The 46,012-nt window shown below is 33.6% G+C and carries 59 protein-coding genes (1 of these 59 running past the window's edge); 51 read left to right on the forward strand and 8 right to left on the reverse strand.

From position 1 onward, the window contains the following. The 5 genes in view from AAEO58_RS07405 to AAEO58_RS07425 are tightly spaced (at most 50 nt apart) and all read left to right on the forward strand, a layout consistent with a single transcriptional unit that may run on beyond the window. On the forward strand, positions 1-503 hold the 3' portion of the coding sequence (locus AAEO58_RS07405) for an ABC transporter ATP-binding protein (protein WP_341682864.1). 127 nt of this gene lie to the left of the window's left edge; only the last 503 of its 630 coding nucleotides appear in the window; its start codon lies off the left edge, out of view; it ends in the stop codon at positions 501-503. Then, on the forward strand, positions 500-1,759 hold the full coding sequence (locus AAEO58_RS07410; RefSeq protein WP_341682865.1) for an ABC transporter permease: 1,260 nt from the start codon (positions 500-502) through the stop codon (positions 1,757-1,759). Before AAEO58_RS07405 ends, AAEO58_RS07410 begins: the two co-directional genes overlap by 4 nt. Next, complete coding sequence (locus AAEO58_RS07415) at positions 1,752-2,243, forward strand: hypothetical protein (protein ID WP_341682866.1); 492 nt, start codon at positions 1,752-1,754, stop codon at positions 2,241-2,243. Before AAEO58_RS07410 ends, AAEO58_RS07415 begins: the two co-directional genes overlap by 8 nt. A 50-nt stretch (positions 2,244-2,293) precedes the next feature. Then, positions 2,294-2,986, forward strand: coding sequence for a YjjG family noncanonical pyrimidine nucleotidase (locus AAEO58_RS07420; protein ID WP_341682867.1), 693 nt, complete (start codon positions 2,294-2,296; stop codon positions 2,984-2,986). 2 nt (positions 2,987-2,988) lie between these two features. Further along, a complete protein-coding gene (locus AAEO58_RS07425) occupies positions 2,989-3,714 on the forward strand; it encodes a hypothetical protein (protein ID WP_341682868.1) in 726 nt (241 codons plus the stop codon). A 3-nt stretch (positions 3,715-3,717) separates the two neighbouring features. Here AAEO58_RS07425 and AAEO58_RS07430 read toward each other — a convergent pair whose 3' ends face one another. After that, entirely contained in the window at positions 3,718-4,995 is a 1,278-nt protein-coding gene (locus AAEO58_RS07430) for a replication-associated recombination protein A (protein WP_341682869.1), read from the reverse strand. Between the two features lie 72 nt (positions 4,996-5,067). Between AAEO58_RS07430 and AAEO58_RS07435 the strand changes: the two genes are divergently transcribed. Continuing rightward, positions 5,068-5,820, forward strand: coding sequence for a rhomboid family intramembrane serine protease (locus AAEO58_RS07435; protein WP_341682870.1), 753 nt, complete (start codon positions 5,068-5,070; stop codon positions 5,818-5,820). A gap of 52 nt (positions 5,821-5,872) precedes the next feature. Here the strand turns inward: AAEO58_RS07435 and rlmB are convergent, their stop codons facing one another. Together rlmB and AAEO58_RS07445 are read right to left on the reverse strand one after the other, a co-directional pair. Beyond that, positions 5,873-6,607 (reverse strand): 23S rRNA (guanosine(2251)-2'-O)-methyltransferase RlmB, encoded by a 735-nt coding sequence (gene rlmB / locus AAEO58_RS07440; protein ID WP_341682871.1) that lies wholly within the window; start codon positions 6,605-6,607, stop codon positions 5,873-5,875. A 120-nt stretch (positions 6,608-6,727) separates the two neighbouring features. Then, positions 6,728-8,503 carry a BamA/TamA family outer membrane protein gene (locus AAEO58_RS07445; protein ID WP_341682872.1) on the reverse strand — a complete coding sequence of 592 codons (1,776 nt, stop codon included), beginning with the start codon at positions 8,501-8,503 and terminating at the stop codon, positions 6,728-6,730. A 178-nt stretch (positions 8,504-8,681) separates the two neighbouring features. On the opposite strand from AAEO58_RS07445, the gene rpsL reads away from it, so the two are divergent. From rpsL to AAEO58_RS07620, 35 genes are all read left to right on the forward strand, one after another. Beyond that, positions 8,682-9,089 (forward strand): 30S ribosomal protein S12, encoded by a 408-nt coding sequence (rpsL, locus tag AAEO58_RS07450; RefSeq protein ID WP_026725646.1) that lies wholly within the window; start codon positions 8,682-8,684, stop codon positions 9,087-9,089. 24 nt (positions 9,090-9,113) lie between these two features. Beyond that, positions 9,114-9,590, forward strand: a complete 477-nt coding sequence (rpsG, locus tag AAEO58_RS07455) for a 30S ribosomal protein S7 (protein WP_073583337.1) — start codon at positions 9,114-9,116, stop codon at positions 9,588-9,590. Between the two features lie 11 nt (positions 9,591-9,601). After that, positions 9,602-11,758, forward strand: coding sequence for an elongation factor G (gene fusA, locus AAEO58_RS07460; protein WP_341682873.1), 2,157 nt, complete (start codon positions 9,602-9,604; stop codon positions 11,756-11,758). Between the two features lie 11 nt (positions 11,759-11,769). Further along, positions 11,770-12,075: a 30S ribosomal protein S10 gene (gene rpsJ / locus AAEO58_RS07465; RefSeq protein WP_008254495.1), complete on the forward strand. Its 306-nt coding sequence runs from the start codon at positions 11,770-11,772 to the stop codon at positions 12,073-12,075. A 234-nt stretch (positions 12,076-12,309) separates the two neighbouring features. Then, positions 12,310-12,927 (forward strand): 50S ribosomal protein L3, encoded by a 618-nt coding sequence (gene rplC, locus AAEO58_RS07470; protein ID WP_133609591.1) that lies wholly within the window; start codon positions 12,310-12,312, stop codon positions 12,925-12,927. Continuing rightward, positions 12,927-13,556 carry a 50S ribosomal protein L4 gene (rplD, locus tag AAEO58_RS07475; protein ID WP_008254492.1) on the forward strand — a complete coding sequence of 210 codons (630 nt, stop codon included), beginning with the start codon at positions 12,927-12,929 and terminating at the stop codon, positions 13,554-13,556. The genes rplC and rplD overlap by 1 nt, the downstream gene beginning before the upstream one ends. 7 nt (positions 13,557-13,563) lie before the next feature. Further along, positions 13,564-13,854: a 50S ribosomal protein L23 gene (gene rplW / locus AAEO58_RS07480; RefSeq protein ID WP_133609593.1), complete on the forward strand. Its 291-nt coding sequence runs from the start codon at positions 13,564-13,566 to the stop codon at positions 13,852-13,854. Positions 13,855-13,860: 6 nt separating this feature from the next. Continuing rightward, entirely contained in the window at positions 13,861-14,685 is an 825-nt protein-coding gene (gene rplB, locus AAEO58_RS07485; RefSeq protein WP_133609595.1) for a 50S ribosomal protein L2, read from the forward strand. A gap of 10 nt (positions 14,686-14,695) precedes the next feature. Beyond that, positions 14,696-14,974 carry a 30S ribosomal protein S19 gene (gene rpsS / locus AAEO58_RS07490; protein WP_008254487.1) on the forward strand — a complete coding sequence of 93 codons (279 nt, stop codon included), beginning with the start codon at positions 14,696-14,698 and terminating at the stop codon, positions 14,972-14,974. Between the two features lie 6 nt (positions 14,975-14,980). Further along, entirely contained in the window at positions 14,981-15,391 is a 411-nt protein-coding gene (rplV, locus tag AAEO58_RS07495) for a 50S ribosomal protein L22 (protein WP_133609598.1), read from the forward strand. An 8-nt stretch (positions 15,392-15,399) separates the two neighbouring features. Then, the gene (gene rpsC / locus AAEO58_RS07500; RefSeq protein WP_133609600.1) at positions 15,400-16,134 is read left to right on the forward strand and encodes a 30S ribosomal protein S3; all 735 of its coding nucleotides are present in this window, start codon (positions 15,400-15,402) and stop codon (positions 16,132-16,134) included. A gap of 19 nt (positions 16,135-16,153) precedes the next feature. Further along, a complete protein-coding gene (gene rplP / locus AAEO58_RS07505; RefSeq protein ID WP_008254483.1) occupies positions 16,154-16,573 on the forward strand; it encodes a 50S ribosomal protein L16 in 420 nt (139 codons plus the stop codon). Positions 16,574-16,585: 12 nt separating this feature from the next. Then, entirely contained in the window at positions 16,586-16,777 is a 192-nt protein-coding gene (gene rpmC, locus AAEO58_RS07510; protein ID WP_008254482.1) for a 50S ribosomal protein L29, read from the forward strand. 18 nt (positions 16,778-16,795) lie between these two features. Further along, positions 16,796-17,053, forward strand: coding sequence for a 30S ribosomal protein S17 (rpsQ, locus tag AAEO58_RS07515; protein ID WP_008254481.1), 258 nt, complete (start codon positions 16,796-16,798; stop codon positions 17,051-17,053). Positions 17,054-17,055: 2 nt separating this feature from the next. Then, positions 17,056-17,424, forward strand: coding sequence for a 50S ribosomal protein L14 (gene rplN, locus AAEO58_RS07520; RefSeq protein WP_007803649.1), 369 nt, complete (start codon positions 17,056-17,058; stop codon positions 17,422-17,424). A gap of 11 nt (positions 17,425-17,435) precedes the next feature. After that, positions 17,436-17,750: a 50S ribosomal protein L24 gene (gene rplX / locus AAEO58_RS07525; RefSeq protein ID WP_133609602.1), complete on the forward strand. Its 315-nt coding sequence runs from the start codon at positions 17,436-17,438 to the stop codon at positions 17,748-17,750. Between the two features lie 2 nt (positions 17,751-17,752). Continuing rightward, positions 17,753-18,304 carry a 50S ribosomal protein L5 gene (gene rplE, locus AAEO58_RS07530; RefSeq protein ID WP_133609604.1) on the forward strand — a complete coding sequence of 184 codons (552 nt, stop codon included), beginning with the start codon at positions 17,753-17,755 and terminating at the stop codon, positions 18,302-18,304. Positions 18,305-18,307: 3 nt separating this feature from the next. Continuing rightward, on the forward strand, positions 18,308-18,577 hold the full coding sequence (gene rpsN, locus AAEO58_RS07535; RefSeq protein ID WP_133609606.1) for a 30S ribosomal protein S14: 270 nt from the start codon (positions 18,308-18,310) through the stop codon (positions 18,575-18,577). Between the two features lie 105 nt (positions 18,578-18,682). After that, the gene (rpsH, locus tag AAEO58_RS07540; RefSeq protein ID WP_133609608.1) at positions 18,683-19,081 is read left to right on the forward strand and encodes a 30S ribosomal protein S8; all 399 of its coding nucleotides are present in this window, start codon (positions 18,683-18,685) and stop codon (positions 19,079-19,081) included. A 15-nt stretch (positions 19,082-19,096) separates the two neighbouring features. Beyond that, a complete protein-coding gene (gene rplF / locus AAEO58_RS07545) occupies positions 19,097-19,639 on the forward strand; it encodes a 50S ribosomal protein L6 (protein ID WP_008254472.1) in 543 nt (180 codons plus the stop codon). Positions 19,640-19,650: 11 nt separating this feature from the next. Continuing rightward, entirely contained in the window at positions 19,651-20,001 is a 351-nt protein-coding gene (rplR, locus tag AAEO58_RS07550; protein WP_026725631.1) for a 50S ribosomal protein L18, read from the forward strand. A 6-nt stretch (positions 20,002-20,007) separates the two neighbouring features. Next, positions 20,008-20,532 (forward strand): 30S ribosomal protein S5, encoded by a 525-nt coding sequence (gene rpsE, locus AAEO58_RS07555; protein WP_341682874.1) that lies wholly within the window; start codon positions 20,008-20,010, stop codon positions 20,530-20,532. Between the two features lie 13 nt (positions 20,533-20,545). Continuing rightward, on the forward strand, positions 20,546-20,728 hold the full coding sequence (gene rpmD, locus AAEO58_RS07560; protein WP_111566953.1) for a 50S ribosomal protein L30: 183 nt from the start codon (positions 20,546-20,548) through the stop codon (positions 20,726-20,728). Positions 20,729-20,740: 12 nt separating this feature from the next. Next, positions 20,741-21,193, forward strand: coding sequence for a 50S ribosomal protein L15 (gene rplO / locus AAEO58_RS07565; RefSeq protein WP_133609614.1), 453 nt, complete (start codon positions 20,741-20,743; stop codon positions 21,191-21,193). A gap of 12 nt (positions 21,194-21,205) precedes the next feature. After that, entirely contained in the window at positions 21,206-22,549 is a 1,344-nt protein-coding gene (gene secY, locus AAEO58_RS07570) for a preprotein translocase subunit SecY (RefSeq protein WP_111566952.1), read from the forward strand. 5 nt (positions 22,550-22,554) lie between these two features. Continuing rightward, positions 22,555-22,770, forward strand: coding sequence for a translation initiation factor IF-1 (gene infA, locus AAEO58_RS07575; RefSeq protein ID WP_008254466.1), 216 nt, complete (start codon positions 22,555-22,557; stop codon positions 22,768-22,770). Between the two features lie 10 nt (positions 22,771-22,780). After that, positions 22,781-22,897, forward strand: coding sequence for a type B 50S ribosomal protein L36 (gene ykgO, locus AAEO58_RS07580; protein ID WP_002987490.1), 117 nt, complete (start codon positions 22,781-22,783; stop codon positions 22,895-22,897). 2 nt (positions 22,898-22,899) lie between these two features. Then, the gene (gene rpsM / locus AAEO58_RS07585) at positions 22,900-23,274 is read left to right on the forward strand and encodes a 30S ribosomal protein S13 (protein WP_026725625.1); all 375 of its coding nucleotides are present in this window, start codon (positions 22,900-22,902) and stop codon (positions 23,272-23,274) included. Positions 23,275-23,285: 11 nt separating this feature from the next. After that, positions 23,286-23,669 carry a 30S ribosomal protein S11 gene (gene rpsK, locus AAEO58_RS07590; protein ID WP_008254446.1) on the forward strand — a complete coding sequence of 128 codons (384 nt, stop codon included), beginning with the start codon at positions 23,286-23,288 and terminating at the stop codon, positions 23,667-23,669. An 84-nt stretch (positions 23,670-23,753) separates the two neighbouring features. Next, positions 23,754-24,359 (forward strand): 30S ribosomal protein S4, encoded by a 606-nt coding sequence (gene rpsD, locus AAEO58_RS07595; protein WP_008254444.1) that lies wholly within the window; start codon positions 23,754-23,756, stop codon positions 24,357-24,359. Positions 24,360-24,380: 21 nt separating this feature from the next. Then, the gene (locus tag AAEO58_RS07600; protein WP_133609618.1) at positions 24,381-25,373 is read left to right on the forward strand and encodes a DNA-directed RNA polymerase subunit alpha; all 993 of its coding nucleotides are present in this window, start codon (positions 24,381-24,383) and stop codon (positions 25,371-25,373) included. Between the two features lie 62 nt (positions 25,374-25,435). Beyond that, the gene (rplQ, locus tag AAEO58_RS07605) at positions 25,436-25,918 is read left to right on the forward strand and encodes a 50S ribosomal protein L17 (protein ID WP_133609620.1); all 483 of its coding nucleotides are present in this window, start codon (positions 25,436-25,438) and stop codon (positions 25,916-25,918) included. A gap of 134 nt (positions 25,919-26,052) precedes the next feature. After that, positions 26,053-27,162 (forward strand): glutamine-hydrolyzing carbamoyl-phosphate synthase small subunit, encoded by a 1,110-nt coding sequence (gene carA, locus AAEO58_RS07610; RefSeq protein WP_341682875.1) that lies wholly within the window; start codon positions 26,053-26,055, stop codon positions 27,160-27,162. Between the two features lie 90 nt (positions 27,163-27,252). Then, the gene (gene eno, locus AAEO58_RS07615; protein ID WP_341682876.1) at positions 27,253-28,548 is read left to right on the forward strand and encodes a phosphopyruvate hydratase; all 1,296 of its coding nucleotides are present in this window, start codon (positions 27,253-27,255) and stop codon (positions 28,546-28,548) included. Between the two features lie 201 nt (positions 28,549-28,749). Continuing rightward, positions 28,750-30,033 carry a citrate synthase gene (locus AAEO58_RS07620; RefSeq protein WP_341682877.1) on the forward strand — a complete coding sequence of 428 codons (1,284 nt, stop codon included), beginning with the start codon at positions 28,750-28,752 and terminating at the stop codon, positions 30,031-30,033. 53 nt (positions 30,034-30,086) lie between these two features. Here AAEO58_RS07620 and AAEO58_RS07625 read toward each other — a convergent pair whose 3' ends face one another. Then, the gene (locus AAEO58_RS07625) at positions 30,087-30,458 is read right to left on the reverse strand and encodes a hypothetical protein (RefSeq protein ID WP_341682878.1); all 372 of its coding nucleotides are present in this window, start codon (positions 30,456-30,458) and stop codon (positions 30,087-30,089) included. A gap of 133 nt (positions 30,459-30,591) precedes the next feature. Here AAEO58_RS07625 and AAEO58_RS07630 point away from each other — a divergent pair, with 133 nt between their 5' ends. After that, positions 30,592-31,506: a dimethylarginine dimethylaminohydrolase family protein gene (locus tag AAEO58_RS07630; RefSeq protein WP_133609630.1), complete on the forward strand. Its 915-nt coding sequence runs from the start codon at positions 30,592-30,594 to the stop codon at positions 31,504-31,506. Between the two features lie 55 nt (positions 31,507-31,561). Beyond that, positions 31,562-32,497 (forward strand): citrulline utilization hydrolase CtlX, encoded by a 936-nt coding sequence (gene ctlX, locus AAEO58_RS07635; RefSeq protein WP_341682879.1) that lies wholly within the window; start codon positions 31,562-31,564, stop codon positions 32,495-32,497. A 76-nt stretch (positions 32,498-32,573) separates the two neighbouring features. On the opposite strand, the gene AAEO58_RS07640 is transcribed toward ctlX, so the two are convergent. The 3 genes from AAEO58_RS07640 to AAEO58_RS07650 all read right to left on the reverse strand — a co-directional run bounded on the left by AAEO58_RS07640 (position 32,574) and on the right by AAEO58_RS07650 (position 35,180). Next, a complete protein-coding gene (locus AAEO58_RS07640; protein WP_341682880.1) occupies positions 32,574-33,995 on the reverse strand; it encodes an SDR family oxidoreductase in 1,422 nt (473 codons plus the stop codon). Positions 33,996-34,024: 29 nt separating this feature from the next. Beyond that, on the reverse strand, positions 34,025-34,648 hold the full coding sequence (locus AAEO58_RS07645; protein ID WP_133609636.1) for a MarC family NAAT transporter: 624 nt from the start codon (positions 34,646-34,648) through the stop codon (positions 34,025-34,027). 100 nt (positions 34,649-34,748) lie between these two features. After that, positions 34,749-35,180 carry a hypothetical protein gene (locus AAEO58_RS07650; RefSeq protein ID WP_341682881.1) on the reverse strand — a complete coding sequence of 144 codons (432 nt, stop codon included), beginning with the start codon at positions 35,178-35,180 and terminating at the stop codon, positions 34,749-34,751. Positions 35,181-35,282: 102 nt separating this feature from the next. On the opposite strand from AAEO58_RS07650, the gene AAEO58_RS07655 reads away from it, so the two are divergent. After that, on the forward strand, positions 35,283-35,639 hold the full coding sequence (locus AAEO58_RS07655) for a CoA-binding protein (RefSeq protein ID WP_341682882.1): 357 nt from the start codon (positions 35,283-35,285) through the stop codon (positions 35,637-35,639). Here the strand turns inward: AAEO58_RS07655 and AAEO58_RS07660 are convergent. After that, complete coding sequence (locus AAEO58_RS07660; RefSeq protein WP_341682883.1) at positions 35,636-37,132, reverse strand: sodium:solute symporter; 1,497 nt, start codon at positions 37,130-37,132, stop codon at positions 35,636-35,638. The genes AAEO58_RS07655 and AAEO58_RS07660 overlap by 4 nt on opposite strands. A 140-nt stretch (positions 37,133-37,272) precedes the next feature. Between AAEO58_RS07660 and recR the strand changes: the two genes are divergently transcribed. The 7 genes from recR to AAEO58_RS07695 all read left to right on the forward strand — a co-directional run bounded on the left by recR (position 37,273) and on the right by AAEO58_RS07695 (position 45,624). Continuing rightward, positions 37,273-37,893: a recombination mediator RecR gene (recR, locus tag AAEO58_RS07665; protein ID WP_341682884.1), complete on the forward strand. Its 621-nt coding sequence runs from the start codon at positions 37,273-37,275 to the stop codon at positions 37,891-37,893. A gap of 125 nt (positions 37,894-38,018) precedes the next feature. After that, the gene (locus AAEO58_RS07670; RefSeq protein ID WP_341682885.1) at positions 38,019-38,810 is read left to right on the forward strand and encodes a polysaccharide biosynthesis/export family protein; all 792 of its coding nucleotides are present in this window, start codon (positions 38,019-38,021) and stop codon (positions 38,808-38,810) included. Between the two features lie 5 nt (positions 38,811-38,815). After that, positions 38,816-41,275: an exopolysaccharide transport family protein gene (locus AAEO58_RS07675; protein WP_341682886.1), complete on the forward strand. Its 2,460-nt coding sequence runs from the start codon at positions 38,816-38,818 to the stop codon at positions 41,273-41,275. Between the two features lie 20 nt (positions 41,276-41,295). Beyond that, a complete protein-coding gene (locus tag AAEO58_RS07680) occupies positions 41,296-42,291 on the forward strand; it encodes an SDR family oxidoreductase (RefSeq protein ID WP_341682887.1) in 996 nt (331 codons plus the stop codon). Positions 42,292-42,310: 19 nt separating this feature from the next. Further along, complete coding sequence (locus tag AAEO58_RS07685) at positions 42,311-43,702, forward strand: UDP-glucose 6-dehydrogenase (RefSeq protein WP_341682888.1); 1,392 nt, start codon at positions 42,311-42,313, stop codon at positions 43,700-43,702. Positions 43,703-43,948: 246 nt separating this feature from the next. Continuing rightward, on the forward strand, positions 43,949-44,323 hold the full coding sequence (locus AAEO58_RS07690) for a four helix bundle protein (protein WP_341682889.1): 375 nt from the start codon (positions 43,949-43,951) through the stop codon (positions 44,321-44,323). Continuing rightward, positions 44,311-45,624, forward strand: coding sequence for a nucleotide sugar dehydrogenase (locus tag AAEO58_RS07695; RefSeq protein ID WP_341682890.1), 1,314 nt, complete (start codon positions 44,311-44,313; stop codon positions 45,622-45,624). The genes AAEO58_RS07690 and AAEO58_RS07695 overlap by 13 nt, the downstream gene beginning before the upstream one ends. Positions 45,625-46,012: the final 388 nt, after the last annotated feature.

Here is a 46,012-nt window from a genome sequence, read left to right on the forward strand (position 1 = left end):
ATTTGCATATTCTGGCGGGATTATTAAAACCAGCTAAAGGCGAAATAGAAATCGATAAAACAGATATCGTTTCACTTTCCGAAAAAGCAACCGATAAATTCCGCGGAAAGCATATTGGAGTGGTTTTTCAAAAATCGCATTTTATTGGTGCTTTAACCGTTTTGGAAAATTTAGAAATGGCAAGTTGGTTAGCAACGGGTAAAAAGCATACGAAAAGAGCTAAGAAATTATTAGAACAATTAGGAATCGAAAATCAAGCGTCTAAATTACCGTCACAACTAAGTATTGGTCAACAACAACGTGTTTCGATTGCGCGTGCGTTAATGAACGAACCAAAAGTGTTATTAGCAGATGAGCCGACATCAAGTTTAGATGATAAAAATGCTGAAAAAGTTATCGAATTGCTGACTTCTTTATCGAAAGAATACAAAGCAGCTTTACTTATCGTTACGCATGATAACCGAATTAAAGAAAGATTCATTAATAAAATCACGTTAGTATGATAGCAAAATTAGCATGGAAAAATATATGGTTCAAACCATTAAATACCATCTTGAGTGTTGTTTTGCTAACCTCAAGTGTCGCGATTATTACCACTTTAGTTTTAGTCGAAAAACAATTTGAAGAAAAGTTTTCAAGCAATATTGATGGTGTTGATTTGGTAATGGGAGCACAAGGAAGTCCGTTACAATTGATATTGTCTTCAGTTTACCAAGTGGATTCTCCTACAGGAAATATTAGTTACGATTCGGCAAAAGTTTGGATGCAACATCCGTTTGTTCAAAAAGCGATTCCGTTAGCATTTGGAGATAATTATCGCGGTTATAAAATCTTAGGAACAACACCCGATTATTTAGAAAAATATGGTGCAAAGATTGCCGAAGGAAAACTATTCGAAAAGAATTTCGAAGTCGTAATCGGAAGTGATATTGCTAAAAAATTAAGTTTAAAAATTGGAGATGAGTTCTTCGGTTCGCATGGCGATGCGGCAGAAGGAGAAGTGCACGATCATTACGGATATAAAGTTGTTGGAATTGCAAAACCAACAGGGAAAGTAGTGGATAATTTGATTTTATGTACGATTCCAAGTGTTTGGCAAATGCACGGCGGACATGAAGAAGCAGAAAATCCAGCGCATGGTGAAGAAGGTCACGTTCATGTAGAAGGAGAAGAACATCAAGAAGAAGCCGACATGACTTTAGATGAACCTGGAATGGAAATCACAGCTGTTTTACTTAAATTCCGAAACAAAATGGGAATTGTAACTTGGCCAAGAATCATCGCGCAAAACACCAAGATGCAAGTCGCTTCACCAGCAATTGAAGTAAATCGTTTGTTTTCTTTATTCGGAATTGGAATTTCAGCTTTACAATATTTAGCATACGGAATTATGTTGATTTCAGGAATTTCGATTTTCATCGCACTTTACAATACATTAAAAGAACGCGAAAATGAATTTGCCTTAATGCGTGTTAACGGAGCCAAAAGATTACAACTTTTAAAAGTCGTAATGATTGAAAGTTTGCTTTTATGTGTTGTTGGGTTTATTTTTGGTACGATTTTGGGAAGAGTAGGATTAAGTATGTTGTCCAACTCAGCCGAAGAAGACTTTAAAATGAGTTTCAATCCATACGAATTTATTTGGGAGAAAGAAGGAACTTTATTTTTACTAACTATATTTGTGGGCTTTATTGCAGCATTAATTCCAGCCGTAAAAGCATACAATTTAAATATTTCAAAAACATTAGCAAATGCGTAATTATATTAAATTAAGTTTAGCTTTAGTCGTTTTTATTTCGATGATGAGCTTTTCAGATAGCACAACTTCTATTGCAAGAACAACTGACAAAACATCAGTAGCAGCAGATACGCTAACATGGAAACTATTAGGTGATATCAAATACGTTCGTAAAAAACACGCGACTTATGGCGAAGTGGAATTTCCACAAGTGAATATGAAATTGAAAATGATGCAAAAGAAAACCGTTTTCATGAGCGGTTTCATTGTGCCAATTGATAACAAAAATTACGCGTTAAGTAAAAACGTATTTGCCGCTTGTTTCTTCTGTGGAAAATCAGGACCAGAAACAATTGCAGGTATCAAATTCAAAGGTGGCGCTTTTCCAAAGTTAAAAACCGATACGTATGTAACTTTAAAAGGAACTTTTAGATATAATGAAACCGATGTGGAAGATTGGATTTACCATATCGAAGACGCGGTAATTATCTCTCAAAGCAAATAATTTAGAAGCCCATTCGTTTGGGCTTTTTTTAATCACTCAAACATATAGCATTGCAATCATTTCAACATAAAAAACATCTCTTTTTCGATTTAGATCACACGCTTTGGGATTTTGATAAAAATTCAGGATTTGCGTTTGACACGATTTTCAAACAGCAAGGATTTGATGTTGAATTATCGGATTTTTTAAATATTTACATTCCAAGAAACCACCATTATTGGAAATTGTACCAAGTGAATCAGATCTCGCATGACGATTTACGTTATTATCGTTTGAAAGACGTTTTTGATGCATTAAACTTTGAAGTTTCAGATGAAATGATTCATCATTTATCCGAAGAATACATCAAATATTTACCCGAATACAATCATCTTTTTGATGGCGCTATTGAGTTATTGGATTATCTAAAGCCGAAATATCAATTGCATATTATAACGAATGGTTTTGCTTCGGTGCAAACTAAAAAAATGAAAAATTCTAATATTGATCATTATTTTGAAACGATAACCAATTCGGAAATGGCTGGAGTTAAAAAACCACATCGCAACATATTTGATTTTGCCTTATCTTTGGCAAAAGCTTCAAAAGAAGAAAGTTTAATGATAGGCGATAGTTATGAAGCCGATATTATTGGTGCACAAGAAGCAGGAATTGAAGCTGTGTTTTTCAATGAACAAAATATCGAAGTTGAAAATCCAGTTTTACAAGTAAGTCATTTGTTAGAATTAAAAAACATATTATAGTTATGAAGAAAGTAGTTTTGTTATTCGTTTTGTTTGTTTACTCTTTTTCTTTTGCTCAAGATAATTACAAGTATGTTATCGTACCAAAAAAATTCAGTTTTTTTAAGGAAGAAAATAAATTTGGATTGAATGAATTAACAAAAGCTTTTTTTGAAAAAGAGGGATTTGAAGTTTTTTATGATAGTGATGTTTTACCTTCTGATTTGTATCAGAATAGATGCTTAGCACTTTATGCTTCGCCAATTAAAGATAAAAATTTGTTCGTGACAAAGATTTATTTCGAAATCAAAGATTGTAATGATAATTTATTATTGCAAAGTGAAACAGCTACAAGTAAAGAAAAATTATTAAAAACGGCTTATAATCAAACTTTTAGACAAGCTTTGTCTTCACTTAATGAAAAAATAAATTTCAAAAAAACAGATGTAATAGAAAAAATAGAAGTAGTGGAAACTCCAAAAGAAGTAGTTGTAGTTTCTAAAAACGAAAATATTTCTAATTCAGAAGACATAAATACTTTATTTGCAATTCCAATAGTTAATGGTTATAAACTAGTGAACGATAAGCCAGAAACCATTTTTATTTTAAAGAAAACTTCTGCAGACAATATTTTCATAGCTCAGAAAGATTCAAAATCAGGTGTTTTAATGAAGAAGAGTAGTGGTTGGTTTTTTGAATATTACGAAGGAGATAAATTATTTTCAGAAAAAGTGGAGGTTAAGTTTTAAGACTTAATACCCATATTTATCCTTCCAACGATTCTTTAAAAACTGACGTAATTCTTTCTCACGAGCATTTTCGCCGGGTTCAAAGAATTTAGTTTCAGAAATTTCAGTAGGTAAAAATTCTTGTTCGGCAAAGTTGTTGGGAAAATCGTGCGAGTATTTGTATTCTTCACCGTAACCTAACTCTTTCATTAATTTCGTTGGTGCATTTCTTAAGTGAATTGGAACAGGTAAATCACCAGTTTGTTTTACCATTTGTTGCGCTTTACCAATTGCCATATAACTGGCGTTGCTTTTTGCCGAAGTTGCTAAATAAATAGCACATTGACTCAAAATAATACGACTTTCAGGATAGCCAATAGTTGCCACCGCTTGAAATGCATTATTTGCCATGATAAACGCTGTTGGATTGGCATTTCCAATATCTTCACTGGCTAAAATTAGCATTCTTCTTGCAATAAATTTTACATCTTCGCCACCTTCAATCATTCTAGCTAACCAATAAACAGCGCCATTTGGGTCACTTCCACGAATGGATTTGATGAAAGCTGAAACAATATCATAATGTTGTTCGCCTGTTTTGTCATACAACACCGTATTTTTTTGCACCAATTGCATTACTTTTTCATTCGTAATTTCAATGGTGTCGCTTTCTGTAGCATTAATGACCAATTCGAAAATATTCAATAATTTTCTTCCATCGCCACCCGAAAGTCTTAACAATGCTTCGGTTTCTTTTAACTGAATGTCTTTATTTTGTAGCTGAATATCAGTTTTCATCGCGCGATATAACAACGCTTCCAAATCGTCTTTGGTAAATGCATTCAACACATATACCTGACATCTTGACAATAAAGCGGGAATAACCTCAAAACTCGGATTTTCAGTCGTTGCACCAATCAAAGTTACCCAGCCTTTTTCCACCGCTGCCAATAAAGAATCTTGTTGCGATTTACTAAAGCGATGAATCTCATCGATAAATAAAATCGGATTTTTAGCTGTGAATAAACCATTGCTTTGCTTCGCTTTTTCAATAACTTCACGAATGTCTTTTACACCCGAATGTATGGCACTCAGTTGGTAAAACGGACGTTTGCTCTCTTGCGCCATAATTTGCGCCAAGGTAGTTTTCCCAGTTCCTGGTGGTCCCCATAAAATCAAACTTGGAATTAATCCTTTGGCAATTTGTTGTGTTAAAGAACCCTCAGGGCCAACTAAATGCAATTGGCTGATGTAATCCGATAATTGTTGTGGGCGAATGCGTTCGGCTAATGGTTGATTCATGACGTAAAATTACAATTTTATGACAAATGTGCATAGAAATATTTTTGGCTTTATCTTTGAATTCAAATCAATATGGAAAAACAGCACGATAATCCTTTTCAGTTTACAAAAGCGGTCATTTTATTACCGCTATTTTTTGTATTGACTTTATGGTCGGTTTTTTGGTATGAATTACATTTTCACGAAAGCTTATCTCATTTTGGGGTGTATCCAAGAGAAGTTTTTGGTTTAAAAGGAATTCTATTTAGTCCCTTTTTACATGGCGATATCGAGCATTTGGCTAATAATTCGGTTGCCTTATTGGTGTTGTTGCCTATTTTAAGATATTTCTACAAAGAACAATCGTTTGTTGTTTTGCTGTTCGGAATTATATTTTCAGGATTAGGAACTTGGTTGTTGGGAAGACCAAGTTACCACATTGGCGCGAGCGGATTAATCTATGCTTTAGTGAGTTTTATTTTCTTCAAAGGTATTTTTACCAAATATTACCGATTAGTAGCTTTGTCATTCACCATCGTAATTTTATATGGAGGAAGCGTTTGGTACATGTTTCCAAATGTAAAAGAAGGCATTTCGTGGGAAGGACATTTAGCAGGATTTTTAGTTGGATTAGCTTTAGCTTTAGTTCTAAAAACACCGCAATTTTCAAAACCTATTTTCTACGAATGGGAAAAACCCGATTTTAATCCAGAACTCGATCCCTTTATGAAAAATTTCGACGAAAAAGGAAATTTTAATCCACCACCAAAACCAGAAGAAGTCATTAGAGAATACTTCAATTCTTCTATGAAAGTGGTTTATGAGTTTTTAGGAGGGAAGAAGTAAAAAAAGCCACCATTATTTGGAGGCTTTTAGAAAAGTATATCGAGTATAATTATTACATTCTCTGTCTCAAAGCCTCATACAAAAATGCACCGCAAGCCACAGAAACATTTAATGATTCGATTGTGCCAAACATAGGTAATTTTGCTTTTTCATCTACAATTTTCAATACTGAAGGGTTGACACCTCTGTCTTCGCTGCCCATAATAATCGCAACTCCTTCGTTGAAGTTGATGTCGTAAATGTGTTGGTCTGTTTTTTCAGTTGCAGCAACGGTTTTAATTCCAGAACCTTGCAAATAGAAAATCGCATCTTTAATGTGGTCTACTTTGCAAATAGGCACATTAAAAACCGCACCAGCTGAAGTTTTAACCGTATCGCCATTCACAGGAGCCGAACCTTGTTTTTGGATAATGATTCCGTCAACACCCGTACATTCCGCAGTTCTGATAATTGCACCGAAGTTACGTGCATCTGACAATTGATCTAAAATTAGGAATAAAGGTTTTTTACCAGTTTCAATAACGCCTTCTACTAAAGTTTCTAATGAAACAAAAGAAATAGGAGCAATGGTTGCTACCGCGCCTTGGTGATTATTGGGAGTTAATCGGTTTAGTTTTTCAACAGGAACGTAGGAGAAGTTGATGTTGTTTCTTTTCATTGTTTTCATCAAATCTTGCATCAAGTCGCCTTGTGCATCTTTTTGAACGAATACTTTATCAATTTCCTTTTTAGCGTTAATTGCTTCAATTATTGCTCTAATCCCGAATATTTGGTTGTCTTTTTCCATGGCGCAAAGATAGGATTTTAGTTTGAATTTTAATTATTATGTTTTAACCACAGATTCGTGGATTTTTCATAGTTATTTTAATTTTTTTTACAATCTGCGAATCTGCGGTCGAAGTACTTCTTAAAAATTCGTTTTAAAACTAATATGCACAATTGAATTCGAAAGTTTTATCGCTTGTTCGCTAGTGCTTCCGTTAGCGTAAACCAAATTAAAAAGACCATTTTTGGTAAATAATCCAAATCCGAATCCCAAACCTAATAATCGGTCTTCTGTATTAGAAGTTTTGTCTTGAAAATAGCCAAAATCGGTTATGGAATGTAAGTATAAATTAGAAGCGACTAAATAACGATATTCCGCTATAATTCCGGTATAAGCATTAGCTTGTAAGCTGTTTTCATTAAAACCTCGTATCGAATTGATGCCTCCAAATCGGAACAGCTCGTTAATTACATAATCGTCACTTTGTAAATAAAAAGTTTGATTTCTTAGATGAATACTATTTTTGGGATTCAAATTCACATTGTAACTCAAATCCAATTGAGTAAAAAACTGACTTGTTTTTTGAGATTCAATCGTTCTATTTCCTGTTCCAAATTTTACAAAAACTTTTGCTTTTTCAGGAAAAATAAAACTATCAGGATTTAATTCAAGATGTTCAAAACTCGAGGTTAAAAAGGTATTTGTAAAATCATTCAAGCTAAATGAATTCGTATTTTGAATATCAACAGAAGTGGTTTTTTGGTAACCAACAAAAGTTTTAGTGTTGTAAGCAAAATAGTAACCCAAATTCAAATCGGTAATCGTGTTTTGAAAAGTAGAATCTTGTTTAAAAATTCTCAAATTGGCTTTAATTCCGATGGGAGTTTTAAAAATATAAGGCAATTCGGTTCCTAAATTAAACGAAGTTTGTCTGTTGCCATCGTTTTTCCAATACAAATTGAATTTTTCGCCCGAATTCAAAATGTTCTGCAATTGCAAATCTAAATATCCGTTAAAGGTCAATTTACTTTGATCATCATTTGAAAACCCAATAAAACCATCAAATTTATTGGGTTTCGATTTTTCTAAATACACAAAAATTTTAGTGGAATCGGTTGTAAATAAAATTTCAGGATATTTCAACTGACTCACAAATTGCAATTTATCAAACTCATCATTAATCTGTTTTAAATTATCCTGATTAAAAGTGGCTTTTTTTGCTTTTTTGGTAATTGCTTTTTTAATTCCTGCAGGGAATTTATCGTAACCCACAATAACAATATCGGTAATATTTCTTTTCGAATTGAGTTTCAGTTGCAATTCAGAAAATAAATTGTTGTCAACTTTTCGCTGATTAGTCAATTGCAAATTCGCTAGAGAATATCCTTTCTTTTCTAACAACGCAATTTTACTTTTCATGAAATTCTCTACTTCATTTGTAGCGATAATCAAAGTGTCATTTTCTAATTGTAATAGCGATTTTTCTTCGGCAGAAAGTTTATCTACATATATATTGTTGTTTTTTATCGAATTCCCTAAACTGTATTTAAAAACAAAACTGCTATCGTTTACCTTTTTTTGTTCCAACAACAACCAATCAAAAAAACCTTGATTTGTTAATTTGCTTTCAAAACGTTTTTGTTCTTCTAAAATTAGCGCAACTGTAGCGTGTTTAGATTCGTATTGTAAGCTGTCAATAGTATTATTTTCTTTTTCAGATGTTCCAGTAATTTTTAAATAGAAGTTTTGCCCCAATGAAAATTGGAAGCAAAAAAACAGAATAAAACCCAAGAGTAATTTCATAGCAGTAAAGAAACGAAAAAAAGTAAAATAAATTTTATTTGTAGTAGCGAAAGGTTCGTGAATTCTTGTTGTCCATGTTCCCGCTGTCCGCACTACATGGTAGTTTGCTTCCATCGGGGCTAGGTAGTTTTTGTCTTTCTTTCTTGTAACTCAATACAAATCAAATCACTACTAAAATCAAATTGCATTGAAAATTAATAAATTATGATTTGGAAAGTAAAAAATAATTCCTACATTTGCAACCCCGTAAAAAGCGGGAATTTTAAACAGTAAAAATTTTTAGTATTTAATTATGCCAACAATTCAACAATTAGTAAGAACAGGGAGAACCCAAATAACTAAGAAGAGTAAATCGGCTGCTTTAGATTCTTGTCCTCAAAGAAGAGGTGTGTGTACTCGTGTTTACACAACAACTCCTAAAAAACCAAACTCAGCAATGAGAAAGGTAGCTAGGGTTCGTTTAACAAACGGTAACGAGGTGAATGCATACATTCCTGGAGAAGGTCACAATCTACAAGAGCACTCGATAGTATTAGTTAGAGGTGGAAGAGTAAAAGATTTACCAGGTGTACGTTACCACATCGTACGTGGAGCATTAGATACTGCGGGTGTTGCAGGAAGAACACAACGTAGATCTAAGTATGGAGCAAAACGTCCAAAACCAGGACAAGCACCTGCACCAACTGGAAAGAAAAAGTAATTTAAAATCTTTTAAAGAAAAGACATGAGAAAAAGAGCGGCCAAAAAAAGACCACTTTTACCAGATCCAAAATTTAACGATCAGTTAGTAACACGTTTTGTAAACAACTTAATGTGGGATGGTAAAAAATCAACAGCTTTTAAAGTTTTCTATGATGCATTAGAAATCGTTGAAACTAAAAAGCAAGATGCAGAAAAATCTGCTTTAGAGATTTGGAAAGATGCATTAACAAATGTTATGCCTCACGTAGAAGTTCGTTCACGTAGAGTGGGTGGAGCTACATTTCAAATTCCAATGCAAATTCGTCCAGATAGAAAGATTTCTTATGCTATCAAATGGATGATTCTTTATGCAAGAAGAAGAAACGAAAAATCAATGGCAGGAAAATTAGCTTCTGAAATTTTAGCTGCGGCTAAAGAAGAAGGTGCTGCTGTTAAGAAAAGAATGGATACTCACAAAATGGCAGATGCTAATAAAGCATTCTCTCACTTTAGATTTTAATTCGTACAGAAATGGCTAGAGATTTAAAATATACAAGAAATATTGGAATTGCTGCTCATATTGATGCTGGTAAAACAACAACAACTGAGCGTATCTTATTCTATACAGGAAAATCACACAAAATTGGTGAAGTACATGATGGTGCTGCAACAATGGACTGGATGGCACAAGAGCAAGAAAGGGGTATTACAATTACTTCAGCTGCTACAACTTGTGAATGGAATTTCCCAACAGAGCAAGGTAAGGCATTACCAGAAACATTACCATACCACTTTAATATTATCGATACTCCGGGACACGTTGACTTTACAGTTGAGGTAAACCGTTCGTTACGTGTATTAGATGGTTTAGTATTTTTATTTAGTGCAGTTGATGGTGTTGAGCCTCAATCTGAAACTAACTGGAGATTAGCTGATCAATATAGAGTTCCTCGTATGGGATTCGTAAACAAAATGGACCGTCAAGGTTCTAACTTCTTAAATGTTTGTCAACAAGTTAGAGACATGCTAAAATCTAACGCTGTTGCAATTACTTTACCAATTGGTGAAGAAAATGACTTTAAAGGAGTTGTTGACTTAGTTAAAAACCAAGCTATTATTTGGCATGACGAAACTCAGGGGGCAACTTTTGATATCGTGCCTATTCCAGCTGATATGGTTGACGAAGTAAAAGAGTATCGTTCAATTTTAATTGAAGAGATTGCTACTTACGACGAAAACTTGTTGGAAAAATACATGGAAGATGAAAACTCTATTACTGAGGATGAAATCAATACAGCTTTAAGAGCTGCTACAATTGATATGGCTATCATTCCTATGATTGCTGGTTCTTCTTTCAAAAATAAAGGTGTTCAGTTCATGTTAGATGCAGTATGTAAATACTTACCATCTCCAATGGATAAAGAAGGTATCGAAGGAATTCACCCTGATGATGCTGATTTATTAGAAGAAGATCAAAAGAAAATTTTACGTCGTCCTGATCCAAAAGAGCCGTTCGCAGCTTTAGCATTTAAAATTGCTACTGATCCTTATGTTGGTCGTTTAGCTTTCTTCCGTGCTTATTCAGGTCGTTTAGATGCAGGTTCTTATATCTTGAACACTCGTTCTGGAAACAAAGAGCGTATATCTCGTATTTACCAAATGCATGCTAACAAACAAAATCCAATCGAATATATTGAGGCTGGAGATATTGGAGCTGCTGTAGGATTTAAAGATATCAAGACTGGAGATACAATGTGTGATGAAAAACACCCAATTATTCTTGAGTCAATGAAATTCCCTGATCCTGTAATTGGTATCGCAATTGAGCCAAAAACAAAAGCTGACGTAGATAAAATGGGTATGGCTTTAGCTAAATTAGCTGAAGAAGATCCAACGTTTACAGTTAGAACTGATGAGGCTTCAGGTCAAACGATTATTTCAGGTATGGGTGAGTTACACTTAGACATCCTTGTAGATCGTATGAAACGTGAGTTTAAAGTTGAGGTTAACCAAGGTGAGCCACAAGTAGAATATAAAGAAGCGTTCACAAAATCAGCACAACACAGAGAAACTTACAAAAAGCAATCTGGAGGTCGTGGTAAATTTGGTGATATCGTATTCCGTTTAGAACCTGCTGATTTAGTAGACGGTAAAGCTCCTATGGGATTACAGTTTGTTAATGAAGTTAAAGGTGGTAACGTACCAAAAGAATATATTCCAGCTGTTGAAAAAGGTTTCAGAGAAGCTATGAAAGCAGGTCCTTTAGCAGGATATGCGGTAGATAGTTTAAAAGTAACTTTATTAGACGGATCTTTCCACCCTGTGGATTCTGATGCTCTTTCTTTCGAATTAGCAGCTAAAATGGGATATAAAGAAGTAGGTCGTGCTGCTGGTGCAGTTATTCTTGAGCCAATCATGAAAATCGAAGTTATTACTCCAGAAGAAAATATGGGTGATATCGTAGGTGACTTGAACCGTCGTAGAGGTCAAGTAAATGATATGGGTGACAGAAATGGTGCTAAAACTATCAAAGCAGATGTGCCTTTATCAGAAATGTTTGGTTATGTAACAACATTAAGAACATTATCATCAGGTAGAGCTACATCAACAATGGAGTTTTCACATTATGCAGAAACACCTTCTAATATTTCAGAAGCTGTAATCAAAAAAGCAAAAGGTAACGCTTAATTTTTAAGAAAATGAGTCAAAAAATCAGAATAAAATTAAAATCTTACGATCACATGTTGGTTGATAAATCAGCAGAGAAGATTGTAAAAACTGTAAAAAGTACAGGTGCAGTAGTAACGGGTCCAATTCCATTACCAACTCACAAAAAGATTTTTACTGTATTACGTTCTCCACACGTTAACAAAAAATCAAGAGAGCAGTTCGAATTAAGTTCATACAAGAGACTATTAGATATCTATAGTTCTTCTTCAAAAACTATCGATGCTTTAATGAAATTAGAATTACCTAGTGGTGTTGAAGTAGAAATCAAAGTATAATTGATTTAGATTGCAATCGCAATAACCATAAAAAAACCGTCAATGTTAATAGCATTACGGTTTTTTTCTTACCATATTTAGTGAGTGAAATTGCCTTTTTTGAAGGAAATTTCACTTAACTATTTATTTTTGCGATAATTAAAAAATAATTTATATATTTGCACCCTCAAAATGAGTAGTGTGCAAATACTATTTGTTGTATAAATAAGAGTTTAATTAATTAATTAGTTTAATATGTCTGGGTTAATCGGAAGAAAAATTGGCATGACTAGCATTTTTGATGAGAACGGGAAAAATATTCCTTGTACTGTAATCGAGTGTGGTCCATGCGTTGTTACCCAAGTCAGAACCAATGAAGTAGACGGATATTCTGCTATTCAGTTAGGTTTCGATGACAAAGCTGAAAAACGTTCTATTAAAGCTGAGTTAGGTCACTTTAAGAAAGCGGGAACAGCTGCAAAGAAAAAAGTCGTTGAATTCAAAGGTTTTGAACAGGAGTACAAATTAGGCGATGTAATCGCCGTTGACTTATTCGCTGAAGGTGAATTTGTTGATGTATTAGGAGTTTCTAAAGGAAAAGGATTCCAAGGGGTTGTTAAACGTCATGGTTTTGGCGGTGTTGGACAAGCGACACACGGTCAACACAACCGTTTAAGAGCACCGGGATCTGTAGGAGCGTCATCTTATCCATCTAGAGTATTCAAAGGAATGCGTATGGCTGGAAGAATGGGAGGAGATAATGTAACAGTACAAAACCTTAGAGTTTTAAAAGTGGTAGGTGAGAAAAATCTTTTAGTAATAAAAGGTTGTGTTCCAGGTCACAAAAACTCTTATGTAATCATTCAGAAGTAATGGAAGTAAAAGTTTTAGATATCAACGGAAAAGAAACTGGAAGAAAAGTTCAACTTTCTGATTCAGTTTTCGCAATCGAGCCAAACAAACATGCTGTATATTTAGATGTAAAGCAATATTTGGCTAATCAAAGACAAGGAAACCACAAAGCTAAAGAAAGAGCTGAAGTTGCAGGAAGTACTCGTAAAATTAAAAAACAAAAAGGAACTGGTACTGCTCGTGCAGGATCTGCAAAAAATCCTTTGTTTAAAGGTGGAGGTACAGTTTTTGGACCAAGACCAAGAAGCTACTCATTCAAATTGAACAAAAACTTAAAAAGATTAGCTCGTAAATCGGCTTTATCTTTAAAAGTAAATGAGTCAAATTTAGTAGTAGTTGAAGATTTTACATTTGACACACCAAGCACTAAAAATTTCATTAACGTATTGAAGTCTTTAGGGTTAGATAATAAAAAATCTTTATTTGTGTTGGGCGATTCAAATAAAAATGTATATTTGTCGTCACGCAATTTAAAAGCGTCTAGCGTTGTAACTACTTCAGAATTAAGTACTTATGCAATTTTAAATGCAAAAAGTTTAGTTCTTTTAGAAGGTGCTGTAGACGGAATTGAAGCTAATTTAAGTAAATAATAAGATTATGAGTATCATAATTAAGCCTATTATAACTGAGAAAATAACTAAAGATGGTGAAATTTTTAACCGTTTTGGTTTTGTAGTTGCAAAAACTGCTAACAAAATTCAGATCAAAAATGCTATTGAAGCAGCTTTTGGTGTGAATGTAGTTGCAGTTAATACAATGAACTATAGAGCTGATAGAAGTGTTAAATATACTAAAAGTGGTTTAATCAGTGGGAAAACAAATGCTTACAAAAAAGCAATTGTACAAGTTCAAGAGGGAGAAACAATAGATTTTTATACTAATATCTAATAGAAAATGTCAGTTAGAAAATTAAAACCTATTACCCCAGGTCAGCGATTTAGAGTTGTTAATAGCTTTGACACTATTACAACTGATAAGCCGGAGCGTTCATTGATCGCACCGAAAAAAAACTCTGGAGGTAGAAATAGTCAAGGAAAAATGACCATGCGTTACACAGGCGGTGGTCACAAACAAAAGTATCGTATTATCGATTTTAAAAGAACTAAAGTTGGAATTCCAGCTACAGTTAAAACTATCGAGTATGATCCAAATCGTTCAGCTTTTATTTCATTATTATTTTATGCTGATGGGGCTAAAACTTACATCATTGCGCAAAATGGATTACAAGTTGGACAAACTGTAGTTTCAGGTCCAGATGCATCTCCAGAAATTGGAAATGCAATGCCTTTAAGTAAAATTCCTCTAGGAACTGTTATTTCGTGTATCGAATTAAGACCAGGTCAAGGAGCTGTAATCGCTCGTTCTGCAGGAACTTTCGCTCAGTTGATGGCAAGAGATGGAAAATATGCAACAATTAAAATGCCTTCAGGAGAAACAAGATTAATCTTGTTAACTTGTTCAGCTACTATTGGAGCAGTTTCTAACTCTGATCACCAATTAATCGTATCAGGTAAAGCTGGTAGATCAAGATGGTTAGGTAGAAGACCAAGAACAAGACCAGTAGCAATGAACCCAGTTGATCACCCTATGGGAGGTGGTGAAGGACGTTCATCTGGAGGTCATCCACGTTCAAGAAAAGGTTTACCTGCTAAAGGTTATAGAACTCGTTCTAAAGTTAACCCGAGTAATAAGTATATTGTAGAACGTAGAAAGAAATAATTAGATAGACATGGCACGTTCATTAAAAAAAGGACCATTTGTTCACTTTAAATTAGAGAAGAAAGTTCAAGAAAATATCGCAGGTGGTAATAAAGGTGTTGTTAAGACTTGGTCTAGAGCATCTATGATTACTCCAGATTTTGTTGGACAAACTATCGCAGTTCACAATGGTCGTCAGTTTGTACCAGTTTACGTTACAGAAAACATGGTAGGACACAAATTAGGAGAGTTTTCACCAACAAGATCTTTTAGAGGTCATGCTGGGGCTAAAAATAAAGGTAAAAAATAAGAAGCAATGGGAGTTCGTAAAAGAGAAGTTGCGGATGCAAGAAAAGAGGCTAACAAGTCTATTGCATTTGCTAAATTAAATAACTGTCCAACTTCACCTAGAAAAATGCGTTTAGTTGCAGATTTAGTAAGAGGTCAGAAAGTTGAACTAGCTCTTAATATTTTAAGATTTAGTCAAAAAGAAGCTTCAAGAAAATTAGAGAAATTGTTGTTATCTGCCATAAACAATTATGTACAGAAAAACGAAGATGCTAATTTAGAAGAAGCAGGCTTATTTGTAAAAACGATTACAGTTGATGGAGGAATGATGTTAAAAAGACTTCGTCCAGCACCACAAGGTCGTGCACACAGAATTAGAAAACGTTCTAACCACGTAACAATCGTGTTAGGATCAAATAATAACACACAAAGCAATTAATAAACAGTATGGGACAAAAGACAAATCCAATAGGAAATAGACTTGGTATCATCAGAGGATGGGACTCAAACTGGTATGGTGGAAATGATTACGGTGATAAAATCGCTGAAGATTATAAAATCAGAAAGTATATCCATGCTCGTTTATCTAAAGCAAGTGTATCAAAAATAATTATCGAGAGAACTTTAAAACTTGTAACCGTTACTATCACTACTGCTAGACCTGGTATCATTATCGGAAAAGGTGGTCAAGAGGTAGACAAGTTAAAAGAAGAACTTAAGAAAATTACTGACAAAGAAGTTCAAATCAACATCTTTGAAATTAAAAGACCTGAACTTGATGCTTATTTAGTAGCTACAAGTATCGCTCGTCAAATTGAAAGTAGAATTTCTTACAGACGTGCAATTAAAATGGCTATTGCTGCTGCAATGCGTATGAACGCAGAAGGTATCAAAGTACAAATTTCTGGTCGTTTGAATGGAGCTGAAATGGCACGTTCAGAAAACTTCAAAGAAGGTAGAATTCCTTTATCAACTTTCAGAGCTGATATTGATTATTCATTAGGTGAAGCACATACTACTTATGGTAGAATGGGTATCAAAGTATGGATAATGAAAGGTGAGGTTTATGGAAAAAGAGATCTTTCTCCGTTAGTAGGAATGGACAAACAAAAGTCTAAGCCTTCAGGGTCTTCTGCTCCAAAAAGAGATGGAAATAAGCCAAACGCACGCAAAAGAAAGTAATTATTTAAACTAAAGAAAAATGTTACAGCCTAAAAGAACAAAATACCGTAAGGTACAGAAAGGTAGAATGAAAGGCGTTTCTCAAAGAGGACACGAGCTTTCAAATGGAATGTTTGGTATCAAATCTTTAGATTCTTCATTTATTACTTCTCGTCAAATTGAAGCAGCTCGTATTGCAGCAACACGTTTCATGAAAAGAGAAGGTCAATTATGGATCAAAATATTTCCAGATAAACCTATTACAAAGAAACCATTAGAAGTACGTATGGGTAAAGGTAAAGGTGCAGTTGAGTATTGGGCTGCAGTTGTTAAACCTGGTAAAATTATGTTTGAAGTTGGAGGAGTTCCTCTATCAGTTGCAAAAGAAGCTTTACGCTTAGCAGCTCAAAAACTTCCTGTTAAAACTAAGTTTATCGTTGCTAGAGATTTCGAAGCATAATCAAAATTTATTATGAAACAATCAGAAATTAAAAATCTATCTGCAGCTGAGTTACAAGAACAACTTAGTCAGTTAAAGAAAACGTATACCGACCTAAAAAATGCTCATGCAATTTCGCCAATCCAAAATCCTCTTCAATTAAGAGGTTTAAGAAGATCAGTTGCGAGATTACATACAGAGTTAACTAAAAGAGAGTTACAATAATTGTAGACTAGCTGAAAGATGGAAAAAAGAAATTTAAGAAAAGAGAGAATAGGTGTGGTGACTTCAAACAAAATGGAGAAATCTATTGTTGTGTCACAAACTACAAAAGTGAAACACCCATTATACGGTAAGTTCGTGTTAAAAACTAAAAAATACGTTGCACACGACGAAACAAACGATTGTAACATTGGAGATACAGTAAAGATCATGGAAACAAGACCTTTATCTAAATCAAAATGTTGGAGATTAGTTGAAATCATTGAAAGAGCTAAGTAATTATGGTACAACAAGAGTCAAGATTAAAAGTAGCAGATAATACGGGAGCTAAAGAAGTTTTAACTATCCGTGTTTTAGGAGGAACGAAACGTCGTTATGCCTCTGTTGGTGACAAAATTGTAGTTTCAATTAAAGATGCAACTCCAAACGGAAACGTTAAAAAAGGAGCGGTATCAACTGCAGTGGTTGTACGTACCAAAAAAGAAGTGAGAAGAGCTGATGGATCTTACATCCGTTTTGACGATAACGCATGTGTATTGTTAAACGCTGCAGGAGAAATGAGAGGAACTCGTGTTTTTGGTCCAGTTGCCAGAGAACTTCGTGAAAAACAATTCATGAAAATTGTATCATTAGCACCAGAAGTGCTTTAATTCTTATACAAATGATAAAGCTAAAAATAAAATCAGGAGATATCGTAAGAGTTATTGCTGGAGACCACAAAGGTTCTGAAGGTAAAATTGTACGTGTTCTTCGTGAGAAAAACAAAGCGATTGTTGAAGGAGTTAACATGGTTTCGAAACATACAAAACCAAGTGCAAAAAACCCTCAAGGAGGAATCGTTAAGAAAGAAGCTCCTATCCATGTGTCTAACTTGTCTTTAATTGACCCAAAGTCAAAAGAAGCAACTAAAGTTGGTTTCAAACAAGAAGGAGACAAGAAAGTGAGATTTTCAAAAAAATCTAATCAAGTACTATAGTTATGGCATATATTCCTAGACTAAAAGAAGAATATAAGAGCAGAGTAATTGCTGCTCTTACAGAAGAATTCGGTTACAAAAACGTAATGCAAGTTCCTAAACTTGAAAAAATCGTTGTAAGCCGTGGAGTTGGTGCAGCAGTATCTGACAAAAAGTTAGTAGACTACGCTGTTGAAGAAATGACAAAAATTACTGGGCAAAAAGCAGTTGCTACTATTTCTAAAAAAGACGTTGCGTCTTTCAAATTGAGAAAAGGTATGCCAATTGGTGCTAAAGTAACTTTACGTGGAGAAAGAATGTATGAATTCTTAGATAGATTGATTACTTCATCTTTACCACGTGTTAGAGATTTCAGCGGAATTAAATCTACTGGATTTGACGGAAGAGGTAACTATAACTTAGGTGTACTTGAACAAATCATTTTCCCAGAAATTGATATTGATAAAGTAAACAAAATCTCAGGATTTGATATTACCTTCGTAACTTCTGCAGAAACAGATAAAGAAGCAAAAGCATTATTAGCGGAATTAGGATTACCTTTTAAAAAGAATTAAGACATGGCTAAAGAATCAATGAAAGCCCGTGAGGTGAAAAGAATTGCATTAGTAGAAAAGTATGCTGAGAAAAGAAAAGCTTTGAAAGAAGCTGGAGATTTCGAAGGATTACAAAAATTACCAAAAAATTCTTGTCCAGTTAGAGTACACAATCGTTGTAAATTAACAGGTAGACCAAGAGGGTATATGCGTCAGTTTGGTCTTTCACGTGTAACATTCCGTGAAATGGCTAATCAAGGATTAATTCCAGGTGTTAAAAAAGCATCTTGGTAATCTCGAAAAAAGTTATTACTTTTGCAATCCAATAAAAAAGTTTAATTGGTTAAAGGTTCAATCCGCTGAGGGCGGATTGAAAACCATAGCCGCAATTCTATACATATGTATACAGATCCAATTGCCGATTATCTTACGAGAGTTAGAAATGCAGTGAGAGCTAACCACAAAGTGGTTGAAATTCCAGCATCTAACATGAAAAAAGAAATCACAAAGATTTTATTCGATCAAGGATATATCTTAAGTTACAAGTTCGAAGACAACTCTGTTCAGGGTTCAATCAAAATTGCACTTAAATATGATAAAGACACGAAAGAGTCAGTTATCAAAGATATCCAAAGAATTAGTAAACCAGGTTTACGTAAATATGCAGGTTCATCTGACTTACCTAGAATCTTAAATGGTTTAGGTATTGCTATTGTTTCTACATCAAAAGGTTTGATGACAGGAAAACAAGCTAAGCAATTAAATGTTGGTGGCGAAGTTATTTGTTACGTATATTAATAAAAAGACGAGACAATGTCAAGAATAGGTAAAAATCCAATTGCAATTCCAGCAGGAGTAACTGTAGAGGTTAAAGAAGCTGTAGTTACAGTAAAAGGAAAATTAGGCGAGCTTACTCAAGAATTTTCTGATGTAACCGTTAAAATCGAAGATAACCAAGTTATCGTTGAGCGTTCATCAGATCATAAAGATGAGAGAGCGAAACACGGACTTTATCGTTCATTAATCAACAATATGATTGTTGGTGTTTCTGAAGGCTTTACAAAACAATTAGAATTAGTTGGAGTTGGATACAGAGCTTCTAATCAAGGTCAAAAACTTGATTTAGCTTTAGGATTCTCTCATAACATTGTTTTAGATGTTGTAAGTGAAGTTACTGTTGAAACAGTATCAGAAAAAGGTAAAAATCCGATAGTGAAATTATCATCATTCGACAAACAATTATTAGGTCAAGTAGCTGCGAAGATCAGAGGTTTCCGCAAACCTGAGCCATATAAAGGAAAAGGAGTTAAGTTTGTAGGAGAAGAACTAAGAAGAAAAGCAGGTAAATCAGCTTAAAAATTAAGACTATGTCATTAACGAAATCTGAAAGAAGACAAAGAATTAAGTTCAGAATCAGAAAGATTGTAAGCGGAACTGCTGCTCAACCAAGACTTTCTGTATTCAGAAGTAATAAAGAAATCTATGCGCAAATCATAGATGACGTAAACGGTACAACTTTAGTTGCTGCTTCATCGAGAGATAAAGAAGTTGCTCAAGGAACTGCTGTTGAAACTGCAAAAGCAGTTGGTAAATTAGTTGCTGAAAAAGCACTTAAAGCAGGTATTTCAACAATCTCTTTTGATAGAGGTGGGTATTTATACCATGGACGTGTGAAATCATTAGCTGAAGGAGCTAGAGAAGCTGGACTTAAATTCTAAGAAATTATGTATCATAATTATAAAAACGTAGAGATTGTAAAACCAGGAGGTCTTGAATTAAAAGATCGTTTGGTGAGTGTAAATCGTGTTACTAAAGTTACTAAAGGAGGTAGAGCATTTGGTTTCTCTGCTATCGTAGTAGTTGGTGATGAAAACGGTGTAGTTGGTCATGGATTAGGAAAATCTAAAGATGTTTCTGAAGCAATCGCTAAAGCGGTGGAAGATGCTAAGAAAAACTTAGTTAGAATTCCTTTACAGGGACAATCTGTTCCTCATGAACAAAAAGGTAAATTTGGTGGAGCAAGAGTATTTTTAATGCCTGCTTCTCATGGTACTGGAGTAATTGCTGGTGGTGCGGTTCGTGCCGTATTGGAATCAGTAGGTATTCATGATGTATTATCTAAATCACAAGGTTCTTCAAACCCTCATAACGTAGTAAAAGCAACTTTTGATGCTTTATTACAAATGAGAAGCGCTTTAACGGTAGCTAAACAAAGAGGAGTATCTTTAGAAAAAGTATTCAAAGGTTAATCAACAGGAAATCATGGCAAAATTAAAAGTAAAACAAGTAAGAAGTAAAATCAATTGTCCTCTTGATCAAAAGAGAACTTTGGAAGCTTTAGGTCTTCGTAAAATGGGACAAGTTGTTGAGCATGATGCAAATCCTGCTATCCTTGGAATGGTAAATAAAGTTAAACACTTAGTTTCTGTAGAAGAAACTAAATAACACTATACAGTTATGAATTTAAGTAACTTACAACCAGCTGAAGGTTCTACGCACAATCAAAATAAAAGAGTAGGTAGAGGAGAAGGTTCTGGAAAAGGTGGTACCGCTGCACGTGGACACAAAGGAGCAAAATCTCGTTCTGGTTATTCTAAGAAAATTGGTTTTGAAGGTGGTCAAATGCCACTTCAAAGACGTGTACCTAAGTTTGGTTTCAAGAACATTAATAGAGTAGAATATCAAGGTATCAATCTTGATTCGTTACAATTATTAGTAGATAACGGTGTAGTTACCGATACAGTAGATTTTACTGTGTTTGTAGATACTCGTTTGGCTACAAAAAATAGCTTAGTAAAGATTTTAGGAAGAGGTGAGCTAAAAACAAAACTTAAAGTAAGTGCTCACAAATTTACTGCATCTGCAAAAGCGGCTATCGAGGCTGCTGGTGGAGAAGCTGTAACTTTATAATCCTTTAGTAAAATGAAGAAATTTATAGATTCATTCATCAACGTTTGGAAAATCGAAGAGTTAAAAAATCGTATTTTATTAACTCTTGGATTATTATTAGTGTACCGTTTCGGTGCTCAAGTAACCCTTCCGGGGATTGATGCTACTAAATTGACAAATCTTACAAACCAAACTGATGAAGGTATTGGATGGTTAATTAATGTATTTACAGGAGGTGCGTTTTCGCAAGCTTCTGTATTTGCATTAGGTATCATGCCATACATATCAGCTTCTATCGTAGTTCAATTAATGGGAATTGCGGTGCCATATTTACAAAAATTACAAAAAGACGGTGAAAGTGGTAGAAAGAAAATTAACCAAATTACAAGATGGTTAACAATCTTAATTACTTTAGTTCAAGGTCCTGGTTATATTTATAACTTGTATAGAACTTTACCAGGTGAAGCATTTATGCTAACTGGACCTACATTTATCTTCTCTTCAGTGCTAATCTTAGTAACTGGAACTATTTTTGCAATGTGGTTAGGAGAAAAAATTACCGATAAAGGTATCGGTAATGGTATTTCTTTATTGATAATGGTAGGTATTATTGCAAGAATGCCACAAGCATTTATTCAAGAATTTTCATCTAGAACTTCTCAAGCAAATGGAGGTGTTATGATGATCGTAATCGAATTAATACTTTGGTTCTTAGTAATAATTGCATGTATTTTATTAGTAATGGCTGTAAGAAAAATTCCAGTACAGTATGCAAGACGTACAGTTTCTGGGGATTTTGAAGAAGACATGATGGGTGGTAACAGACAGTTTATCCCATTAAAGTTAAATGCATCAGGTGTTATGCCGATCATTTTTGCGCAAGCTATTATGTTTATTCCTGCTGCTGTTTCTGGTTTGGCTAAAGAATCAGATACTGCACTTTCTATTGCAGGAATGTTCAACGATCCATTCGGTTTAGTATATAATATTGTTTTTGCTTTGTTAATCGTAATTTTTACGTACTTTTACACCGCAATTACTGTACCAACTAATAAGATGGCAGATGATTTAAAAAGAAGCGGAGGTTTTATACCAGGTGTTAAGCCAGGTGTTGAAACTGGAGATTACCTAGATAAAATTATGTCATTAATCACTTTTCCAGGATCATTATTTCTTGCTTTAGTGGCTGTGTTCCCAGCTGTTGCAGTAAGTTTACTTGGAGTTCAAGGTGCTTGGGGTTATTTTTATGGTGGTACTTCTTTACTAATCATGGTTGGAGTTGCAATAGACACTATTCAGCAAATAAATTCTTATTTATTGAATAAACACTATGATGGTTTGATGAAAAGTGGTAAAAATAGAAAAGCAGTAGCTTAATTTTTATGGCAAAACAATCAGCAATAGAACAAGACGGAACAATCATTGAAGCATTATCAAATGCTATGTTTCGTGTAGAGTTAGAAAACGGACATATTGTAATTGCTCATATCTCTGGTAAAATGCGTATGCATTACATTAAATTGTTACCAGGCGACAAGGTTAAACTTGAAATGAGCCCTTATGATTTGTCTAAAGCAAGAATTACTTATAGATACTAAAGCTATTAAAATGAAAGTAAGAGCATCAGTTAAAAAGAGAAGTGCCGAGTGCATTATTGTACGTAGAAAAGGAAGATTATACGTTATTAACAAAAAGAATCCTAGATTTAAACAAAGACAAGGATAATTATGGCAAGAATTGCAGGGGTAGATATACCTAAACAAAAAAGAGGAATCATTGCTTTAACATACATATTTGGTATTGGTAGAAGCAGAGCTAAAGATATATTAGCTAAAGCTCAAGTGAGCGAAGACAAGAAAGTTCAAGATTGGAATGATGACGAGATCGGAGCAATTCGTGAAGCGGTATCTTATTTCAAAATTGAAGGAGAATTGCGTTCAGAAGTTCAATTAAACATCAAACGTTTAATGGATATCGGATGTCAAAGAGGAATTCGTCACAGAGCTGGACTTCCATTAAGAGGTCAAAGAACTAAAAACAACTCTAGAACTAGAAAAGGTAAGAGAAAAACTGTTGCTAACAAGAAAAAAGCAACTAAATAATAAGTAATAATATGGCTAAAGCAACAGCAAAAAAACGTAAAGTTATCGTTGAATCTTCGGGAGAAGCACATATTAATGCTACTTTTAACAACATCATCATCTCGTTAACAAACAAGAAAGGTGAAGTTATTTCTTGGTCTTCAGCTGGTAAAATGGGCTTTAGAGGTTCTAAAAAGAATACTCCTTATGCAGCTCAAATGGCAGCAGAAGATTGTAGTAAAGTAGCTCTTGAAGCTGGACTAAAGAAAGTAAAAGTTTATGTGAAAGGACCAGGAAACGGAAGAGAATCTGCAATCAGATCTATTCACAATTCTGGAGTTGAAGTTACAGAAATCATTGATGTAACTCCAATGCCTCACAACGGATGTCGTCCTCCGAAAAGAAGAAGAGTATAATTTAAGTATAACACAGGTAGGTTTAAAATTATCGAAGGATATAAGACCTGAATTCATAATTCCTACCTTTTTTAATTTTTTAAAATGGCAAGATATACTGGTCCAAAAACTAAGATTGCTCGTAAATTTGGCGAAGCAATATTCGGAGAAGACAAAGCCTTCGAAAAAAGAAATTACCCTCCAGGGCAACATGGTTTAGCTAAAAAGAGAGGTAAAAAATCTGAATATGCAGTTCAGTTAATGGAAAAGCAAAAAGCGAAGTACACTTACGGAATTCTTGAAAAACAATTCAGAAACTTATTCAAAAAAGCATCTGCTGCTTCTGGAGTAACAGGTGAAATCTTATTACAATTATGTGAAGCTCGTTTAGATAACGTAGTTTACAGAATGGGTGTTGCGCCTTCTCGTAGAGCAGCTCGTCAAATTGTATCTCACAGACATATCACTGTTAACGGTGAACTTGTTAATGTACCTTCTTACCACTTAAAAGCTGGTGATAAAGTTGCAGTACGTGAAAAATCAAAATCTCTTGAAGCTATCGAGCGTTCTTTAGCAAGTTCTTCTCAAGTTTATGAGTGGATTACATGGAATAATGATACTAAAGAAGGTACTTTCGTTTCTGTGCCTCAAAGACTTCAGATTCCAGAAAATATTAAAGAACAACTAATCGTTGAGTTGTATAACAAATAATAATTGACTTTAGTCGAAAGTATGGCAATATTTAATTTTCAAAAGCCCGATAAAGTTATCATGATCGATTCTACGGATTTCGAAGGTAAATTTGAATTTAGACCTTTGGAACCTGGTTACGGATTGACTGTTGGTAATGCACTTAGAAGAGTTTTGCTTTCTTCTCTTGAAGGATATGCAATTACATCAGTAAGAATAGAAGGTGTAGAACATGAGTTCTCTACTATCTCTGGTGTTGTTGAAGATGTAACAGAAATTATCTTAAATCTTAAACAAGTACGTTTTAAACGTCAAATTGAAGATATTGATAACGAATCTGTTTCAATCGCTCTTTCAGGTAAAGATAAAATTACTGCAGGTGATTTTCAAAAATTCATCTCTGGTTTTCAAGTTTTAAATCCAGATTTAGTTATCTGTAATTTAGACAGCAAAACATCTATCAACATGGAACTTTCTATCGAAAAAGGTAGAGGATATGTTCCAGCTGAAGAGAACAAAAAATCAAACGCTCCAATAGGAACTATTTTTACAGATTCAATTTACACACCAGTAAAGAATGTAAAATATACTATTGAGAATTTCCGTGTGGAACAAAAAACAGATTACGAAAAATTAGTTTTTGAAATCATTACAGATGGTTCTATCCATCCTAAAGATGCATTAACTGAGGCAGCTAAGACGTTAATCCACCACTTTATGTTGTTCTCTGATGAAAGAATTACTCTTGAGGCAGATGAAATTGCTCAAACTGAGTCTTATGACGAAGAATCTCTTCACATGAGACAGTTATTGAAAACTAAATTAGTTGATATGGACTTATCTGTTAGAGCATTAAATTGTTTAAAAGCGGCTGAAGTTGATACATTAGGTGATTTAGTTTCTTTCAACAAGAACGACTTAATGAAGTTCCGTAATTTTGGTAAAAAATCATTAACTGAATTAGATGAGTTAGTGGCGAATAAAAACCTTACTTTCGGTATGGACTTAACTAAATACAAGTTAGATAAAGAATAATTGCTTCATATTTTGCGCTCCTTAAATGGATTGATGCAAGATGAAGATAAACAAAATAAGTCATGAGACACGGAAAAAAATTCAATCATTTAAGTAGACAAAAAGGACATAGAAGAGCTATGTTAGCTAATATGGCTTGTTCTTTAATCGAACATAAAAGAATCAACACTACTGTTGCTAAAGCTAAAGCTTTAAAACAATTCGTTGAGCCGTTAGTAACAAAATCAAAAGAAGATACTACTCACAATCGTCGTACAGTTTTCGCTTATTTAAGAGATAAATATGCTGTTACTGAATTGTTCAGAGAAGTTGCTGCTAAAGTTGGTGACCGTCCAGGAGGATACACTCGTATCATCAAGTTAGGTAACCGTTTAGGAGATAACGCTGACATGGCAATGATCGAATTAGTAGATTTCAACACCTTGTATAACGGTGGTAAAAAAGAAGTTAAGAAAACGACTCGTCGTGGAAAAGCTAAAAAAGCGGAAGGTACTCCTGAAGCTCCAGCAGCTGAAACTTCTGAAAATACTGAAGCTACAGAATAATCATGAAACCATTCATGTAAAAATAATAAGGATAGACTTTTTTAAGTTTATCCTTTTTTTTTGTTTTTATGGAATTAAAGATTTTCTAAAAACAACTTTTATAACTAAATTTGCAACCACAACAACACAACACAATGAAATACAACAATCGTTCTAAAGCCGTTTTACTCCTTAAAGACGGTACTATTTTTCACGGAAAATCAATCGGAATTGAAGGTGTTACTTTTGGTGAAGTCGCTTTTAATACAGGAACAACAGGTTATCAAGAAATTTTCACAGACCCTTCTTACTTCGGACAAATCATGGTTACAACCAATGCACATATTGGTAACTATGGTGTAAACGACAAAGAAGTTGAATCTGATTCAGTAAAAATTTCGGGATTGGTTTGTAAAAACTTTAGCTTTAATTATTCACGTGTAGATGCTTCAGAAAGTCTATTCGATTATTTGAGTAAACAAAATCTTATCGTAATTTCAGATGTAGATACAAGAGCTTTAGTAAGTTATATCAGAGATAACGGTGCGATGAATGCTGTTATTTGTACAGATGGAACTCCAATTGAAGAATTAAAAGAAAGATTAGCGCAAGTTCCAGATATGAATGGTTTGGAATTGGCTTCAAAAGTTTCGACTTCAGAACCTTATTTCTTTGGTGAAGAAACAGCGAAATATAAAATTTCAGCTTTAGATTTAGGAATCAAAACAAATATTTTAAGAAACTTAGCGAAGAGAGATTGCTACATTAAAGTTTTTCCATACAATGCCTCATTTGAAGATTTAAAATCATTCAATCCAGATGGATATTTCTTGTCAAACGGACCTGGCGATCCAGAACCTTTAGAATGTGCACAAGAGGTAGCGAAACAAATTCTTAATGTAAATAAACCGTTATTTGGAATCTGTTTAGGGCACCAAATCATTGGTTTAGCTAACGGAATTTCAACTTATAAAATGTTTAACGGTCACCGCGGAATTAATCACCCAGTTAAAAATTTGATTTCTGGAAAAGGTGAAATTACCTCACAAAATCATGGTTTCGCTATTGTAAGAGAAGAACTTGATAAGCATCCAGATTTCGAATTAACACACGAACATTTGAATGATGGAACGGTTGCAGGAATGAGAATGAAATCTAAGAATTGTTTCTCGGTTCAATATCACCCTGAAGCAAGTCCTGGACCTCACGATTCAAGTTATTTATTTGACCAATTTATCGAAAACATAAAAACTGCAAGCAACTAAAACGTTATCGTTTATAAGTTTTTTAATATCATTATAGTTTAAATTATAAATTTGTTATTATTCATAAGGTAATAACTAAAAAAATATAAAATGAGTATAATTATCAAAGTTCACGCAAGACAAATTTTAGATTCGCGTGGAAACCCTACAATCGAAGTAGATGTAGTTACAGATAACGGAATTTTAGGAAGAGCAGCTGTGCCAAGTGGTGCTTCAACTGGTGAACATGAAGCTGTAGAGCTTCGTGATGGCGGAAAGGCTTTCATGGGAAAAGGTGTTTTAAAGGCTGCTGAAAATGTTAATACAAAAATTGCTGAAGCGATTGTAGGAATGTCGGTTTTTGAACAAAATTTAATCGACAAAATGATGATTGAATTAGACGGAACAGCAAACAAATCAAACTTAGGTGCTAATGCAATCTTAGGTGTTTCTTTAGCGGTTGCAAAAGCAGCAGCTAACGAATTAGGAATGCCTTTATATCGTTATGTTGGTGGCGTTTCTGCGAATACATTGCCAGTTCCAATGATGAACATCATCAATGGAGGTTCGCATTCTGATGCTCCAATTGCTTTTCAAGAGTTTATGATTATGCCAGTTAAGGCAAAAGATTTCACTCATGCAATGCAAATGGGAACTGAAATTTTCCATAACCTTAAAAAAGTATTACACGATAGAAATTTATCTACTGCAGTAGGTGATGAAGGTGGATTTGCTCCAAATTTAGCCGGCGGAACAGAAGATGCTTTAGATTCTATCAAATTAGCAGTTACAAATGCTGGTTATACTTTTGGTGATGATGTAATGATTGCTTTAGATTGTGCAGCTTCAGAATTTTATGTAAACGGAAAATACGATTACACTAAATTTGAAGGTGAAACAGGAAAAATCAGAACTTCTGAAGAACAAGCTTCTTATTTAGCAGAATTAACTGAAAAATATCCAATTATTTCTATAGAAGACGGAATGTACGAAGACGATTGGGAAGGTTGGAAATTATTAACAGAGAAAATCGGAGATAAAGTACAATTAGTTGGGGATGATTTATTCGTAACTAATGTTGAAAGATTATCTCGTGGAATTAGTCAATCAATAGCAAATTCAATTTTGATTAAAGTAAACCAAATTGGTACTTTAACAGAAACGATTGCAGCTGTAAACATGGCACATAATGCAGGATATACTTCTGTAATGTCGCACCGTTCAGGAGAAACAGAAGATAATACAATTGCTGATTTAGCAGTTGCTTTAAATTGTGGACAAATCAAAACAGGTTCGGCTTCTCGTTCAGATCGTATGGCTAAATACAATCAATTATTAAGAATTGAAGAAGAATTAGCGGATGTAGCTTTTTTTCCTGGAGTAAATGCTTTTAAAGTTAAAAAATAACAATATTATTGTCATACTGTCCCGATGCTTCGGGATCGTTTCAGTATCTAAATACTCAACCCTTTCAGAATGTAAATTTTGAGAGGGTTTTTCATGTATATTATTTAACCATAAATTATAGATAATTTCTTTATTGTTTGATTATTATTTGTTAAATTCGCAATTCACATTAATTTTATCATAAAATACCATATAAATAATATGTCAAAAACTGCAATATTAGAGCTTGATGGCAAAAAGTATGAGTTTCCAGTAATTGTGGGAACTGAGAATGAGGTTGCTATCGATATAGACAAGTTGCGTAGTGCATCTGGTGCTATTACTATTGATCCAGGGTATAAAAACTCAGGTTCATGTACAAGTGAAATTACTTTCTTAGATGGTGAAGAAGGGATTTTACGTTACAGAGGATATTCAATCGAAGATTTAGCCGACAAAGCTGATTTCTTAGAAGTTTCTTATTTGTTGATTTTTGGAGAACTTCCAACAGCAGCACAATTAGAAAAATTCGAAAACGATATTCGTAAATACACATTAGTTAATGAGGAAATGAAAAACATCATTGATGGTTTTCCAAAAACGGCTCATCCAATGGGTGTTTTAGCTTCATTAACAAGTGCTTTAACTGCATTTAATCCTAAGTCTGTGAATCCTCACAACGAAAAAGAAATGTATGATGCGGTTTGTAAAACTATGGGCAAATTCTTAGTAATTGCTACATGGACTTACAGAAAAACAATGGGATATCCATTAAATTATTACGATAATACAAAAGGATATGTTGATAATTTCATGCGTTTAATGTTTGAATTACCAACAGGGCCTTACAAAGCAGATCCAAAAGTAGTAGCTGCTTTAGATAAATTATTCATCTTGCATGCAGATCACGAACAAAACTGTTCTACTTCTACAGTAAGAATTGTGGGTTCTTCTCATGCTGGTTTATTTGCCTCTATTTCTGCTGGAGTTTCTGCTCTTTGGGGACCACTTCACGGTGGAGCTAATCAAGCAGTATTAGAAATGTTACAAGAAATCCATGACAATGGTGGTGATGTAGCTAAATTCGTTTTAAAAGCAAAAGATAAAGACGATCCATTCCGTTTAATGGGATTCGGACACCGTGTGTATAAAAACTTTGATCCAAGAGCAACTATCATTAAAAAAGCAGCTGATGATGTATTAAATTCATTAGGTGTTGATGATCCATTATTAGATATCGCAAAACAATTAGAAAAAGTAGCTTTAGAAGACGAATATTTCAAAGCGAGAAACTTATATCCAAACGTAGATTTCTATTCAGGAATTATCTACAGAGCTATGGGTATTCCAGTTGAAATGTTTACTGTTTTATTTGCTATTGGTCGTTTACCAGGTTGGATTGCACAATGGAAAGAAATGAGAGTAAACAAAGAACCAATTGGTCGTCCAAGACAAGTTTACACAGGTTATACATTACGTCCTTTTAAAGAAGTAAAAGACAGGTAATCATAAAAAAATTCCACTGAAAAGTGGGATTTTTGCTTTTATGGGTTTAGCACTTATTCAGCAGGTTTTTGTTCTTCCTCTTCTTTATTTCCTGTTAAATCTTCTACTTTGTCTTCTACAGTTTCAGCTACATTTTGTAATGATTCTTTTAAGTTGTGTGCTTTTTCTTCAACCCAACCCGCAGCTTCAGCAGTTTTTTCTTTTGCAGTTTCTATTACATCAGCTACTTTTTCATTCGCTTTTAATTCTTCCAATTTTTGAGCCGCTTTTTCAGCTACGTTTTCAACTGTTTCTTTTACGTCTTCAGCTACATCAGCAGCTTTTTCAGCTACATTTTCAGCTACTTCGCTCAAGTTTTCTTTTGCTATTTCAGCTTGTTCTTTTGCTTTTCCAAATAAAGAACTGAAAAAATTCGATAATCCCATGATAAATTGTTTTTATTGTTTTCTCAAATTTAATCATTTATGTGCAAATACAATCAATTTGATATAAATTTATAACGATTGACTAATTAATAATCTCGTTTCCTTTTTCTATATTTGCCAAAAGCCATATGCTATGTTACAATTAAATGTAAAAAATGAAACTTCTCGATTAAGGGCAGTGGTGTTAGGAACCGCTGTTAGTAATGGTCCAACACCTACCATCGAAGAAGCTTATGATCCAAAATCATTAGAGCACATTAAAGCTGGAACCTATCCTGTGGAAGCAGATATGGTAAACGAAATGGAAGCTTTTAATAAAGTGTTCCAAAAATATGACGTAAAAGTCTTTAGACCTCAAATTATTGAAAATTATAACCAAATTTTCGCTAGAGATATCGGATTTGTAATCGATGATATTTTTATTAAAGCCAATATTTTACCAGACAGAGAGCGTGAATTAGACGCTATTCAATACGTAATAGATCAAATTGATCCTAAAAAAGTGGTACGTCCGCCAGATGAAGTTCATATTGAAGGTGGAGACGTGATGCCTTGGAATGATTATATCTTCATTGGAACATATAAAGGTTCAGATTACAAAGATTACATTACGGCTAGAACTAATTGGCAAGGAGTTGATTATATTAAAGCTTTGTTTCCAAATAAAATTGTGAAAGCATTCGACTTGGTAAAATCAAAAATTGAACCTCGCGATAATGCTTTGCATTTAGATTGCTGTTTTCAACCTGTTGGAACAAACAAAGGAATCATCTATAAAAGTGGTTTTCGTGAAGAAGCAGATTATATGTTTTTGGTGAATTTATTCGGAAAAGAGAATTTATTCCATATCGAAAGAGAAGAAATGTATCATATGAATTCAAATGTGTTTTCGATTGCTCCCGATGTTGTAGTTTCGGAAAAGAATTTCACTAGATTAAACAATTGGTTGCGTGAAAACGGATTTACAGTAGAAGAAATTCCGTATGCAGAAATTGCTAAACAAGAAGGATTATTACGATGCTCAACTTTGCCTTTGATAAGGGATTAAGAAATAAATTAATGTACAGACATTGCACTGCAATGTCTCTAAACAAAAATAAAACATGAACCAAACAACTAATTCCATATTGATGATTCGTCCGGTAGCATTCCGAATGAATGAACAAACAGCGGTAAATAATTATTACCAAAAAGTATTAGATAATTTAACACCATCTTCGGTTAATGCAAAAGCACAAGAAGAATTTGATACTTTCGTTCAGAAGTTACGAATGATTGGATTGAATGTTGTAGTGGTGGAAGATACCTTAAGTCCTGATACACCTGACAGTATTTTTCCAAACAATTGGATTTCATTTCATGAAAATGGAGATGTAGTTTTATATCCAATGTTTGCTGAAAATCGTCGTTTAGAAAGAAGAGAAGATATTTTAGATACTTTAGAAGAAAAAGGTTTTGTAATCAACGAGATCATGGATTATACTTCGGCTGAAGATGATGATGTTTTCTTAGAAGGAACCGGAAGTATTGTTTTAGATAGAGCTAATGGGAAAGCCTATTGTGCTTTATCTCCAAGAGCTGATGAAGAATTATTCATTGAATTTTGTGAAGATTTCGAATTTACACCTGTAATTTTTGAAGCATTCCAAACAGTAAACGGTGAAAGAAAACATATTTATCATACAAACGTAATTATGTGTGTTGGCGAAACTTTTGCAGTTATTTGTGCGGATTGTATCGACGATAAGAAAGAACGTAAAATGGTCTTAGATAGTTTAAAAGGCGACGAAAAAGAAGTAATCTTGATAACTGAAGATCAAGTGAATAATTTTGCTGGAAATATGTTAGAAGTGAAAGGGACAGATGATAGAAGGTATTTAATCATGAGCGCATCGGCACATCAAAGTTTAACTAAAAAGCAAATTGCACAATTAGAAGAGCATGTAACAATAGTAAGTTCAAGTTTAGATACAATTGAAGCTTGTGGTGGTGGAAGTGCTCGTTGCATGATGGCAGAAATTTTCTTACCGCAAGAATAATTTTGCCGTCATTTATAGTGTTTTTTAATAAAACAAAAATCCCAAATTCTAACTTTAATCAGAATTTGGGATTTTTTTATTTGGTAATATTTTTAATCATGCCTCCAAAAATAAAAAAATGAAACGGAACTAAACTGTACCAATATAGTCGCCCTAACAATCCTTTAGGTCTAAAAGTTGCAATTTGATGGAGTTTGTTTTCGTTGTCTATTCTAAATTCTAGCCAAGCCTCTCCAGGTAATCGCATTTCAGCATAAAGAAGTAATCTTTTTTCTTCTTTGTTGGCTACTAAAACGCGCCAAAAATCAAGAGCGTCACCATTGTCTAAATGAGTTGGATGTGTTCTGCCTCTTCTCAATCCAACACCGCCAAAAAGTTTATCTAAAAAACCACGGATTTTCCACATCCAATTTCCATAATACCAACCCTTGTCACCACCAATAGACCAAATATTATCAAGTGTTTTTTCAACATTGGTTACCGATTTAATTTTATGATCTTTCAAACATCCATAAGTAGGAATTTGAATAAATTCAGAAAAATTTTCTTTAAATCGGCTACTTACTAAACTATCTTTCCAGCTAGAAATAACGAGATTTTGTTCCATTTTTAAAAATGCCAATTTAATAGCATCTACATAAGTGATTGGTTTAATTCCTAATGCTTTTTGAAGATCGTTGTTTTTGCAAACGACTTCCATTTTCATGCTGTCAACTAAGTTTACTGCTAATTTGTAGGAAGTAGAAGTTACAAAATACAACCAATAAGAAGAAAGCTTTGGCGACATTACAGGAAGTGTAAAAATCCAAAGTTTGATGCCTCTCGTTTTGGAATACAAAAGCATCATTTCTTTGTATGTAATCACATTAGGCCCGCCAATATCGTAGGATTTATTATAATGTTCTTCCTTTAGTAAAACTCCAGTTAAATAATGAATAACATCGCGAATTGCAATAGGTTGACATTTCGTTAAAACCCATTTTGGAGTTACCATAACAGGTAGCTTTTCACACAAATCGCGAATAATTTCAAATGATGAACTTCCAGAACCTACAATAATTCCTGCACGAAGAACAGTGGTATTGAAATTACCTTCAAATAATATATCCTCAACGTTTTTTCTTGATTGTAAATGTTTGGAAAGTTCGGAGTTATTGACAATTCCACTCAAATAAATCACTTGCTTAACGCCAATTTCGTTCATGTATAAATTGAAATTGTGCGCTGATTTTCCTTCCATAACATCAAAATCAGAAGTAGAAGATGTCATGGAGTGGATTAAATAATAAGCTACATCAATCTTTTCAGGAAGATTGTTTAGGTTTATTGGGTGTAAGAAATCAACTTCCCAAATGGTAATTCTTTCTTGAGTGGTTTTGTCTAATCCAAGTCGGTTTTTATCACGAACACAACAAATTACCTCATGACCTTGAGATAGAAGTTCTGGGAGTAATCTTCTTCCGACATATCCGTTAGCACCTGTTAATAAAATTCGCATTTTTTATTAAAGGTACTAAAAAGAAAATTTTAAATACCTCTAACAATACTTAAAACTGCACTAATTATATATTGTATTCCAATAGCAATGGTTAAAAAACCTATAATTCTTGAAATAGCAACAATCCCAGAAGCACCTAAAATATTAGCTAAATAATGTGCGCTTCTTAAAATTAAATAAATTGTTGCTGCCACAACTAAAATAGCTATGGAAGAAATAATAATTTCATTAGTCGTGTTATGATCTTGATAAAAAGCAATTAATAGAGAAATAGAACCTGGTCCGGCCAACATAGGCATTGCTAAAGGTGTTAATGCAATATCATGACGATTTTCAACATCCTTTTGGACCTTTTTATTAATCCCTTTGTTTTTGCTGAAATTTCCATTTAATAATCCAAATCCCGAACTAGTAATAATAATTCCTCCGGCAATTCGTAACGCAGTAATCGTAATTCCAAAAAATTGTAATACATATTGACCAATAAAAAATGAAATGATCAAAATGATAAATACATTAAAAGAAGTCAATAACGATACTTTTGATCGTTCAGCTTTTGTATATCCTTGGGTTAACCCAACAAAAATAGGAACTGTTCCAATAGGATTTAATACTGAGAATAAAGCGGCGAATAAATAAATGAATAATTCCATCGTAAAATTTTTACAAATATAGTACAAGGTAATTATTTTATTTTTGATTCAAAAAAAAATCTAGATTACTTTTAAGTTTAGAAAACGTAAGCTAAAATAATTAGTAAACATCTAGAGGAGAATAGTAGGTATTTTTCTCTTTTTCCAATTCAAGCTTATTTATGAATTTTTGAACTCCTTTGCTGTTTTTTGAACAATCAACACTAATATAATGTTGGTCAATATGAAAAGTAATCGAGTTTCCAGGTTTAAATAGTACTAACTTGTAATAAGGAATAACTAATGCATATACATCTAATCTTGATTGAAAACCAATTATAATTCCTTTTGGTCGCAATTCAATATTACAGAATTTTACAGTGTTATTTACATGTAATAAATCATAAATAGCAGCACTGCATCGAGTGATGAATAATTTTGGAGAGCCTATTCCGCCTTTTTTAAGGTTTTCAATTAAAGAATAAGATTTGCCTACTAATTCATTGATTTCTCTTTCAATTTTTGGGTCTTTGTATGAGATATTGTAAAGCATTTTTGTTTAAAATTACTTCAAATTTCTTTTTCAATTCAGACTTTAGCAAATTTTTATTATTTGTTTATTTATTCGTAACTTTAGCTTGTAAAATATATAATCATGAAAACATTAGTAATAGGAGCTTCCACAAATAAAGAACGTTATTCTTATAAAGCCATTCATAGTTTAGTAGATAAAAGTCATCAGGTAGTAGCCATTGGAGCCAAAAAAGGAATGGCATTTGATATTCCTATCGAAACTGAGAAACTAGATTTTCATGCCGTAGATACAGTGACTTTATATCTTAATCCAAAAGTACAACAAGACTATTACGACTATATTTTATCGTTAAAACCAAGACGCGTTATTTTTAATCCAGGAACAGAAAACCCTGAATTTTATAAAATATTGGAAGCAAATAATATTCAGTATGAAGTAGCTTGTACTTTGGTGTTATTGGCAACCAATCAATATTAAAACTTAGTTTGACTTGTAGCAGGTTTACTGATTAACAACAATCCTATAAAAGTAATAATTCCGTTTACGATAATTAATTCGTTATCAATTACGTAATCTCCAAAAAGAGCCGCTGAATTTTTGGCTAATAAAAAGCAAACTAATGGAGAAATTATACAGATAATTGGAACTAATTTATCGTGAACGGTTTTTGATTTCATAAACAATCCAAAAGCATATAATCCTAAAAGTGGACCATACGTGTAACTAGCCACTTTAAAAATCATGGTTACTACCGATTTGTCATTTAATGAATTAAAAATGATAATCACTAAAAACATTAATAATGAAAAGGCAACATGTACCAAGTGACGTGTTCTAACTACATTAGGCTTGTTTTGATTTTCTGCTTTATCCATTCCTAAGAAATCGACACAAAAAGAAGTAGTTAAAGCAGTTAAAGCCGAATCAGTTGTGGCAAAAGTTGCAGCGGTCAATCCTAGTAAGAAAACAACAGCAGGAATAATACTCAAATGGTTAAATGCAATTTCAGGAAAAAGTAAATCAGTACGTTTTACACCATCTACCATTGGAACAGAAATGCCGTTTTTCTCGGCATATAAATAAAGTAAAGCTCCCACGCTTAAAAAGAAAATATTGATAATTACAAAAATCCCAGTAAACGTAAACATGTTTTTTTGCGCTTCACCAATGTTTTTGCAACTTAAATTCTTTTGCATTAAATCTTGGTCTAATCCTACCATAGCAATAGTTACAAAGATTCCGCCTAAAATTTGTTTCATAACATAATTGCCTTTCAAGTAATCTTCATAAAAGAAAACTTTAGAATAATTGCTGTTTTTTACAGCTTCAAAAGCCTCGGTAAAACTATAATCCAAGCTGTTACAAATAAAAATAATCGTTAAAAATACCGATGATACTAAGAAAAAGGTTTGTAAAGTATCGGTAATAATAATTGTTTTTAATCCACCACGATAAGTGTAAGCAAATATCAAGGCTAATGAGATTAAAACCGTCACTGCAAACGGAACGTTGTATTCGTCAAAAACAAAACGTTGCAACACAATTACCACTAAATACAATCGAAAAGCCGAACCAATAGTTCTACTAATCAAGAAAATAGTGGCTGCTGTTTTGTAACTTACAACACCTAATCGTTGCTCAATATAACTATAAATCGAAGTTAAATTCATTCGATAATAAAGTGGAAGCAAGACAGTGGCGATAATGATAAAACCAATTGCATTTCCTAATACAAATTGGAAATATTTAAACTGCAAATCAGGATTTCCGACTTCACCCGGAACAGATATAAAGGTAACACCAGAAAGTGCAGTTCCAATCATACCAAAAGCAACTAAATACCATTTTGCGTTTTTATTCGCCTTAAAAAAAGCATCGTTACTGCTGTCTTTTTTACTTACAAAATTGGATATAAGAATGAGGATTCCGAAATAAATAATAATGATAGCTAAAATAGTTCCTGAAGTCATAGGTTGGTTTTAATTTGTGCTAAAATAGGAAAAAGATAGAAGTTTGAAGCGAGAAGTCAAAAGAAAATTCTTTTGTAATTATTTTTGGGAAACTCTTAACTCCCAACTTCTATCTCCTAACTTTTTTTTACTTTTGCTAAATGGAATTGCCTTCAAAATTATTAGAAAATGCGGTTAACGAAATGTCTCAATTGCCAGGAATTGGTAAAAGAACGGCATTACGATTGGTTTTGCATTTATTAAAACAACCTGCAGAACAGACAGAAATGTTATCTTCAGCTTTAACAGCCATGCGTAATGATATTCAATATTGTAAAGAATGTAACACCATTTCAGATGCAGAGATTTGTGGAATTTGTTCCAATGCTTCCCGAGATAAATCAATTATTTGTGTGGTAGAAGATGTTCGTGATGTCATGGCATTAGAAAACACCGGAATGTTCAAAGGGATTTATCATGTACTTGGCGGTAAAATTTCCCCTATTGAAGGTGTTGGTCCAAGTCAATTAAAAATCACTTCATTAGTTGAAAAAGTAAAAGAAGGAAATGTTTCTGAAATTATTTTTGCATTAAGTTCCACTATGGAAGGCGATACAACCAATTTTTATATTTACAGACAGATTAAAGAATATGAAGTGAAGACATCTACCATTGCAAGAGGAATTGCCGTTGGAGATGAACTTGAATATGCCGACGAAGTAACCTTAGGCCGAAGCTTGTTAAATAGAATTCCATTTGAAACTTCTATAAAGCCATATTAGCAAAATTTTAATCAAAAATCAGGAATAACTTCGTTATTTTAATTGTAAAAACTATATTTGTTACCTAATTTAGTGTGGTTTGTGTTTTATTTATAAAATGCAGACAGTATCAGTATAGCTTACTCATGAAAAAAATAGTTTTTTTTGCCTTATTCTCGGTTTTATTTACTTCTTGTATTTCTACAAAAGATTTGATGTATTTGCAACCTGATGCTACATCAAAATCTGATTCTATAAAAGTTGCTCAAGAAGTTTCTAAGCCTTACAGAATTCAAACAAACGATGTAATAAGTATTACAATTAAAGCCTTGGATCAAAAGTTAGTAGATATGTTTTCCGTTACTGAATCTGCGTCTCAATCTCAAACTTCTTTGCAAGGATTATATTACACGGGATATACAGTAGATGACCATGGTAACATAAGAGTGCCTATTTTAGGAGAATTAAATGTCCTAGGTTTCACAACAGACGAAGTAAGACTAAAAGTAGAAAAGCAATTATTAGAAGAATACTTCAAAAAAGATGCTAATATTTTTGTTACGGTAAAACTGGCAGGACTAAAATATACAATCAATGGAGAAATTGGGTCGCCAGGAATAAAATTTTTATATCAAGATAGAGCAACCATTATGGAAGCGATTGCCAATTCAGGCGACATTCCTATAACTGGAAACCGAAAAGATGTTCAAATTATTAGGAAATTCCCGCATGGTTTTGAAACGTATAGTATTGACTTAACAAAAGAAAGTGCGATGAGCTCTCCTAATTTTTATATTCAGCCAAATGATTACATTATCATTAAACCATTAAAACAAAAAACATGGGGAACGGGAGTTACAGGAGTGCAATCTGTAGCAACTATTATGACTGCTATTTCTTTAATTACAACATTATTGGTGTTGTCTAAAACATTGTAATTAAAATGTTAGATACTAAAGATTTTAATTTTTTCGAATCACAGAATTCGTTCGACTTCAAAGGGTTCATCTTGAAAGTCATTAGCTATTGGAAATGGTTTGTTTTGTCTTTAATCATCACTTTTGTTTATGCATATAATGTAAATATCAGGAAAGAAAGTGTTTATGGAATGGAATCACTTATCGTAGTAGAAGACCAAAATAATCCTTTTTTTACATCAAATACGAGTTTGGTATTTAATTGGGGCGGTACTTCAGATAAAGTACAAACCATTATTACGACTTTGAAATCGCGGTCGCACAATGAAATTGTTGTAGATAAGCTACAATACTATATAAAATACCTTAAAAAAGGAGAATACTATTTTCAGGATGTATATGGAGAAGTTCCTTTTTATGTGGAAATTGATAAGACAAAAGGACAACTTTTCGGTCAATTAATAAAAATCAAATTTTTGTCTCCAACGCAATACGAATTAAGTATTGATTTTGGTGAAGCTACTTCGGCAACTGTAATGCAATATGAAGACTTAGTTGCTAAACCTGTAAATGTTTCGGGAGGAGAATTTAAAAGAGTTTATAAAATAAATGAAGAAGTTACTTTACCTTTTTTAAATCTTAAAGTTATCATCAAACCAGAGGTTTATGAGTATACTAATCAAGAATACTTCTTGCGTTTCGATGATTTCAATGGAACAGTAGGAGCTTTCAGAGGAATTGATGTAAGTGCTGATTTAAAAGCACAATCAGTTATACGTCTGCAAATGGAAGGAACAAACAAACACAGATTGGTGGAGTATTTGAATACTACAGTTGAAGTTTTAAAAAAGGTTCAATTAGATAGTAAAAATCAATTTGCAAACAATACAATTGCTTTCATAGATAGTACTTTGAGAGAAATGGAAGGTCAAATTAAAGAAGCTGAAAATGAACTAAAAGAATTTAGAAAAGGGAAAAATGTTTTTGAGTTAGAAGATGGCGGAGGAATTTTAAGTGGAAGATTAACAAATTATGATGTCGAAAAAGACGCTATCAATAGAAAAATTGCTTATTATAATTTACTAAAGAATTATTTAGAGAAAACTACGGATTATTCCAAATTACCTGCTCCTGCTGTGGCAGGAATAGATGATCCAAACGTGGTAGGGAACGTGACTAAATTAATTGGTTTGTCAGCAGAACGTGCAAATTTAGCTTACTCAGTTAAAAACAAGAAAATGTTTTCTGAGTTTGATGTAGAAATGGAATCAATTAAAAAAGTACTTCTAGAAAATATTGCAAGCGCAAAAAGTGCATTAAATTTAGATTTGTCTCTTATTAATAGAAATATAGCAAAGGCAGAAGGGGAAGCTAGTTTGTTGCCAGAAAACAAACAAGAGCATATCAAGATTACAAGAAAGTACAATCTAAAAGACAAAATATACAGCACATTTTTAGAAAAAAGAAGCGAGGCAGAAATTGTAAAAGCAGCTAATATTTCAGATATTAATTTTCTAGATCCAGCAAAAGATGTTGGTGGTGGTTTGAGAGGTCCTAAAACAAGCATCAATTATATTTTAGCTGCGATGTTGGGCTTTTTAATTCCGTTACTTATTGTGTTTGTAATTACATTGTTAGATAACAGCATTAATACAACTGATGATATTCAAAAATTAACAAATATTCCTTTAATTGGAGTAGTTGGTAAGAAAAACACAGATAATAATTTATCGGTTTTCGAAAAACCAAAATCACCTTTAGCAGAGTCATTCAGAGCCATTCGTTCTTCGTTACAGTTCATGTATAAAAAGCAACAAAAAGAAGGTTCTAAGATTTTAATGGTAACATCTTCGGTAAGTGGGGAAGGTAAAACTTTCTGTTCTATTAACTTAGCAACTGTTTTTGCATTAAGTGATAAAAAAACCGTAATTGTAGGTTTAGATTTAAGAAAGCCAAGAATCTTTGGGGATTTTAATATCGATAATATCACAGGTGTAGTGAATTATTTAATCGGACAAAAATCAATTGATGAAGTAATTCAAAAAACACATATTCAAAATCTTGATGTGATTCCTTCCGGACCTATTCCGCCAAATCCATCCGAATTGTTAATGAGTGAAGCTATGGGTGAAATGATTGCAGAACTAAAAACAAAATACGATTATATCGTATTAGATACACCACCCGTTGGATTAGTTTCAGATGCATTAGAATTAGCTCATTTTTGCGATGCAACATTATATGTAACACGACAAGGGTATACAAAAAAAGGCATGTTAAGTGTAGTCAATGATAAGCATAAAAGAGGCGAACTACATAATATCAGTATCGTGTTTAATGGTTTTCAAAACAAAGCTAAATATGGCTATGGTTACGGATATGGCTATGGTTATGGTTACGGAGCTTATGGAGAAGCTTATCATGATGAAGTACAACCTAAATCAGGTTGGAGAAAAATACTAGATAAGTTTAAAAAAAATAGCTAAAATCGGGTGAGGCAAACTACATGACAAAAATTTCAAATAAAAAGATACTTATTACAGGTGGAGCAGGTTTTATCGGTTCTAATTTGTGTGGGTATTTTTTAGAAGATAACGAAGTGGTTTGTTTGGATAATTTTTCAACAGGACATCGTCATAATATTGAACAATTTCTTTCCAATCCAAATTTTACATTAATTGAAGGTGATATTAGAAATCTGGAAATTTGTGAAAAAGCGGTTTCTGGAATTGATTTTGTATTACATCAGGCGGCTCTGGGTAGTGTGCCTCGTTCTATTAATGACCCTATTACTACAAATGAAGTAAATGTTTCTGGTTTTTTGAATATGTTAATAGCGTCAAGAAATGCTAATGTAAAACGATTCATCTACGCAGCTAGTTCTTCTACTTACGGCGATTCTGAAAGCTTACCTAAAATTGAAGAAGTTATAGGAAAACCGCTTTCACCTTATGCTGTTACTAAATATGTAAACGAGTTATATGCTGATGTATTTAGTAAAACCTATGGAATGGAAACTATTGGATTGCGATATTTCAATGTTTTTGGAAGAAATCAAGACCCAAATGGTGCTTATGCCGCAGTAATTCCTAAATTTGTAGCCCAATTTCTAAATCATGAAAGTCCAGTAATTAATGGCGATGGAAATTTTTCTCGCGATTTCACCTACATAGATAACGTGATACAAATGAATGAGTTGGCAATGTTGACCGAAAATAAATCGGCAATAAATACGGTTTATAATACTGCTTTTGGAGAAAGAACCACTTTAAATGAGTTGGTCAATTCTTTAAGAGAGTTTTTATCAAACTATGATAATGAAATAGCTAATGTTCCCATCATTTATGGAGAAAATAGAGTAGGAGATATTCCTCACTCATTAGCAAGTATTGAAAAAGCAAAGAAACTACTAAATTACCAACCAAAGTTCTCAATGAGAGAAGGTTTGAAAGAAGCGGTAAATTGGTATTGGAATAATTTGCAAGTAAAAAGTAAAAAATAAAAAGTAAAAAGATAATACAATGATTACAAACATCTGTTGTATCGGTGCAGGGTATGTTGGAGGGCCAACAATGGCTATTATTGCTCAAAAATGTCCACACATAAAAGTTACCGTTGTTGACTTAAATGAAAAAAGAATCGCTGCATGGAACGATGCGGATGTGAATAATATTCCTATCTATGAACCTGGATTAAGTGACGTTGTTGCGGAAGCTCGTGGTAGAAATTTATTTTTTTCAACTGAAGTAGACAAAGCAATTGATGAAGCACAAATGATTTTTATTTCTGTAAATACACCAACCAAAACTTACGGTGTAGGAAAAGGAATGGCTGCCGATTTGAAATATATTGAATTGTGCGCGCGACAAATTGCTCGTGTAGCTAAAAACGATAAAATTGTTGTTGAAAAGTCAACGTTACCTGTAAGAACTGCAAGTGCTATTAAAGATATTTTAGATAATACTGGAAACGGAGTACAGTTTCAAATTTTATCCAACCCAGAATTTTTAGCTGAAGGAACTGCTGTTGAAGATTTATTCGCACCGGATAGAGTTTTAATTGGTGGAGATACAACCCCTGAAGGTCAAAAAGCAATTCAACAATTGGTTGATGTATATGCAAATTGGGTTCCAAAAGATAAAATATTAACGACTAATGTTTGGTCTTCAGAATTATCAAAATTAACTGCCAATGCGTTTTTAGCACAACGTGTTTCTTCAATTAATGCCTTGAGCGAATTGTGTGAAAAAACAGGTGCTGATGTTAACGAAGTAGCAAAAGCAATTGGATTAGATAGCAGAATTGGACCTAAATTCTTAAAAGCATCTGTAGGTTTTGGAGGTTCTTGTTTTCAAAAAGATATTTTGAATTTAGTTTACATTGCTAAATCATACGGATTAAATGAAGTGGCCGATTATTGGGAACAAGTAATCATTATGAATGATCATCAAAAACGCCGTTTTGCCAATAATATAATCAAAACCTTATATAACACCGTTTCTGGAAAGAAAATAGCATTTTTAGGTTGGGCTTTCAAAAAAGACACTAATGACACACGTGAATCAGCAGCTATTTATGTGGCAGACGATTTATTAAGTGAGCAAGCAACAGTAGTTGTATATGACCCTAAAGTAGCTTCAGCGCAAATTCAATTTGATTTGAATTATTTAGAATCTCGTTCAGAAATAGAAAACGCAAAAGGTGTTCAAGTAGCAATTAACGCTTATGATGCCTGTAATAATGCACACGCAATTGCTGTTTTAACAGAATGGGACGAGTTTAAAACATACGATTGGCAAAAAATATATGACAATATGTTAAAGCCAGCTTTTGTTTTTGATGGTAGAAATATATTGAATAAAGAAGAGTTAGAAAAAATTGGATTTATTTACCAAGGAATTGGATCGAGGTAGTTGAGAGGGAGACGAGGAGATTGGGGGACGAGGAGACGAGGAGATGAGGAGATTGGGAGATGAGGAGACGAGGAGACGAGGAGATTGGGAGACTGGGAGACGAGGGGACTGGGAGATGAGGGGACTGGGAGATGAGGAGACTGGGAGATGAGGAGACTGGGAGATGAGGAGACTGGGAGATGAGGAGATTGGGGGACGAGGGGACTTGGGGACTTGGGAGTGATGTTAGTTTTAAAATCATAAATTATGGCGAAAATTGCTACTCATAAAGATTTAAGAGTATATCAAGCGGCTTTTATGGCAGCTATGGATATTTACAAATTGTCTAAGTCGTTTCCTGTGGAAGAAAAATTTTCCTTAACTGATCAAATTAGAAGAAGTTCTCGTTCTGTTTGTGCTAATTTGGCCGAAGCTTTTAGAAAAAGGAGATATCCTAAGAATTTTGTTTCTAAACTTTCTGATTGTGAAGCTGAAGCTGCTGAAACTCATGTTTGGTTGGATTTTGCTCTTGCTTGTGAATATGTTACGATTGAAGATTACGAAAAATTATATAAAGAATACGATATGATACTAGGAATGTTAGTGAAGATGATTGTTGAACCTGAAAAATGGAATTTATAATGTCTCAAAATCACCCTATCACCCCGTCAGCTCGTCTGGCTATTATTGGTTTAGGATATGTAGGTTTGCCATTGGCACGACTTTTTGCTACCAAATATTCAGTCGTAGGATTTGATATTAATCAACAGCGTATTTCCGAACTAAATAATGGGATTGACTTAACGTTAGAAGTTGAAGAAGCGTTATTAAAATCAGTTTTAGTTGATAAGTCTTCGAATGAAATCGGTTTATATTGTTCTAATCAATTAGCCGATATTGCGGATTGCAATTATTACATAGTTACGGTTCCAACACCAGTTGATAAACACAATAAGCCTGATTTAACACCACTTTATAAAGCCAGTGAAACGGTTGCGAAAGTATTGAAAAAAGGAGATATCGTAATATACGAATCAACTGTCTATCCAGGTGTAACTGAAGAAGAATGTGTGCCTGTTCTAGAGAAATTATCGGGATTAAAATTCAATGAAGATTTCTTCGCTGGGTATTCTCCAGAACGAATCAATCCAGGCGATAAAGAGCATACAGTAGAGAAAATATTAAAAGTTACCGCGGGTTCTACTCCAGAAATTGGTAAAAAAGTAGACGATTTATATAGTAGTGTAGTAACGGCTGGTACGCATTTAGCTCCAACCATTAAAGTAGCTGAAGCTGCAAAAGTAATTGAAAACTCTCAACGAGATATCAATATTGCTTTTGTAAACGAATTAGCAAAAATTTTCAATATTCTAGAAATTGATACTCAGGCAGTTTTAGAAGCGGCTGGAACCAAATGGAATTTTCTTCCCTTTAAACCAGGCTTAGTTGGCGGACACTGTATTGGTGTTGATCCTTACTATTTAGCACAAAAAGCTTTGGAGGCAGGCTATCATCCTGAAATCATTTTAGCGGGTCGACGCATGAATGATAGTATGGGAGAATATGTAGCTTCTCAAGTAGTGAAGTTAATGATTAAAAAAGAAATCGTACTTCATGAAGCACAACTATTACTTTTAGGAGTGACTTTCAAGGAAAATTGTCCTGATGTTCGAAACACCAAAATTGTAGATATTGTTCACGCTTTAAAAGAATACGGAATCCATATCACCATTTACGATCCATGGGCAAAACCCGAAGAAGTACAACACGAATATGGTATTGAAACTATTCAAACATTACCTGATTCAACATTTGATGCAGTAGTTTTAGGTGTTGCTCACAAAGAATTTGCAGCTTTAGATATGGCTTCTTTAACCAAAGATAGAAATGTTATTTATGATGTTAAAGGGTTTTTGTCTGGAAATGTAGACGGGAGACTTTAGAGGACGTGGAGATTGGGAGACAAGGAGACGAGGAGACTGGGAGACGAGGAGATTGGGAGACGAGGAGATTGGGAGACGAGGAGACTGGGAGACGAGGAGACAAGGAGACGAGGAGACAAGGAGACGAGGAGACTGGGAGACGAGGAGACGAGGAGACTGGGAGACAAGGAGACAAGGAGACTTTGAGATGAGGAGAATGGAAAGAGGATGTTAAAAATTTTTTCAGGAATACAGATTTAAGAAGTCTTAAAAATTTGTTTTACACGATTGTCACCCTGAGCGGAGTCGAAGGCTGATGGAAATGTTTTACACAGAGATACACGGAGATTTTTTTGAAGTGGATTTTGTTGAGAGAGATGCATGGAGGCGTTGCACTTTTTTTGGTTTC

The sequence above is a fragment of the Flavobacterium helocola genome (assembly GCF_038289885.1).
Lineage (GTDB): Bacteria > Bacteroidota > Bacteroidia > Flavobacteriales > Flavobacteriaceae > Flavobacterium > Flavobacterium cheniae.

Bases quoted from the DNA above. Each gene is read 5' to 3' on its own strand.
- rpsC (WP_133609600.1), top strand. From the start codon at position 15,400: ATGGGACAAAAGACAAATCCAATAGGAAATAGACTTGGTATCATCAGA.
- AAEO58_RS07600 (WP_133609618.1), top strand. From the start codon at position 24,381: ATGGCAATATTTAATTTTCAAAAGCCCGATAAAGTTATCATGATCGAT.
- AAEO58_RS07670 (WP_341682885.1), top strand. From the start codon at position 38,019: ATGAAAAAAATAGTTTTTTTTGCCTTATTCTCGGTTTTATTTACTTCT.
- AAEO58_RS07645 (WP_133609636.1), bottom strand. From the start codon at position 34,648: ATGGAATTATTCATTTATTTATTCGCCGCTTTATTCTCAGTATTAAAT.
- rplE (WP_133609604.1), top strand. From the start codon at position 17,753: ATGGCATATATTCCTAGACTAAAAGAAGAATATAAGAGCAGAGTAATT.
- AAEO58_RS07680 (WP_341682887.1), top strand. From the start codon at position 41,296: ATGACAAAAATTTCAAATAAAAAGATACTTATTACAGGTGGAGCAGGT.
- carA (WP_341682875.1), top strand. From the start codon at position 26,053: ATGAAATACAACAATCGTTCTAAAGCCGTTTTACTCCTTAAAGACGGT.
- rpsQ (WP_008254481.1), top strand. From the start codon at position 16,796: ATGGAAAAAAGAAATTTAAGAAAAGAGAGAATAGGTGTGGTGACTTCA.
- rplF (WP_008254472.1), top strand. From the start codon at position 19,097: ATGTCAAGAATAGGTAAAAATCCAATTGCAATTCCAGCAGGAGTAACT.
- rpsK (WP_008254446.1), top strand. From the start codon at position 23,286: ATGGCTAAAGCAACAGCAAAAAAACGTAAAGTTATCGTTGAATCTTCG.
- AAEO58_RS07425 (WP_341682868.1), top strand. From the start codon at position 2,989: ATGAAGAAAGTAGTTTTGTTATTCGTTTTGTTTGTTTACTCTTTTTCT.
- rpsH (WP_133609608.1), top strand. From the start codon at position 18,683: ATGTATACAGATCCAATTGCCGATTATCTTACGAGAGTTAGAAATGCA.
- recR (WP_341682884.1), top strand. From the start codon at position 37,273: ATGGAATTGCCTTCAAAATTATTAGAAAATGCGGTTAACGAAATGTCT.
- AAEO58_RS07660 (WP_341682883.1), bottom strand. From the start codon at position 37,132: ATGACTTCAGGAACTATTTTAGCTATCATTATTATTTATTTCGGAATC.
- AAEO58_RS07695 (WP_341682890.1), top strand. From the start codon at position 44,311: ATGGAATTTATAATGTCTCAAAATCACCCTATCACCCCGTCAGCTCGT.
- rplO (WP_133609614.1), top strand. From the start codon at position 20,741: ATGAATTTAAGTAACTTACAACCAGCTGAAGGTTCTACGCACAATCAA.
- eno (WP_341682876.1), top strand. From the start codon at position 27,253: ATGAGTATAATTATCAAAGTTCACGCAAGACAAATTTTAGATTCGCGT.
- rplN (WP_007803649.1), top strand. From the start codon at position 17,056: ATGGTACAACAAGAGTCAAGATTAAAAGTAGCAGATAATACGGGAGCT.
- infA (WP_008254466.1), top strand. From the start codon at position 22,555: ATGGCAAAACAATCAGCAATAGAACAAGACGGAACAATCATTGAAGCA.
- AAEO58_RS07445 (WP_341682872.1), bottom strand. From the start codon at position 8,503: ATGGAAGCAAACTACCATGTAGTGCGGACAGCGGGAACATGGACAACA.
- rpmC (WP_008254482.1), top strand. From the start codon at position 16,586: ATGAAACAATCAGAAATTAAAAATCTATCTGCAGCTGAGTTACAAGAA.
- rplQ (WP_133609620.1), top strand. From the start codon at position 25,436: ATGAGACACGGAAAAAAATTCAATCATTTAAGTAGACAAAAAGGACAT.
- rplP (WP_008254483.1), top strand. From the start codon at position 16,154: ATGTTACAGCCTAAAAGAACAAAATACCGTAAGGTACAGAAAGGTAGA.
- rlmB (WP_341682871.1), bottom strand. From the start codon at position 6,607: ATGGAAAAAGACAACCAAATATTCGGGATTAGAGCAATAATTGAAGCA.
- AAEO58_RS07690 (WP_341682889.1), top strand. From the start codon at position 43,949: ATGGCGAAAATTGCTACTCATAAAGATTTAAGAGTATATCAAGCGGCT.
- ctlX (WP_341682879.1), top strand. From the start codon at position 31,562: ATGAACCAAACAACTAATTCCATATTGATGATTCGTCCGGTAGCATTC.
- AAEO58_RS07625 (WP_341682878.1), bottom strand. From the start codon at position 30,458: ATGGGATTATCGAATTTTTTCAGTTCTTTATTTGGAAAAGCAAAAGAA.
- rpsJ (WP_008254495.1), top strand. From the start codon at position 11,770: ATGAGTCAAAAAATCAGAATAAAATTAAAATCTTACGATCACATGTTG.
- rplX (WP_133609602.1), top strand. From the start codon at position 17,436: ATGATAAAGCTAAAAATAAAATCAGGAGATATCGTAAGAGTTATTGCT.
- rpsG (WP_073583337.1), top strand. From the start codon at position 9,114: ATGAGAAAAAGAGCGGCCAAAAAAAGACCACTTTTACCAGATCCAAAA.
- AAEO58_RS07640 (WP_341682880.1), bottom strand. From the start codon at position 33,995: ATGCGAATTTTATTAACAGGTGCTAACGGATATGTCGGAAGAAGATTA.
- rpsM (WP_026725625.1), top strand. From the start codon at position 22,900: ATGGCAAGAATTGCAGGGGTAGATATACCTAAACAAAAAAGAGGAATC.
- AAEO58_RS07435 (WP_341682870.1), top strand. From the start codon at position 5,068: ATGGAAAAACAGCACGATAATCCTTTTCAGTTTACAAAAGCGGTCATT.
- rplW (WP_133609593.1), top strand. From the start codon at position 13,564: ATGAGTATCATAATTAAGCCTATTATAACTGAGAAAATAACTAAAGAT.
- AAEO58_RS07415 (WP_341682866.1), top strand. From the start codon at position 1,752: ATGCGTAATTATATTAAATTAAGTTTAGCTTTAGTCGTTTTTATTTCG.
- ykgO (WP_002987490.1), top strand. From the start codon at position 22,781: ATGAAAGTAAGAGCATCAGTTAAAAAGAGAAGTGCCGAGTGCATTATT.
- AAEO58_RS07675 (WP_341682886.1), top strand. From the start codon at position 38,816: ATGTTAGATACTAAAGATTTTAATTTTTTCGAATCACAGAATTCGTTC.
- rpsS (WP_008254487.1), top strand. From the start codon at position 14,696: ATGGCACGTTCATTAAAAAAAGGACCATTTGTTCACTTTAAATTAGAG.
- AAEO58_RS07650 (WP_341682881.1), bottom strand. From the start codon at position 35,180: ATGCTTTACAATATCTCATACAAAGACCCAAAAATTGAAAGAGAAATC.
- rpsL (WP_026725646.1), top strand. From the start codon at position 8,682: ATGCCAACAATTCAACAATTAGTAAGAACAGGGAGAACCCAAATAACT.
- rpmD (WP_111566953.1), top strand. From the start codon at position 20,546: ATGGCAAAATTAAAAGTAAAACAAGTAAGAAGTAAAATCAATTGTCCT.
- rpsD (WP_008254444.1), top strand. From the start codon at position 23,754: ATGGCAAGATATACTGGTCCAAAAACTAAGATTGCTCGTAAATTTGGC.
- rpsN (WP_133609606.1), top strand. From the start codon at position 18,308: ATGGCTAAAGAATCAATGAAAGCCCGTGAGGTGAAAAGAATTGCATTA.
- secY (WP_111566952.1), top strand. From the start codon at position 21,206: ATGAAGAAATTTATAGATTCATTCATCAACGTTTGGAAAATCGAAGAG.
- rplD (WP_008254492.1), top strand. From the start codon at position 12,927: ATGGAAGTAAAAGTTTTAGATATCAACGGAAAAGAAACTGGAAGAAAA.
- rplB (WP_133609595.1), top strand. From the start codon at position 13,861: ATGTCAGTTAGAAAATTAAAACCTATTACCCCAGGTCAGCGATTTAGA.
- AAEO58_RS07620 (WP_341682877.1), top strand. From the start codon at position 28,750: ATGTCAAAAACTGCAATATTAGAGCTTGATGGCAAAAAGTATGAGTTT.
- rplV (WP_133609598.1), top strand. From the start codon at position 14,981: ATGGGAGTTCGTAAAAGAGAAGTTGCGGATGCAAGAAAAGAGGCTAAC.
- rplR (WP_026725631.1), top strand. From the start codon at position 19,651: ATGTCATTAACGAAATCTGAAAGAAGACAAAGAATTAAGTTCAGAATC.
- fusA (WP_341682873.1), top strand. From the start codon at position 9,602: ATGGCTAGAGATTTAAAATATACAAGAAATATTGGAATTGCTGCTCAT.
- AAEO58_RS07630 (WP_133609630.1), top strand. From the start codon at position 30,592: ATGTTACAATTAAATGTAAAAAATGAAACTTCTCGATTAAGGGCAGTG.
- rpsE (WP_341682874.1), top strand. From the start codon at position 20,008: ATGTATCATAATTATAAAAACGTAGAGATTGTAAAACCAGGAGGTCTT.
- AAEO58_RS07655 (WP_341682882.1), top strand. From the start codon at position 35,283: ATGAAAACATTAGTAATAGGAGCTTCCACAAATAAAGAACGTTATTCT.
- AAEO58_RS07410 (WP_341682865.1), top strand. From the start codon at position 500: ATGATAGCAAAATTAGCATGGAAAAATATATGGTTCAAACCATTAAAT.
- rplC (WP_133609591.1), top strand. From the start codon at position 12,310: ATGTCTGGGTTAATCGGAAGAAAAATTGGCATGACTAGCATTTTTGAT.
- AAEO58_RS07685 (WP_341682888.1), top strand. From the start codon at position 42,311: ATGATTACAAACATCTGTTGTATCGGTGCAGGGTATGTTGGAGGGCCA.
- AAEO58_RS07430 (WP_341682869.1), bottom strand. From the start codon at position 4,995: ATGAATCAACCATTAGCCGAACGCATTCGCCCACAACAATTATCGGAT.